Annotated in this window: 49 protein-coding genes (1 of these 49 cut by a window edge); 13 read left to right on the top strand and 36 right to left on the bottom strand. The window is 71.1% G+C overall.

Features of this window, described 5'->3' with window-relative positions; genetic code table 11:
* On the top strand, positions 1-175 hold the 3' portion of the coding sequence (locus ABZT17_RS17530; RefSeq protein WP_356349619.1) for a helix-turn-helix transcriptional regulator. It extends 680 nt beyond the left edge of the window; only the last 175 of its 855 coding nucleotides appear in the window; its start codon lies off the left edge, out of view; it ends in the stop codon at positions 173-175.
* Here ABZT17_RS17530 and era read toward each other — a convergent pair.
* Positions 172-1,134: a GTPase Era gene (era, locus tag ABZT17_RS17525; protein ID WP_356349617.1), complete on the bottom strand. Its 963-nt coding sequence runs from the start codon at positions 1,132-1,134 to the stop codon at positions 172-174. The two genes, ABZT17_RS17530 and era, sit on opposite strands and share 4 nt — an antisense overlap.
* A gap of 141 nt (positions 1,135-1,275) precedes the next feature.
* On the opposite strand from era, the gene ABZT17_RS17520 reads away from it, so the two are divergent.
* Together ABZT17_RS17520 and ABZT17_RS17515 are read left to right on the top strand one after the other, a co-directional pair.
* Complete coding sequence (locus ABZT17_RS17520) at positions 1,276-2,601, top strand: ammonium transporter (protein ID WP_356349614.1); 1,326 nt, start codon at positions 1,276-1,278, stop codon at positions 2,599-2,601.
* Positions 2,598-2,936: a P-II family nitrogen regulator gene (locus tag ABZT17_RS17515; RefSeq protein ID WP_356349612.1), complete on the top strand. Its 339-nt coding sequence runs from the start codon at positions 2,598-2,600 to the stop codon at positions 2,934-2,936. The genes ABZT17_RS17520 and ABZT17_RS17515 overlap by 4 nt, the downstream gene beginning before the upstream one ends.
* Here ABZT17_RS17515 and ABZT17_RS17510 read toward each other — a convergent pair.
* The 5 genes from ABZT17_RS17510 to ABZT17_RS17490 all read right to left on the bottom strand — a co-directional run bounded on the left by ABZT17_RS17510 (position 2,830) and on the right by ABZT17_RS17490 (position 7,360).
* Positions 2,830-3,840: a DUF916 domain-containing protein gene (locus ABZT17_RS17510; RefSeq protein ID WP_356349610.1), complete on the bottom strand. Its 1,011-nt coding sequence runs from the start codon at positions 3,838-3,840 to the stop codon at positions 2,830-2,832. The genes ABZT17_RS17515 and ABZT17_RS17510 overlap by 107 nt on opposite strands.
* An 85-nt stretch (positions 3,841-3,925) precedes the next feature.
* Positions 3,926-5,242, bottom strand: coding sequence for a beta-xylosidase (locus ABZT17_RS17505; protein ID WP_356349607.1), 1,317 nt, complete (start codon positions 5,240-5,242; stop codon positions 3,926-3,928).
* Between the two features lie 146 nt (positions 5,243-5,388).
* Complete coding sequence (locus ABZT17_RS17500) at positions 5,389-5,865, bottom strand: hypothetical protein (RefSeq protein WP_356349605.1); 477 nt, start codon at positions 5,863-5,865, stop codon at positions 5,389-5,391.
* 225 nt (positions 5,866-6,090) lie between these two features.
* Positions 6,091-6,444, bottom strand: coding sequence for a cytidine deaminase (locus tag ABZT17_RS17495; RefSeq protein WP_356349602.1), 354 nt, complete (start codon positions 6,442-6,444; stop codon positions 6,091-6,093).
* A gap of 28 nt (positions 6,445-6,472) precedes the next feature.
* Entirely contained in the window at positions 6,473-7,360 is an 888-nt protein-coding gene (locus ABZT17_RS17490; protein WP_356349600.1) for a helix-turn-helix transcriptional regulator, read from the bottom strand.
* 94 nt (positions 7,361-7,454) lie between these two features.
* On the opposite strand from ABZT17_RS17490, the gene ABZT17_RS17485 reads away from it, so the two are divergent.
* Positions 7,455-8,897 (top strand): MFS transporter, encoded by a 1,443-nt coding sequence (locus tag ABZT17_RS17485; RefSeq protein ID WP_356349598.1) that lies wholly within the window; start codon positions 7,455-7,457, stop codon positions 8,895-8,897.
* On the opposite strand, the gene ABZT17_RS17480 is transcribed toward ABZT17_RS17485, so the two are convergent.
* The 7 genes from ABZT17_RS17480 to ABZT17_RS17450 all read right to left on the bottom strand — a co-directional run bounded on the left by ABZT17_RS17480 (position 8,859) and on the right by ABZT17_RS17450 (position 15,720).
* The gene (locus ABZT17_RS17480) at positions 8,859-9,218 is read right to left on the bottom strand and encodes an MmcQ/YjbR family DNA-binding protein (RefSeq protein ID WP_356349596.1); all 360 of its coding nucleotides are present in this window, start codon (positions 9,216-9,218) and stop codon (positions 8,859-8,861) included. The two genes, ABZT17_RS17485 and ABZT17_RS17480, sit on opposite strands and share 39 nt — an antisense overlap.
* A complete protein-coding gene (locus tag ABZT17_RS17475; protein ID WP_356349593.1) occupies positions 9,215-10,522 on the bottom strand; it encodes a hemolysin family protein in 1,308 nt (435 codons plus the stop codon). Before ABZT17_RS17475 ends, ABZT17_RS17480 begins: the two co-directional genes overlap by 4 nt.
* Positions 10,519-11,016, bottom strand: a complete 498-nt coding sequence (gene ybeY / locus ABZT17_RS17470) for an rRNA maturation RNase YbeY (protein WP_356349590.1) — start codon at positions 11,014-11,016, stop codon at positions 10,519-10,521. The genes ABZT17_RS17475 and ybeY overlap by 4 nt, the downstream gene beginning before the upstream one ends.
* 13 nt (positions 11,017-11,029) lie before the next feature.
* Positions 11,030-12,088, bottom strand: a complete 1,059-nt coding sequence (locus tag ABZT17_RS17465) for a PhoH family protein (RefSeq protein ID WP_356349588.1) — start codon at positions 12,086-12,088, stop codon at positions 11,030-11,032.
* 157 nt (positions 12,089-12,245) lie between these two features.
* A complete protein-coding gene (locus tag ABZT17_RS17460; RefSeq protein ID WP_356349585.1) occupies positions 12,246-13,406 on the bottom strand; it encodes a PfkB family carbohydrate kinase in 1,161 nt (386 codons plus the stop codon).
* 110 nt (positions 13,407-13,516) lie between these two features.
* A complete protein-coding gene (locus tag ABZT17_RS17455; RefSeq protein WP_356349582.1) occupies positions 13,517-14,806 on the bottom strand; it encodes a glucarate dehydratase family protein in 1,290 nt (429 codons plus the stop codon).
* A complete protein-coding gene (locus tag ABZT17_RS17450; RefSeq protein ID WP_356349700.1) occupies positions 14,803-15,720 on the bottom strand; it encodes a 5-dehydro-4-deoxyglucarate dehydratase in 918 nt (305 codons plus the stop codon). Before ABZT17_RS17450 ends, ABZT17_RS17455 begins: the two co-directional genes overlap by 4 nt.
* A gap of 160 nt (positions 15,721-15,880) precedes the next feature.
* Between ABZT17_RS17450 and ABZT17_RS17445 the strand changes: the two genes are divergently transcribed.
* Positions 15,881-16,666: an IclR family transcriptional regulator gene (locus ABZT17_RS17445; RefSeq protein ID WP_356349580.1), complete on the top strand. Its 786-nt coding sequence runs from the start codon at positions 15,881-15,883 to the stop codon at positions 16,664-16,666.
* A 202-nt stretch (positions 16,667-16,868) separates the two neighbouring features.
* The gene (locus tag ABZT17_RS17440; protein WP_356349577.1) at positions 16,869-18,089 is read left to right on the top strand and encodes an MFS transporter; all 1,221 of its coding nucleotides are present in this window, start codon (positions 16,869-16,871) and stop codon (positions 18,087-18,089) included.
* Between the two features lie 4 nt (positions 18,090-18,093).
* On the opposite strand, the gene ABZT17_RS17435 is transcribed toward ABZT17_RS17440, so the two are convergent.
* The 9 genes from ABZT17_RS17435 to hrcA all read right to left on the bottom strand — a co-directional run bounded on the left by ABZT17_RS17435 (position 18,094) and on the right by hrcA (position 25,836).
* On the bottom strand, positions 18,094-19,083 hold the full coding sequence (locus ABZT17_RS17435) for an adenosine deaminase (RefSeq protein ID WP_356349575.1): 990 nt from the start codon (positions 19,081-19,083) through the stop codon (positions 18,094-18,096).
* 20 nt (positions 19,084-19,103) lie between these two features.
* Positions 19,104-20,009 (bottom strand): ribonuclease Z, encoded by a 906-nt coding sequence (locus tag ABZT17_RS17430; protein ID WP_356349573.1) that lies wholly within the window; start codon positions 20,007-20,009, stop codon positions 19,104-19,106.
* A 12-nt stretch (positions 20,010-20,021) separates the two neighbouring features.
* Entirely contained in the window at positions 20,022-20,375 is a 354-nt protein-coding gene (locus ABZT17_RS17425) for a histidine triad nucleotide-binding protein (protein WP_356349570.1), read from the bottom strand.
* 139 nt (positions 20,376-20,514) lie between these two features.
* Positions 20,515-21,087 (bottom strand): hypothetical protein, encoded by a 573-nt coding sequence (locus tag ABZT17_RS17420; protein ID WP_356349567.1) that lies wholly within the window; start codon positions 21,085-21,087, stop codon positions 20,515-20,517.
* Between the two features lie 69 nt (positions 21,088-21,156).
* Entirely contained in the window at positions 21,157-21,549 is a 393-nt protein-coding gene (locus ABZT17_RS17415; RefSeq protein ID WP_356349565.1) for a VOC family protein, read from the bottom strand.
* A 20-nt stretch (positions 21,550-21,569) separates the two neighbouring features.
* Positions 21,570-22,319, bottom strand: a complete 750-nt coding sequence (locus tag ABZT17_RS17410; protein WP_356349563.1) for a 16S rRNA (uracil(1498)-N(3))-methyltransferase — start codon at positions 22,317-22,319, stop codon at positions 21,570-21,572.
* Positions 22,316-23,392, bottom strand: coding sequence for a nitronate monooxygenase (locus ABZT17_RS17405; protein ID WP_356349561.1), 1,077 nt, complete (start codon positions 23,390-23,392; stop codon positions 22,316-22,318). The genes ABZT17_RS17410 and ABZT17_RS17405 overlap by 4 nt, the downstream gene beginning before the upstream one ends.
* 290 nt (positions 23,393-23,682) lie before the next feature.
* Positions 23,683-24,819, bottom strand: a complete 1,137-nt coding sequence (dnaJ, locus tag ABZT17_RS17400; protein ID WP_356349558.1) for a molecular chaperone DnaJ — start codon at positions 24,817-24,819, stop codon at positions 23,683-23,685.
* Positions 24,820-25,836, bottom strand: coding sequence for a heat-inducible transcriptional repressor HrcA (hrcA, locus tag ABZT17_RS17395; RefSeq protein ID WP_356349556.1), 1,017 nt, complete (start codon positions 25,834-25,836; stop codon positions 24,820-24,822).
* A gap of 152 nt (positions 25,837-25,988) precedes the next feature.
* Here hrcA and ABZT17_RS17390 point away from each other — a divergent pair, with 152 nt between their 5' ends.
* Together ABZT17_RS17390 and ABZT17_RS17385 are read left to right on the top strand one after the other, a co-directional pair.
* On the top strand, positions 25,989-26,720 hold the full coding sequence (locus ABZT17_RS17390; protein WP_356349553.1) for an MBL fold metallo-hydrolase: 732 nt from the start codon (positions 25,989-25,991) through the stop codon (positions 26,718-26,720).
* Positions 26,721-26,763: 43 nt separating this feature from the next.
* Complete coding sequence (locus tag ABZT17_RS17385) at positions 26,764-27,579, top strand: DUF3097 domain-containing protein (protein ID WP_356349551.1); 816 nt, start codon at positions 26,764-26,766, stop codon at positions 27,577-27,579.
* Here the strand turns inward: ABZT17_RS17385 and ABZT17_RS17380 are convergent.
* The 3 genes from ABZT17_RS17380 to ABZT17_RS17370 form a co-directional block, all read right to left on the bottom strand.
* On the bottom strand, positions 27,557-28,135 hold the full coding sequence (locus tag ABZT17_RS17380) for a Uma2 family endonuclease (protein ID WP_356349549.1): 579 nt from the start codon (positions 28,133-28,135) through the stop codon (positions 27,557-27,559). The genes ABZT17_RS17385 and ABZT17_RS17380 overlap by 23 nt on opposite strands.
* A 98-nt stretch (positions 28,136-28,233) precedes the next feature.
* On the bottom strand, positions 28,234-29,466 hold the full coding sequence (hemW, locus tag ABZT17_RS17375; protein WP_356349547.1) for a radical SAM family heme chaperone HemW: 1,233 nt from the start codon (positions 29,464-29,466) through the stop codon (positions 28,234-28,236).
* Between the two features lie 238 nt (positions 29,467-29,704).
* On the bottom strand, positions 29,705-31,657 hold the full coding sequence (locus ABZT17_RS17370; protein WP_356349544.1) for an ATP-binding SpoIIE family protein phosphatase: 1,953 nt from the start codon (positions 31,655-31,657) through the stop codon (positions 29,705-29,707).
* Positions 31,658-31,759: 102 nt separating this feature from the next.
* On the opposite strand from ABZT17_RS17370, the gene ABZT17_RS17365 reads away from it, so the two are divergent.
* Both ABZT17_RS17365 and ABZT17_RS17360 read left to right on the top strand, forming a co-directional pair.
* Positions 31,760-35,896 (top strand): HAMP domain-containing protein, encoded by a 4,137-nt coding sequence (locus ABZT17_RS17365; RefSeq protein ID WP_356349542.1) that lies wholly within the window; start codon positions 31,760-31,762, stop codon positions 35,894-35,896.
* A 12-nt stretch (positions 35,897-35,908) separates the two neighbouring features.
* Entirely contained in the window at positions 35,909-36,463 is a 555-nt protein-coding gene (locus tag ABZT17_RS17360) for a response regulator (RefSeq protein WP_356349540.1), read from the top strand.
* 445 nt (positions 36,464-36,908) lie between these two features.
* On the opposite strand, the gene ABZT17_RS17355 is transcribed toward ABZT17_RS17360, so the two are convergent.
* Positions 36,909-38,783, bottom strand: a complete 1,875-nt coding sequence (locus ABZT17_RS17355; RefSeq protein ID WP_356349538.1) for an AMP-dependent synthetase/ligase — start codon at positions 38,781-38,783, stop codon at positions 36,909-36,911.
* A gap of 248 nt (positions 38,784-39,031) precedes the next feature.
* Positions 39,032-40,900: a translation elongation factor 4 gene (gene lepA / locus ABZT17_RS17350; RefSeq protein ID WP_356349535.1), complete on the bottom strand. Its 1,869-nt coding sequence runs from the start codon at positions 40,898-40,900 to the stop codon at positions 39,032-39,034.
* Between the two features lie 192 nt (positions 40,901-41,092).
* Here lepA and rpsT point away from each other — a divergent pair, with 192 nt between their 5' ends.
* Entirely contained in the window at positions 41,093-41,359 is a 267-nt protein-coding gene (rpsT, locus tag ABZT17_RS17345) for a 30S ribosomal protein S20 (RefSeq protein ID WP_356349532.1), read from the top strand.
* Positions 41,360-41,545: 186 nt separating this feature from the next.
* Here rpsT and holA read toward each other — a convergent pair whose 3' ends face one another.
* The 9 genes from holA to leuS form a co-directional block, all read right to left on the bottom strand.
* The gene (holA, locus tag ABZT17_RS17340; protein WP_356349529.1) at positions 41,546-42,535 is read right to left on the bottom strand and encodes a DNA polymerase III subunit delta; all 990 of its coding nucleotides are present in this window, start codon (positions 42,533-42,535) and stop codon (positions 41,546-41,548) included.
* A gap of 49 nt (positions 42,536-42,584) precedes the next feature.
* A complete protein-coding gene (locus ABZT17_RS17335) occupies positions 42,585-42,830 on the bottom strand; it encodes a hypothetical protein (protein WP_356349527.1) in 246 nt (81 codons plus the stop codon).
* Positions 42,831-42,846: 16 nt separating this feature from the next.
* Positions 42,847-43,728, bottom strand: coding sequence for a YceI family protein (locus ABZT17_RS17330; RefSeq protein WP_356349524.1), 882 nt, complete (start codon positions 43,726-43,728; stop codon positions 42,847-42,849).
* 135 nt (positions 43,729-43,863) lie between these two features.
* On the bottom strand, positions 43,864-44,676 hold the full coding sequence (locus tag ABZT17_RS17325; RefSeq protein ID WP_356349522.1) for an arylamine N-acetyltransferase: 813 nt from the start codon (positions 44,674-44,676) through the stop codon (positions 43,864-43,866).
* Positions 44,677-44,680: 4 nt separating this feature from the next.
* Positions 44,681-47,242, bottom strand: a complete 2,562-nt coding sequence (locus ABZT17_RS17320; RefSeq protein ID WP_356349520.1) for a ComEC/Rec2 family competence protein — start codon at positions 47,240-47,242, stop codon at positions 44,681-44,683.
* Positions 47,239-48,369, bottom strand: coding sequence for a helix-hairpin-helix domain-containing protein (locus ABZT17_RS17315; protein ID WP_356349517.1), 1,131 nt, complete (start codon positions 48,367-48,369; stop codon positions 47,239-47,241). Before ABZT17_RS17315 ends, ABZT17_RS17320 begins: the two co-directional genes overlap by 4 nt.
* 189 nt (positions 48,370-48,558) lie before the next feature.
* Positions 48,559-49,404 carry a DegV family protein gene (locus ABZT17_RS17310; RefSeq protein WP_356349514.1) on the bottom strand — a complete coding sequence of 282 codons (846 nt, stop codon included), beginning with the start codon at positions 49,402-49,404 and terminating at the stop codon, positions 48,559-48,561.
* 99 nt (positions 49,405-49,503) lie between these two features.
* Entirely contained in the window at positions 49,504-50,235 is a 732-nt protein-coding gene (locus ABZT17_RS17305) for a hypothetical protein (RefSeq protein ID WP_356349512.1), read from the bottom strand.
* Positions 50,236-50,377: 142 nt separating this feature from the next.
* Positions 50,378-53,254, bottom strand: a complete 2,877-nt coding sequence (gene leuS, locus ABZT17_RS17300) for a leucine--tRNA ligase (protein ID WP_356349510.1) — start codon at positions 53,252-53,254, stop codon at positions 50,378-50,380.
* Positions 53,255-53,680: 426 nt separating this feature from the next.
* Between leuS and ABZT17_RS17295 the strand changes: the two genes are divergently transcribed.
* Positions 53,681-55,009, top strand: coding sequence for a cytochrome b/b6 domain-containing protein (locus ABZT17_RS17295; RefSeq protein ID WP_356349508.1), 1,329 nt, complete (start codon positions 53,681-53,683; stop codon positions 55,007-55,009).
* Positions 55,006-56,622 carry an NADH-ubiquinone oxidoreductase-F iron-sulfur binding region domain-containing protein gene (locus ABZT17_RS17290; RefSeq protein WP_356349505.1) on the top strand — a complete coding sequence of 539 codons (1,617 nt, stop codon included), beginning with the start codon at positions 55,006-55,008 and terminating at the stop codon, positions 56,620-56,622. The genes ABZT17_RS17295 and ABZT17_RS17290 overlap by 4 nt, the downstream gene beginning before the upstream one ends.
* The last annotated feature ends 148 nt before the right edge of the window (positions 56,623-56,770 follow it).

Here is a 56,770-nt window from a genome sequence, read left to right as displayed (position 1 = left end):
CCTGCATCCCCAGGTGGGTCTGCTGGAGCTGGACTGCGAGGTCATGCTCAGCCACGAGCACCACCACCTGCTGATAGTCCACACAGCCCGCCCCGGCACCCAGACCCACGAACGGCTGCAACTGCTCCGCGTGCTGGGCCTCCAGAACATGTCCCCGAGCCAGACGGCCCCTTAGAACCCCAGCTTGCGCAGCTGGCGAGGGTCCCGTTGCCAGTCCTTCGCCACCTTCACATGGAGGTCCAGGAACACCGGAGTGCCCAGCAGGGCCTCGATCTGCTTGCGGGACTTGATGCCGACCTCCTTCAGGCGCCGGCCCTGCGGGCCGATGATGATGCCCTTCTGGCTGGGGCGCTCGATGTAGACGAAGGCGTGGATGTCGAGGAGGGGCCGGTCGGCGGGGCGGCCCTCGCGGGGGAGCATCTCCTCGACGACGACCGCGATGGAGTGCGGCAGCTCGTCACGGACGCCCTCCAGCGCCGCCTCACGGATCAGCTCGGCGATCATGATCTGCTCGGGCTCGTCGGTGAGGTCGCCCTCGGGGTAGAGCGCCGGGCCCTCGGGAAGGAGGGGGACGATCAGGTCGGCCAGCAGACCCACCTGCTGGTCGCCGACCGCCGACACCGGGACGATCTCCGCCCACTCGAAGCCCAGCTCCTTGCCGAGCTGGTCGATCGCGATGAGCTGCTCGGCGAGCGTCTTGCTGTCGACGAGGTCGGTCTTGGTGACGATCGCGATCTTCGGCGTCTTCTTGATCGACGCCAGTTCCTTCGCGATGAAACGGTCACCGGGACCGAGCTTCTCGTTCGCCGGCAGACAGAAACCGATCACGTCGACCTCGGCCCAGGTGGTGCGGACCACGTCGTTCAGGCGTTGCCCGAGCAGGGTGCGCGGCTTGTGCAGCCCAGGGGTGTCGACCAGGATGAGCTGGGCGTCCTCCCTGTGCACGATCCCCCGGACCGTGTGCCGCGTGGTCTGCGGCTGGTTCGCGGTGATCGCCACCTTCTGCCCGACCAGAGCGTTCGTGAGGGTGGACTTGCCCGCGTTGGGGCGACCGACGAAGCAGGCGAAGCCGGCTCGGTGGACGGACTCGCCCGAGGCTTCGGATGACTGGGTACGAACGCTCATGCCCCCCATTCTCCCTGATCCCACAAGCGCCGCCGCACCGTGAGGTTTCGGTAACCCCCACGCAACGAAACGTCACGGAAACACATCTGTACACATCCGGAAACGCGCGGCGGTGACCCTCTGACGAGCCCCCACCCCGTTGGAGACGACGTGACGACCTTCGCCGCCGCGCACGCAGACACCGGCGACACCGCCTGGCTGCTCGCCGCCACCGCCCTCGTCCTGCTGATGACCCCGGGCCTCGCGCTGTTCTACGGCGGCATGGTCCGCACGAAGAGCGTCCTCAACATGCTGATGATGAGCTTCGTGTCGATCGCCCTGGTCACGGTGGTCTGGCTGGCCGGCGGCTACTCCCTCGCGTTCGGCGACGACATCGGCGGCGGCCCGGCCAGAGGTCTGATCGGCGGCCTGGAGCACGCCGGAATGGCCGGCCTCGGCCCGGACAGCCTGCACGGCACCGTCCCGACCCTGCTCTTCGCCACCTTCCAGCTCACCTTCGCGATCATCACGGCGGCCCTGATCAGCGGCGCGATCGCGGACCGCGCGAAGTTCGGCGCCTGGCTGGTCTTCGTCCCGGTCTGGGCACTGCTCGTATACGTTCCCGTCGCACACTGGGTCTGGGGCCCCGGCGGCTGGATCCTCGACCGGCTCGGCGCCCTCGACTTCGCGGGCGGTCTGCCCGTGGAAATCACCTCCGGCGCCTCGGGGCTGGCTCTCTGCCTGGTCCTGGGCCCGCGCCTCGGGTTCAAGAAGGACGCCATGCGCCCGCACAACCTCCCCATGGTGATGCTGGGCGCCGGTCTCCTCTGGTTCGGCTGGTTCGGCTTCAACGCGGGCTCGGCGCTGGGCGCCAACGGCCTGGCCGCCGCGGCCTTCCTCAACACCCTCGCCGCCGGCTGCACCGGCCTGCTCGGCTGGCTCTTCGTCGAGCAGAGGCGCGACGGCCACCCCACCACCCTGGGTGCCGCGTCCGGCGCGGTCGCCGGCCTGGTCGCGATCACCCCGTCCTGCGGCACCGTCTCCCTGCTCGGCGCGCTGGTCGTCGGCCTCGCCGCCGGTGTCGTCTGCTCGTACGCCGTCAGCTGGAAGTTCCGGCTGAACTACGACGACTCCCTCGACGTCGTCGGAGTGCACCTGGTCGGCGGAGTCATCGGCACGCTCCTGATCGGCGTCTTCGCCGTCGAGTCGATGACCGGCGGCCCCGAGGGCCTCCTCTACGGCGGCGGACTGGCCCAGCTCGGCAAGCAGGCGGTGGCCGTGGTCGTCGTGGCGGCGTACGCGTTCCTGATGACCTACGCCCTCGGCAAGCTGATCGACAAGGCGATGGGCTTCCGTGCGGACGAGGAGCACGAGCACACCGGCCTGGACCTTACGGTGCACGCCGAGACGGCATACGATCACGGCGTCCTGGGGCACGGCGCCCCGGTCAGCTCCTCCGTCGTCCCCTCCGCGCAGAAGGTCAACTCCCAGGCATGAAGCTCATCACCGCGATCGTCAAGCCCTACCGCCTCGACGAGGTGAAGACGGCCCTGCAGGAGATCGGCGTGCACGGCCTGACCGTGACCGAGGCCAGCGGCTACGGCCGCCAGCGCGGCCACACCGAGGTGTACCGCGGCGCCGAGTACCAGGTCGACCTCGTGCCCAAGGTCCGGATCGAGGTCGTCGTCGACGACGCCGACTCCGACGCCGTCATCGACGCGATCGTCAAGGCCGCGCAGACGGGGAAGATCGGGGACGGGAAGGTGTGGGCACTGCCGGTCGAGACGGTCGTACGGGTTCGGACGGGCGAGCGCGGTCCCGACGCGCTCTGAGCACCAGGACCACTGCCAGGACCGCCACCGCCAGCAGCACCAGCGCCGCCGCCCACGGCAGGGCGAGGAATGACGCGCTCGCCGACTCGCGGGTGTCCTGCGCGCTGGCCGTCAACTTGACGTCTCCCCAGTCGAGTTGGGGCGCCCCGTGCCACAGCTCGGTGAGATGGACACGCTGGCCGGGAAGGAGTTCGGAGGGGATCCTCGACAGGTCGCGGCTGAGGAGCGTACGCCCGAACAGACCCTCCGCGCGCAGTTCCACCTTGGGGTTCAGGGTGACGTTGCCGGTGTTGTGGAGGGTGTAGGAGATCGTCGCCGTGCTGTCGCCGAAGCCCGGGACGAGGGGCTGGTGGTGGACGAGGTGGACGTTCTCCACGGAGATCGCGGGAAGCGTCGGGCCGCCGACCCGGAGGTAGACACGGGCGGCCACGGCCCGCCGCACACCGAGCGCCAGTGAACCGTCGCCCTTGTCGATCCGTTCGTCGAGGGCGACCAACGCGCCCGGGTGGTCGCCGGGTTCGGCGCCCTTGGGCACACGCAGGGTGAAGGGCACGGTGACCTTGCCGTGCGGCGGGACGGTCACCCGGGACTTCGCGGGCTTCGCCCAGGCACCCACGCCCCGCTGCCGCTCCGCCACCGTCCGCACGGCGAATCCGCCGTCGCGCGGGGTGTTGTAGGCGTCGGCGGCGTAGAGACGGAAGGTCAGGGGCTTCGCGGTCTTGTTGGCGACGACCACCTTGTCCCGGATGGTCGTCCCCGGGTCGGCGGAGAGGTAGAAGTACGGGCGGGCGGCGATCCTGGAGGCGAGCGGGTAGACGGACCAGCTGCCGTTGTCGGCGGCGCGTGCGGGTGCGGTGAGGCCGGTGAGCAGCAGGGTCAGAAGGAGTACGGACAGCTTGCGCATGGGTCTTCTCATGGGTGCGGACCCCCCACGGACTTCGCGGACTTCGACGGTACGGGCGGACGGGCGGGTGCGGACGCCCGTACGGTCAGCTGAGCGTGAGGGTCAGGACGGCGGAGTACGTGCCCACGGGTGTGAACGCCGGTACGTCCAGGGAGAGACCCGCGTCGGCCGTGAACTCACCGCCGGTGACCGTGCCGTTGGGGGTGGACGCGAGGGTCGCCCCCGAAGTGCCCACGGTGCCCGCGGAACCGGCCTGGCAGGTGCTCGGACTGCCCGTCTTGGTGGCGCAGGCGGGGGTCCAACTCAGGTTCTTCGCGTCGATCTTGGCGCCCGGCCCGGTGAAGTCGGTGACCTTGCCGGTGAGCGACCAGCCGGCCGGCCCGCCTCGGAAGTCCTTGACGTGGACCGTCCGCAGCGCGCCCGTGGAGGCCCCGCCCGTGCCGAAGTTCACCGCCGACAGGGCGACGGAGTCTCCGTCCTGGGACATGGACAGGGTGCCGGCGTTGACCGTGGTCGTCAGCTTCTGGCTGCCCGCCGGGATCGGCGTGTTGTCGATGACGGTGTAGGCGGCCGGTCCGGCCCCCAGGGCGGCGCTGTAGACACTGCCCTCGTAGGCCACCACCCCGGTCGTCGTCTTGTCGTTGACGACGAGCGGTCCGCTGATGTTGCCGTTGGCGTCGGCGGTGACGGTCGCCGTGTCCGCGGTCTGGGTGTCACCCGACCGCCCGGCGAGGGTGACCGTCGCACCCGCGGTGAAGCCGGTGCCGTCCACGGTGACGCTCGCTCCGGGGTTGCCGGAGGCCGTACGCAGCGTGATGGCACGGTTGTTGACGGGCGTCGTGTCCTGGGCCGTGATCGTCTCCGACACCGGGGCCGGCGGGTTGGTCACCGTGCACGGGGTGTCCAGCTCCAGGATGTAGCTGGTGTGGATGTTGTAGTCGCCGGGCGAGAGGGTGATCGACCCGGCGGTGGTGACCTTGAAGGTGCCGGTCATGGAGAACGACGGGAAGGCGCCGTTGCCCGGCACCGGGTCGTTCTTCTTCGGTCCCGCGACCGTGATGGAGCCGGTCTGCGCGCCGCCCAGGGTGATCTTGCCGGTGGGCGTCATGATGTCGGCCGGCAGGGCCAGGGCGGTGGGGTTGCTGGCGGCGGGCTTGACCACCGTGTAGGTCACGGTGACGTTGTCGCCGACCTTCGGAGCGGTGTTGTCCACCGAGATGGCGGCGGTGGTGGTGCCGTCGATCGGCGGGATGCCCGCGACCGCGGGCGGGATGCAGTGCGTGGCGAAGTCCACGTTCGTTGACGCGTTGGCCGGACAGGCCAGCGCGCCGCCCGCGGTGACCGCGAGCGCGGTCGCCCCGAGCAGAGACGCCCAGCGGCGTCTTCGGGTGATCGGACCCATGGGAGTGCCCCCTTCAGTTGCGCTCACTGGGGGCATTGATGTGTGGATCGCGTGAGAAGTCAATGGAGATGCCGCAACTGAACTGATGGACCGTCAGATCCACAGGTTCGGGAACTGACGGTCCACACCAGCGAATTGACGCGGGATCAGTCGAAGAGGAACGGCCCCGGCGACTGCGGCCCGGTCGCCGTGCAGGTGACGGTGACGCCGAAGACGGTCAGCTGCAGGGTGCCGCCGTAGGCCTCCAGGCTGTCACCGGAGGCGACGGTGCCGTTGAGGGGGCCGACGGTGACCGGGTCGCCCGCGGCGATCGCGGGGTTCTCGTTGCCGCTGAAGGTGCTGGTGCCGCCGGTCGTGTTGTTCACGAGGGTGAGCGAGGACGAGATGGAGTTCGCCGACAGCGCGATCGGCGCCGTGACGGCCGAGGTGACGGTGATGGTGGCCGCCGTGCCGTCCTGGGTGGCGGTGAGCGTGGCCGAGCCGCTGCCGAAGGCCCCGCAGTCGGCGTTGATGGTCGCCGTGTCGGGGGAGACGGCGAGGGCACTGGGCGCGAACGCGAGCGACACGGCGGCGAGAGCCCCTGCCGCCATCGCCGCACCCGCACCGATTCGTTTGGTTCTCATGGGATCCGGTTCCCTTCCCGAGTCTGGGAATTGCCATGTGGGGATGGATGGGAGAGGTCCGGACGGCCACCAGGGCGGCGTGGTGCGGTACGCCGCGTGGGGGGTGAATCTGACGGTCCGTCGGAACTACCGGTTCCATTGATGCGCGTGAGATGAGGAAACGGCAAGGACGAATTCCGGACGGGTCCGAAGCGGCCGGTTCTCACCCTGCGGTCCCGCCGGTCCTCAGCCGGCGGTCACCGTGCTCCGTACCGTCCCGTCGGCCCCCGCCACCAGCACCGGAGTCGCCGCGCCGCCCAGGTCGGCCACCGCCGCCCGGTCCTCCGCCGACGCCGAGTCGGCGTCGGTCACCACGGCCGCCGCCTCCAGGGACTTCGCCCCGGACGCCACCGCCATGGCGACGGCGGTGCGCAGCGCGCTCAGCTTCAGCGAGGGCAGGTCCACGGTGCCGGCGACATACGTACGACCGGTCTCGTCCCGTACGGCCGCCCCCTCGGGCACGCCGTTGCGGGCCCGCGCCGAACGGGCCAGGGTGACGATCTTGCGGTCCTCGGGATCAAGCGCACTGCTGTCGGTCATGAGCCGAGCATACGTACCGCGCGGGTCACTATCCGGCCACGGGGTACATCGCCCCGCGCCGTCCCTCGGGCGAGGCGAGCCACTCCAGCTTGGCGGCGGTGTTCGCCTCGTCCAGCGGGGTGTGCAGCACGATCGTCAGATCGGGCCGGGCGGGCACCCGCATCGCCGTCGACTCCACGCACAGCAGCCCGACCAGCGGATGGTCCAGCTCCTTGCGGATCTGCCCGGCGTCCTCGATGTCCCGCTCGGCCCACAGCCGGGCGAACTCCTCGCTGGACTCGGTGAGTTCGGCGAGAAGTGTCTGGAAACCCCCGTCCTCGGGGCGGGCCGCGGAGGCCGCCCGGAACTGGGCGACGACCGTACGGGCGTTGCGCTCCCAGCTCTTCGAGCGCGACCGGTACAGCGGGTCGGTGAAGAAGTCGACCAGGCAGTTCTGCGTCTGGTCGGGCCGCATGCCCAGCACGGCGGCCGCAGCGTCGTTGTACATCACGCAGTTGTAGTACGGGTCCATGATGTGCGCCGGATACGGCATCCAGGTGTCGATCAGCCGCCGCAGCCCCTCGGGCATGGTGCCCCGGTCGCCCGGTACCTCGGGTGCGGGCGGGTTCAGCCCCGCCAGCCGGTACAGGTGTCGCCGCTCGGCGTCGCCCATCCGCAGCACCCGGGCCACCGAGTCCAGCACCTGCGGGGAGACGGAGATGTCCCGCCCCTGCTCCAGCCACTGGTACCAGGAGGCCCCGACCCCGGCGAGCACGGCGACCTCCTCGCGCCGCAGCCCGGGCGTACGGCGCCGGGCCCCGCCGTCGGGCAGACCGGCCTCCGCCGGTGAGACCCGCGCCCGCCGGCTCATCAGGAACTCGCGCAGCTCCTTCAGCCGGTGCGCCTTGCCCGCCGCCGTCTCGATGACGTCCGCCACTCGCCAACTCCCCCGTCCGGTGTGCCTGGTGGTGCCACCACCAGGACAACCTGCCGCTCCCCACGGCTATTCCGACGGCCGCAGTCTCTTGTGCATGGCGATCGACACCACCGAACACGGCATCCTCACCCCACCGCTCGACACCCCCCGGCTGTCGACGCGCGACAAGCTCGTCCTCTTCGTCCTGTGCGCGGCCCAGTTCATGGTCGCCCTGGACTTCTCCGTCCTGAACGTCGCCCTGCCCGTCCTCGGCGACGACCTCGGCATGAGCCGCTCCGGCCTTCAGTGGGCGGTGACGGCCTTCGCCCTTCCGTCCGGCGGCTTCCTGCTCCTGTTCGGCCGCATGGGCGATCTGTACGGCCGCAGGAAGCTGTTCCTGTCCGGACTCGTCCTGTTCGGCGCGGCCTCCCTCCTCGCCACCCTCGCCTGGGACCCGGCGTCGTTCCTGGCGGGCCGCGCTCTGCAGGGCGTCGGCGCGGCGGCCATCGTGCCCACCGGCATGTCCCTGCTGACGACGACCTTCGCGGAGGGCCCGGCGCGGGACCGCGCCCTGGGCATCTCGGGCACGCTGCTCTCCCTCGGCTTCACGGTCGGCATGGTGGCGGGCGGAACCCTCACCGACGCCTTCGGCTGGCGTTCCACGATGGGCCTGCTCACCCTGTTCGCCCTGGTCGTGCTCCCGCTGGCCCCCGCCCTGCTGCCCGAGTCCCGCACCCCGGACCGCCCCCGCCTCGACATCCCCGGCGCGATGACGGTCACCGGCGGCCTGCTCTCCCTGATCTACGCCCTGTCGACGGCCGCCGACCACGGCTTCGCCCGCCCCGACGTCATCACCACACTGATCGCGGGGATCGCGCTCCTCGCCGCCTTCGTGACGGTCGAGTCCCGCACAGCCGCTCCCCTCGTCTCCCTGCCCATGCTGCGCCGCCGCACGGTGGCCTGGGGCAACCTGGGCGGTCTGGTCACCTTCTCGATGATGTCGACGGTGGTCTTCGCCCTGACCCTGTACCTCCAGGAGGTCCTGCGGCTGTCCGCCTTCGAGACCGGCATGGTCTTCGGCGTCCAGGGCGTCCTGTCGGCGGTCGCCGGCACCCTCGCCCCGAAGGTCATCGGGCGCCTCGGCGCCCGCCGCACCCTGGTCGCCTCCCTGACCGGCCAGGGCGCCCTGATCGCCGCGCTGCTCGGTCTGAACGCCCACACCTGGTCGGTCTGGCTCGCGGTGACCGCCGTCTCCCTGGCCAGCATGTGCCACCTCGGCGCGATCATCTCCTACGGCCTGACCGTCACCTCCGGCGTCCCGGACGAGGAACAGGGCCTGGCCACCGGCCTGGTCACCTCCACCCAGCAGGTCGGCATCACCGTCGGCATCCCGCTCCTGGGCGTCCTGGCCACCACGTCGGGAGACCTGCTGACCGGAGTCCACACGGTCCTGGCGATCGACGCGGCGGTCGTCCTGCTGGCCGCCGCACTGGTCGCGGCCGGCCTGCGGGTACACCGCTCAGGGACGGTCGAGGCGGAGGCGCTCGGCGCGCGGTAGACCGGCGACCACCAGGTCGTACGAGTCCTCGATGAGCTCCCGGACCAGCTGGTCCGGGAGCTCGCCGTCGACCGTGACGGTGTTCCAGTGCCGCTTGTTCATGTGGTAGCCCGGGATGATCAGTCCCTCGTACTCACCGCGGAGCCGGATCGCGTCCTCGGGGTCGCACTTGAGGTTGACGGTCAGGGGGCGCGCGCCCAGGTTGGCGAGGGCGAAGAGCTTGCCGAGCACCTTGAAGACCGAGGTCTCCGGGTTGAAGGGGAAGTCCTCCACCGTCGCGTTGAAGGAGAGGCAGAAGCCGCGCAGCTCCTCGGGGGTCATTCGGCCTTCGCCTCCTCCTCGGGACGGCCGGCGGGGCCGACCGGCTCCACCAGCACGGTCACGATCTTGTTCCGGCGGCCGGCCGCCGCCTCGGCGGTCAGACGCAGTCCTCGGCCGTCGGGGAGTTCCACCACGCTGGACGCGCCGGCGATCGGCACCCGTCCGAGCGCCTTCGCGAGCAGACCGCCCACCGTCTCCACGTCCTCGTCGTCGTACTCGTCGAGCCCGTACAGCTCGCCGAGGTCGGTGATGTCGAGGCGGGCCGTGACACGGTGGCGGTCGTCGCCGAGGTCCTCCACGGGCGGGAGTTCACGGTCGTACTCGTCGGTGATCTCACCGACGATCTCCTCGAGGATGTCCTCGATGGTGACGATCCCGGCCGTGCCGCCGTACTCGTCGATGACGACGGCGACGTGGTTGCGCTCCTGCTGCATCTCGCGGAGCAGGTCGCCGGCGTTCTTGGTGTCCGGGACGAAGGCGGCCGGCCGCATGGCCGTCGACACCAGCTCGGACTCGGCGTCGCGGCTGATGTGCGTCTTGCGGACCAGGTCCTTCAGATACACGATCCCGACGATGTCGTCCTCGCTCTCGCCGGTGACCGGTATGCGCGAGAAGCCGGAACGCAGCGCGAGGGTGAGGGCCTGACGGATGGTCTTGTAGCGCTCGATGACCACCAGGTCGGTGCGCGGGACCATGACTTCGCGGACCAGCGTGTCACCCAGCTCGAAGACCGAGTGCACCATCCGGCGCTCGTCGTCCTCGATCAGCGACTCCGCCTCGGCGAGGTCGACCAGCGCGCGCAGCTCCGCCTCGGAGGCGAAGGGACCCCGGCGGAAGCCCTTGCCGGGGGTCAGCGCGTTGCCGATGAGGATCAGCAGGTTGGGGATCGGGCCCATGATCCGGGCCAGCGGGAGCAGCACGTACGCGGCCGCCGTCGCCGTGTTCAGCGGATGCTGGCGGCCGATGGTGCGGGGCGAGACGCCGACGGCGACGTACGACACCAGGACCATGACGCCGATCGCGGCCAGCAGGGCCCTCGTGGTGCCGGAGAACTGCTGGAGGCAGGCGTATGTCACCAGCGCCGCGGCCGCCATCTCGCAGGCCACGCGGACCAGCAGCGCGACATTGAGATAGCGGGTCGGGTCGGCCGCGACCTGCGCGAGCTTGGCGCTGCCCCGGCGGCCGGACCGTACCGCCTCCTCGGCGCGGAAGCTCGACACGCGCGCGAGGCCCGCCTCCGCGCAGGCGGCGAGCCACGCCACGACGACCAGGGCGACGGCGCCCGCGACGATCTGCCCACTCATGAGACGGTCGGGGCCGGGGAGGGGCCGGTCAGGCCCTTCTCCGCGCGCCAGCCGTCCACGATGGCCGCCTGCAGACCGAACATCTCGGCCTTCTCGTCCGGCTCCTCGTGGTCGTAGCCGAGCAGGTGCAGCACGCCGTGGACGGTGAGCAGCTGGAGCTCCTCGTCCATGGAGTGCCGGGTCTCGGCCTCCTCGCCCTGCTTCTTGGCGACCTCGGGGCAGAGCACGATGTCGCCGAGGAGGCCCTGCGGGGGCTCGTCGTCGTCCTTCGACGGCGGACGCAGCTCGTCCATCGGGAAGGACATGACATCCGTCGGCCCCGGCAGGTCCATCCACTGGATGTGCAGCTGCTCCATGGCGTCGGCGTCCACGACGATCACCGAGAGCTCGGAGAGCGGGTGGATGCGCATCCGCGCGAGCGCGTAGCGGGCGATGTCGAGGATCGCCTGCTCGTCGACCTCGGTTCCGGACTCGTTGTTGACGTCGATCGACATGGTGCTGGCTTGTCTACTTCCGCTTGTTCCGGCCGCCCTTGTGGGTGCCGTTCTCCGTACCGTGGTGGCTGTCGTACTTCTCGTACGCGTCGACGATACGGCCGACCAGCTTGTGCCGTACGACGTCCTGGGACGACAGGCGGGAGAAGTGGACGTCGTCGAGGCCCTCGAGGATGTCCTGGACCTGGCGCAGACCCGACTTGGTGCCGTTGGGCAGGTCGACCTGCGTCACGTCACCGGTGATCACGATCTTCGAGTCGAAGCCGAGACGGGTGAGGAACATCTTCATCTGCTCGGGGCTCGTGTTCTGGGCCTCGTCCAGGATGATGAAAGCGTCATTGAGGGTGCGACCCCTCATGTACGCCAGCGGCGCGACCTCGATCGTGCCCGCCGCCATCAGCCGTGGGATCGAGTCCGGGTCGAGCATGTCGTGCAGGGCGTCGTAGAGCGGACGCAGGTAGGGGTCGATCTTCTCGTACAGCGTGCCGGGCAGGAAGCCCAGGCGCTCGCCCGCCTCCACCGCCGGACGGGTCAGGATGATGCGGTTGACCTGCTTGGACTGCAGGGCCTGCACCGCCTTGGCCATGGCGAGATACGTCTTGCCGGTACCGGCGGGGCCGATGCCGAAGACGATCGTGTGCTTGTCGATCGCGTCGACGTACCGCTTCTGGTTGAGGGTCTTGGGACGGATGGTGCGGCCGCGGGAGGAGAGGATGTTCTGGGTGAGGACCTCGGCCGGGGTCTCCTGGCCGTCGCTCGTTCCGTTCTCACTCGCTCTGAGCATGGCGATCGAGCGTTCCACCGCGTCCTCCGTCATCGGCTGTCCGGTGCGGAGCACCAGCATCATCTCGTCGAACAGGCGCTGGACGAGGGCGACTTCCGCGCTGTCGCCGACCGCGCTGATCTCATTGCCCCGGACGTGGATGTCGGCCGCCGGGAAGGCCTTCTCGATCACGCGCAGAAGGGAGTCGCCGGACCCCAGGACGGTCACCATGGGGTGCTGGGCGGGGACGGTGAACTGTGCTCTCGCCTGCCCCTGCGCGGGGGTCTGAGCTGTGGGTGTCTGAGTCATGGGCCGGCTCTGTAGGCCTTGCTCGTCCTCCTCGATATACGCGCCCGCCACAGGGGCGGCCTGGCGATTTCAAGGGTACGCCGGGGCACTGACAACGCCGTAGGGGTTTTGGCGGCCGTGATGCGCGGGTGACCGGACCGCCCCGCGGGCCCGTGGGCTACGCCGACCGGCCGAACCCGATCGTCGGCACCGCCCGCCGCAGTGGCCACGGCCGTGGGTCCGACTCCTCCGGGACCAGGGCGTCCAGGAAGGCGTACCGCTGGAGGGCGGCCGGGTCCTGGCCCTCCACCGACTGCACCCGGCGCCACCACGCCCCGATCTCCGCCCAGCCGGGCGCCGACAGCGATCCGCCGAACTCCTGCACCGACAGCGCCGCCGTGAGCCCGGCGAAGGCCAGCCGGTCGGCCAGCGGCCAGCCCGCGAGGGTGCCGGTGACGAAACCGGCGACGAAGACATCGCCGGCGCCCGTCGGATCGAGGGCCTCCACGGCGATGGCGGGCACCTCGGCGGACTCCCCCGTACGCCGGTCCACGGCGTACGCCCCCTCCGCCCCGAGGGTGACGACGGCCAGCGGCACATGCTCGGTGAGGGCGTGCGCGGCGGCGCGGGGACAGGTGGCCCCGGTGTACCGCATGGCCTCCTCCGCGTTCGGCAGGAACGCCTCGCAGTGCTCCAGGTCGGCGAGGCCCGCCAGGTCCCAGGCGCCGGTGTCGTCCCAGCCGACGTCGGCGAAGACGCGGGTGCCGTCGGCCGCGGCCTGGGCGATCCAGGGGGCCCGTCTGCCGGGGACCAGGGAGGCGATGGCGGCACGCGCGCGTGGGGAGTGCTCGGGGCCGCCCGCCTGGCCGAACACGGCCTCCGGGGGCGGCTCGTGGCCGTGCGAGACCATGGTGCGCTCGCCCTCGTAGGCCATGGAGACGGTGACCGGGGAGTGCCAGCCGGGCACGGTGCGCGAGGGGGTGAGGTCGATGCCCTCGCCCTGCTGCAGGGCGTCCCAGCAGTACTCCCCGTAGTGGTCGTCGCCGAAGGCGGCGGCGAGGGACGTCCGAAGGCCGAGGCGGGCCAGTGCGCTGGCCATGTTGGCGACGCCGCCGGGGCTGGATCCCATCCCGCGCGCCCAGGACTCGGTCCCGCGCACCGGGGCGGAGTCGAGTCCGGTGAAGATGATGTCCAGGAAGACGGTGCCGGTCAGATACACGTCCCAGGGCGGGTCGTCCGGTGTGCGCAGGGCGGCCAGCGGGTCGACCTGGGGCCGGCCGGACGACCCCTTCGCGGCGGGCGAGGGCCCCTTTCCGGTGGACGCGTGGGACGCGGTCACGGTGCACTCCCTGGACATGGTGCGGATCAGGCCAGTCTGCACCACATCACGGGCATCACGCCGGTCACGCCCCGCCCGGCACGGCGCGGCGCACCACCACCGGCACACCGCTACCAGCGAGGCACGCCCGGTGTCGTCCACCCCGGTTCCGCCACCCGCATCGCGGCGGCGTCGTCGCGCTCGCGCAGCGACCCGTCGTCGTCGAGCCACCGCTGGTGCAGGCGCCGTACCTGCTCGCGGTCGAGTTCGACACCGAGGCCGGGTGCGTCCGAGACGGCGACCCTGCCGCCCAGGAAGGCCGGCCGCTCGGTGAGGACGTCCTCGGACTGCCAGGGGTAGTGGGAGTCGCAGGCGTGGTGGAGGTCGGGGACGGTGGCCGCGACATGGGTCATCGCGGCGAGGCTGATCCCGAGATGGGTGTTGGAGTGCATGGACACCCCGACGCCGAACGTCCGGCAGATCGCGGCGAGTTGCTGGGTGTTGCGCAGCCCGCCCCAGTAGTGGTGGTCGGAGAGCACCACCTGGACGGCGTCCCGTGTGAACGCCTCCTCGATCTCGGCGAACGTCGTCACGCACATGTTGGTGGCGAGCGGCACCCCGGTGCCGGCGGAGACCTCGGCCATGGCGGCGGTGCCCAGCGCGGGGTCCTCCAGATATTCGAGTACGTCCGCCAGCTCCCCGGCCACCCGCAGCGAAGTCGCCACGGACCAGGCCCCGTTGGGGTCGAGCCGCAGAGGGTGGCCGGGAAAGGCCTCGGCGAGCGCCCGTACGGCCGCGATCTCCTCGTCCGGCGGGAAGACACCGCCCTTGAGCTTGAACGACGTGAACCCGTACCGCTCCTTGAACAGCCGGGCCTGCTCGACGACCCCGGCGGGATCGAGCGCGGCCCCCCAGTCGTCCTTCTCCGAGGCCACGCCCTCGGGGTGGCCGGCCCACTTGTAGAACAGGTAGGCGCTGTACTCGACCGCGTCGCGCACCTTGCCGCCCAGCAGCGCGTGCACGGGCAGGCCGAGCGCCTTGCCGAGGGCGTCCAGACAGGCGACCTCGAAGCCGGAGACGACGGACAGCCGGAGCTTGTCGGCGGTCTGGACGCCCCGCAGTCCGCCGACGTCGACCTGGTCGTCGACGCGTGCGGAGTCGACGGAGACCTCGTCGGCGAGGGTGAACAGGCCGTTCAGGTCGGAGACCTGGCGCCCCACGAGCTTGTCGGCGAACGGCCCTGCCAGGTCCAGGTATTTGGTGTCGCCGTAGGTCTCGCCGACCCCGGTGATCCCGTCGGCGGTCACGACCTCCACGATCAGCCGCGGGGTGTAGGGCTGGTGCACACCCTGGGTGTTGAGCAGCGGCGGATCGGCGACCAGGATCGGTGTCAGCCGTACGTCGGTGATCGTGAGGTTCACAGGGCGGCTCCTACGAGGTCGAGTCCGGTGCCGAGCAGGTTCCTCAGGTCGGCGAGGTCGGCGGCCGACGGATCGGTGAGCGGGGCGCGGACGGGTCCGACGGGAGCGCCCCGGAGCCGGGCCGCGGCCTTCACCAGCGACACGGCGTATCCCGGTACGCGGTCGCGGAGTTCGACGAGCGGGACGTAGAAGTCGCGCAGCAGCCGCTCGACGGTCTTGCCGTCGCCGCCGTCGCCGCCGTGGCCGCCCTCCCGGAGTGCGGCGAAGAAGGCGTTCGCGATCTCGGGGGCGAAGGCGTGTACGGCGGAGGAGTAGGCGGGGACGCCGACGGTGGCGTAGGCGCGGGCCTGGATCTCGGCGGTAGCGGCGCCGTTGAAGAAGAGGAAGCCCTCCGGGGCGGCGAGGGTCAGTCGCTGGAGGCGGTCCAGGTCGCTGTGGCCGTCCTTGAGGCCGATGACCTTCGGGACGCGGGCGATGCGCCGGAGCGAGTCGGCGGTGAAGGCGACCTGACCGCGCTGGTAGGCGATGAGCGGGAGCCGGGTGCGGGCCGCGATCTGCTCGACCTGGGCGACGAGTCCGTCCTGCGGGGCGGCGACCAGATAGTGCGGCAGCACCAGCAGCGCGTCCGCCCCGGCCTCCTCGGCGATCCGGGCGAACCGGACGGCCTGCGCCCAGCCGTATCCGATCCCGGCGACGACGGGCACCCGGCCCGCCGCCTCCTCCACGGCGATGGTCACGACCTGCCGGTACTCGTCCTCGTCCAGGGAGAAGAACTCGCCCGTGCCGCAGGCGGGGAAGAGGGCGCCGGGGCCGGCGGCGAGGCGGCCCGCGACATGGGCGCGGAAGCCGTCCGGGTCGAGTGAGCCGTCGTCGTGGAAGGAGGTCAGCGGGAAGGAGAGCACGCCGTGCTCCATCCCCTCCCGCAGCCTTCGCGCCGCCGCCTCCGCCGTGTCCGCTTCACCCGTCACCGCTATCTCCCCATGTAGATGTCATCCACGTATGAAGACAAAGCTTAGATATGCGAACACCGGGAGTCAACGGTCCCGCGCCGGTCCGGCCGACTACCATCGCCCCATGTCGGAGACAGGCGGCGGGGTCCGCGAGGTGAAGTCCGCCGCGCGGACGGTCGAGCTGCTGGAACTGCTCGCCGCGCGCGGCGACCGTCCGGCGCGGCTCCAGGAACTGGCGGACGAGCTGGGCGTGCCGCGCAGCTCGATGTACGCGCTGCTGCAGACGCTGATCGGCCGGGGCTGGGTCCGCACCGACATCACCGGCTCCCTCTACGGCATCGGCATCCACGCCCTGCTGACCGGCACCAGCTATCTGGACTCCGACCCGCGCGTGCGTGTCGTACGGCCGTTTCTCGACGAGGCGTCCGACGCGCTCGGCGAGACCATCCACATGGGGCGGCTCGACGGGCGGGACGTGGCGTATCTGGCGACCCGGGAGTCGCACGAGTATCTGCGCACCATCAGCCGGGTGGGGCGACGGCTGCCCGCGCACGCGGGGGCGCTGGGCAAGGCGCTGCTGGCCGAACGCCCCGACCACGACCTTCCCGAGGGCCCCTACGAGGCCCTCACTCCCCACACCCGCACCACCCGCGACTCCCTCGCCGCCGACCTCGCGGCCGTCCGCGCCCGCGGACACTCGATCGACCGCGAGGAGGGCGTGCCCGGCATCGTCGGCTTCGGCTTCGCCCTGCGCTACGACGCTCCCGCCCAGGACGCGATCAGCTGCTCGGTGCCGGTGGCCCGGCTGACGCCGGAGCACGAGGAGCGGATCGTGGCGGTGATGCGGGAGATCAGGGCGAAGATCGAGGCGACGGCGCCCACGGCGGGCGGGGCGGCGTACTGGCGCTGAAGCCGACCGGGGGCACCTGACGGGCGCCCTCGCCTACCCGGCCTCTCTCGCCTCAAACGCCACGTGCGCCACATCACACCCCCCGCTCTTCTTCCGTAACCGCGTGCTTGATACAACTTGCTCGCGCGTTCCTGTCCGTCGACGGCCTGCGCCCCACCCCCCTCGTTTTGAGCCGCTTCTTTCGCATGCCCTGGGAACGCCCGTGTTCGCCCCTCGCACCACCCCCTGGCCCCTCGTCGCCCTTTTCACGGCCGGGTACCTCGCCCCGTACCTCCTGCCCACCACCGTGGGCCGCCTGGACTCGGGGCTACCGCTCAGCGCCACCCAGGCCGGCGCCATCGGCAGTGCGCTGCTGCTGAGTTCGGCCTCCGCCGGCTTTCTGCTCGCCTCCCGTGTGGAGCGGATCGGGGCGCGGACCCTGGCCCGGGCCGGCCTCGCGCTCGCCGTGCTCGGCTACGGCACCGCCGCGCTGACCACCGTGATCCCGGCGGTGATCGTCGGCGCGCTGATCGGCGGCTTCGGATCCGGTACGGCGACCACGGTGGCCGCCACCGGTATCGCCGCGCAGGCCGACCCGCACCGCACCACCACCCTCGGCCTGCTCGGCGTCTCCGCCCTCGCCGGAGCCGTCTATCTGACGGTCCCCCACCTCGGCGCGGGCCACGGCCTGCCCCTCGCCGCGATCGCCCTGACCGCCCTGGCCGTCTGGCCGCTCACCGGCCGCCTTCCGGTTCGCACGGCGACCACCCACAACCCCCTCACCGGCCGCGCCCGCCTCCCCCACCTCCGCTCCGGCCTGCTGCTCGCCGCGGCGATGCCCTGCTGGTCCCTCGCGCAGAACGCCCTCTGGGCCGTAAGCGGCCGCATCGGCCTGACCCAGGCGCATCTCACCGAGGCGACGGTCGGCGCGGTGTTCGCCGTCGCGCTGGGAGCGGGGCTGCTGGGCGTGACGGTCGCGGGGGCGGTGGGGCCGCGGTTCGGGCGGGCGGTGCCGGTGGGCGCGGGCACCGCCCTCATCGCCGGCTGCGTGGTCCTGAGCGCCTCGGCGACCGGTCTGACGACCTTCGCGGTCGGGGAGATCTCCTGGAACGTGCTCTATCCGGTCGTGCTGTCGTACGCCATCGGGCTGGCCGCCACGCTGGATCCGCGCGGGCGCTGGGCGGTGCTGGTCGGTTCGGCGTCGTCGCTGGGGACGGCGGCGGGGCCGCTGACGGGGAGCGTGCTGGCGGCGCGTGCGGGGTTCGCGGTGATGGGGGTCGTGCTGGCGGCGGGCTTGCTCGTGATCGCCGTACCGATGACCGTCGTCGCCCTGCGCGCGGGCCGCTCGGGGCTGGTCACGCCCCATGGCGGACCCGCGTACCAGGGCCGCCCCGCACCCCTGAAGGGGCGCGAGTCGGCACCGGACGTCACCACGGCGGCCTAAGGCCCTAGAACTCGTACGCCTCCACCTCGGCCAGGTAGCGGGCCCGCCGCTCCTCGTCGTCCTCCAGGAAGGAGGCGAGGAACGAGTTGCGGGCCAGCTCGCGCAGGCGGTCCTCACCCAGCCCCAGGGTCGTGCCCACGGCGTCGAAGTTGTCGCCCGCGTAGCCGCCGAAGTAGGCGGGGTCGTCGGAGTTCACCGTGCACAGCAGGCCCGCGTCCAGCATCGCCGGGAGCGGGTGGTCCGCGAGCGTGTCGACGGTCCGCAGGCGGACGTTGGACAGCGGGCACAGGGTCAGCGGTATGCGCTCCCGGACCAGCCGCTCGACCAGCTCCGGGGATTCCACGCACCGCAGCCCGTGGTCCACGCGCTCCACGCCCAGTACGTCCAGCGCCTCGGTGATGTACTCCGGCGGGCCCTCCTCACCGGCGTGGGCGACCCGTCGAAGCCCCAGCGCCGCGGCGGCCTCGTACACCTCCCGGAACTTCGCCGGCGGGTGGCCGACCTCGGCCGAGTCGAGGCCGATGCCGGTGATCCGGTCGAGGTGGGGCTTCGCGGCCTCCAGGGTGTCGAGGGCCGACTCGGCGGACTCGTCGCGCAGGAAGCAGAGGATCAGCTTCGTGGAGACGCCGTGGTCGGCCTCGCTGCGGCCCAGTGCCCGCCACAGCCCCTCGACGACCGTGCCCATCGGGACCCCGCGCGCGATGTGCGCCTGCGGGTCGAAGAAGATCTCCGCGTGACGGACGCCCTGCGCGGCGGCGCGGGCCAGGTAGGCGTCGGCGAGGTCCTCGAAGTCCCGCTCGGTGCGCAGGACGGCCATGAGCTCGTAGTACAGGTTCAGGAAGGACTGGAGGTCCTCGAAGTCGTACGCCTTGCGGAGCGCGTCGGTGTCGGCGTAGGGCAGCTCGACGCCGTTGCGGGCGGCCAGCTCGAAGGCCAGCTCCGGCTCCAGGGTGCCTTCGATGTGGAGGTGCAGTTCTGCTTTGGGGAGGGGCATCGACGTATCGTACGGGTGTTTTACAGACGTTTCGGAACCGGTACCCGGAGCAGGTCGTGCGCGACCGTCAGCTCGCCCTCGAAGCCCGCTGCCCTCGCCTGCCGCTCGAACTCGTCGGGATCGGTGTAGCGCTGGCTGAAGTGGGTCAGCACCAGATGCCGTACGTTCGCCTCGCGGGCGACCGCCGCCGCCTGGCCCGCGGTGAGATGGCCGTGTTCGACCGCGAGGCCGGTGTCCTCGTCGAGGAAGGTCGACTCGATGACGAGCATGTCGCAGCCCTCCGCGAGCGCGTGGACGCCGTCGCAGAGCCGGGTGTCCATGACGAACGCGAAACGCTGGCCCCGGCGGGTCTCGCTCACCTCGTCCAGGGACACCCCGCCGAGTGAGCCCTCGCGCTGGATGCGGCCGACGTCGGGACCCTTGATGCCGTGCGCGGCGAGGCGGTCGGGGAGCATCCGGCGGCCGTCGGCTTCGACGAGGCGGTAGCCGTAGGACTCGACGGGATGGGAGAGCCTACGGGCCTGGAGGGTGTACGACGGGGTCACCGCCAGGTCGGTGTCGCTGTCGACCGGGGCCTCGGTGAGGGCGACCGTCTCACGGTAGGCCGTCGCTTGGCGCAGCCGGTCGTAGAAGCGCTGCCCGGAGCGGGGGTAGTGCGCGGTGATCTCGTGCGGGACCCGGTCGAGGTTGATCCGCTGGATGACGCCCGCGAGGCCGAGTGAGTGGTCGCCGTGGAAGTGGGTGACGCAGATCCGGTTCAGGTCGTGCGCGGCGACTCCGGCCCGCAGCATCTGGCGCTGGGTGCCCTCGCCGGGGTCGAAGAGGATGCCCTCGCCGTCCCAGCGCAGGAGGTAGCCGTTGTGGTTGCGGTGCCGGGTGGGGACCTGGCTGGCGGTGCCGAGGACGACCAACTCGCGTACGGACATGGGTGCTCGGGTCTAGCCGGGGGGCCACTGGAGGCCGCGGCCCCCGAGGACGTGGGCGTGGGCGTGGAAGACGGTCTGGCCGGCGCCGGCGCCCGTGTTGAAGACGGTGCGGTAGCTCTCGAGCTTCTCCTCGTCGGCGACGGCCTGTGCCTCGGCGAGGACGTCGGCGGCGATCGCCGGTTCGGCGACGGCGAGGGCGGCGGCGGTCTCGTAGTGGACCTTGGGGATGACCAGGACGTGGGTGGGGGCCTGGGGGTTTATGTCCCTGAAGGCGACGGTGGTGTCGGTCTCACGGACGATCGTCGCCGGCACGTGTCCCGCGACGATCTTGCAGAACAGGCAGTCGTCCTGGGGTTCCCCTGGCATGTGCGTCCCTCCGGGTCGGGTGCGTGGGGGCATCGTAGCGTCGCGTTCACGCCGGCAGGCAGGGCGGCGTCCCGGCCGCCCGTTCTCCGGCGCCGCCACGTCCGGGTCCACGGGCTCGTCCGCCCGACAGGCCTTCAGATCACTTGCCCTCGACCGGCCAGCACTTCGGATCGCCCTTGCACCAGATGGTCCTGGTGACGGTCACGGTGACCGTCGGCCCAGGGCCGTTGCCATTGCCGTTGCCGTGGGTGGGGTTGATGATCGGCGAGGGCGTCGCGTTGCAGTTGCCGAGCCCGGTGACATGGAACCAGGTCTTCCCGCCGACCTTCGCGACGAGATCCCCCCGCACACAGGCCCCGTCCACGGCCCGGGTGACCTTGCCGGTGACGGTGATCTCCCGCCCGTCCTTGGTCTGCCCCTGGCAGTCGACGTCGGCGACGGTCGTCTCACTCGCCGAGGGCGCCGAACCGCTCGCCGTGTTCTTGCCGTTGTTCCCGTAGTTGGCCGTGCAGCTCAGCCACTGCACCTGGACCTTCCGCTGTTCCAGCTCCTTGGTCGCGGTCTGGTCGGTCGTGTACGCCACGGACGCCGAACTCAGCCCAGCGGGATCACAGGCCACGACCCCACCGACACCCATGACGGCAAGCCCTGTCACGGCCGCGATGCGCCGCGCTGTCCGCGGCCGACGCCAAATCCGCCTCAAAGCCCCCATGGACGGCAGCCTGCCACCGACCGGGCCCGTGCGGTAGAGCGCATACGGTCACGAAAGCGCCCCCACAGGTCAGCCCCGCAGCAGCAACCACTCCTGCAGTTCGACCAAGTTGCCCTCCGGGTCCTTGAGGTGGGCGACGCGCAGGCGGTCGGTCATGGGGGCGGGGGGCCGCAGGAGCGTGGCGCCCCTGGTGGTGATCTGTTCGCAGTAGGTGTCGAGGTCGTCGACGCGGAGGACCACCAGGGAGCGGTGGCCGGTGGCGGTGTCGCCGAGTTCGCCCAGTACCTCGGCCATCATCGAGCGGTCCTGGAGGGCGATGCCCGCCGAACCGGTGGCCGGGCTGAACTTCTCGTACGGCCCCTCGGTCGCGCCCGACTGGGGCTTGAGGCCGAGGACCTCGGCGTAAAACCGGTAGCAGACGGCGAAATCGCTGACGAGGAGCCGTACTTGGGCGAGTTCCATGGTCTTCCCCCGTGGAGCGGTCAGGACCAGCGGCCGGTGCGGCCGAGGAGCAGGGCGGTCGCCGCGGTGCCGGCCGTCGATGTACGCAGCACGCTACGCCCCAGCCGGTAGGCCTTCGCGCCGGCCTCGGCGAACAGCTCCAACTCCTCCGGCGAGACGCCTCCTTCGGGCCCGACGACCAGCACGATCTCACCGGAGGCGGGGAGTTCGGCGGTCGCCAGCGGCTCGCTGGGGTAGTCGCGGTCCTCGTGGAGTACGGCGGCGAAGTCGGCTTTGGCGAGAAGTGCCGCAACCTGTCTGCTCGTCGCCGCGTCCGCGACCTCGGGGAAGCGCAGCCGGCGGGACTGCTTGCCGGCCTCCCGGGCCGTCGCCCGCCACTTCGACAGCGCCTTCAGTCCCCGCTCGCCCTTCCACTGCGTGATGCAGCGGGCCGCCGCCCAGGGCACGATCGCGTCGACGCCGGTCTCGGTCATCGTCTCGACGGCCAGCTCCCCGCGGTCGCCCTTGGGGAGGGCCTGGACGACGGTGATCCGGGGGGACTCCCCGGGTTCCTCGTGCGGTGACTCCAGGCCCGTGACGACGAGCCGGTCCTTGCCCTCGGCGGCCTTCACGACCCCCTCGATCCACCGTCCGCGCCCGTCCGTCAGAACCACGTCCTCGCCGGGGCGCAGCCGCTTCACCGTGACGGCGTGCCGTCCCTCGGGGCCGTCGAGCACGAACTCCGGTCCTACGCCGTCGAGTCGCTCCACCACGAACACCGGCGCGGTCATCTGTACTCCCCCTCGCTCGACAACGCTGTCCTGGCCCGGTCGATCTCCTCGACGAGCACCTCCACCAGTCGGCCGGCGGGCATCTCCCGGGCCATCCGGTGTCCCTGGCCGGCCCACAGCGCCATGCCCTGCGCGTCCCCGGCCGAGGCGGCCTTCTTGCGCAGCGGCGAGGTGAGGTGGTGGACCTCGGGGTAGGCGGCGGGGGCGTACGGGCCGTGCTCCCGCATGAAGCGGTTGACCAGGCCGCGGGCGGGGCGGCCGGAGAAGGCGCGGGTCAACTCCGTACGGGTGTAAAGGGGGTTGGTGAGGGCCTGCTTGTGGACCGCGCTCGCGCCCGACTCGGGGGTGGTCAGGAAGGCGGTGCCGAGCTGGGCGGCACCGGCGCCGGCCGCGAGGAGGGCGGCGATCTGGCTTCCGCGCATCACCCCGCCGGCGGCGACTATCGGGATGCCCACGCTCTCCCGGACCTGGGCGACGAGGGAGAGCAGCCCGATCCCGGCGCCGTCGTGCTCCGGCACGTCCCGGTGCGTGCCCTGGTGGCCGCCCGCCTCCACGCCCTGTGCGATCACCGCGTCGGCGCCGGCCCGCTCGACGGCGAGGGCCTCCTCGACCGTGGTCGCGGTCACCAGGGTGAGGGTGCCGGCGCGGCGCAGGGAGTCGATGACCTCACGACCGGGCACGCCGAAGTGGAACGACACCACCGGCACCGGGTTGTCGAGGAGCACGGCGAGCTTGGCGTCGTACCCGTCGTCCCTTCCGCTGTCCGGGTCCCCGAGTTCGGTGTCGTACCAGGAGGCCTCACCGGCGAGCTGATGGGCGTACACCTGGACCGCCGACGGGTCGACATGCTCGGGCTGCGGCATGAAGAGGTTCACGCCGAAGGGCTTGGTGGTCAGCCCCCTCAGCTGCTTGATCTCCTGGTACATCCCGTCGGCTGTCTTGTACCCGCCGGCCAGGAACCCCAGCCCGCCGGCCTCGGACACGGCCTGCGCGAGATGCGGCACGGAGACACCGCCCGCCATGGGGGCCTGCACGATCGGGTACGGAAAGAGATCGGTCAGCACGGAGGACATGACCGCATGTTGTCACGTCCTCCGAACACTTCCGAATCGGGTCGCCCTCTTGACCGAGGGCGCCTCTCACCGACCGTTGAACGCATCCTTCAACCGGGAGAACAACCCCTGCTGTCCCGGCTGACCGTGTCCGCCCAGGGGCCGACCCCCGAACCCCCAGCAGCCAGCCCACCTCGCGTCACCGACCGTTGAACGCGTCCTTCAACCGGGAGAACAACCCCTGCTGTCCCGGCTGACCGTGTCTACCCGGGGGCCGACCCCCGGACCCCCAGCAGCCAGCCCAGCTCACGTCACCGACCGTTGAACGCGTCCTTCAACCGGGAGAACAGCCCCTGCTGTCCCGGCTGGAACTGGCCCTGCGGGCGCTCCTCGCCGCGTAGCTTCGACAGTTCTCGCAGGAGTCGTTCCTGTTCGGGGTCGAGCTTGGTCGGGGTCTGGACCTCGACGTGGACGATCAGGTCGCCCCGGCCGCCGCCGCGCAGATGCGTGACGCCCCGGCCGTGCAGCGGGATCGACTGGCCGGACTGGGTGCCGGGCCTGATGTCGACCTCCTCCATGCCGTCCAGGGTCTCCAGCGGCACCTTGGTGCCGAGGGACGCCGCGGTCATCGGGATGGTGACCGTGCAGTGCAGGTCGTCGCCGCGCCGCTGGAAGGTGCTGTGCGGGAGCTCGTGGATCTCGACGTACAGATCACCGGCGGGCCCGCCGCCGGGGCCGACCTCGCCCTCGCCCGCGAGCTGGATCCGGGTGCCGTTGTCGACGCCGGCCGGGATCTTCACGGTCAGGGTGCGGCGGGAGCGGACCCGGCCGTCACCGGCGCACTCCGGGCACGGGGTGGGGACCACGGTCCCGAAGCCCTGGCACTGCGGGCAGGGACGCGAGGTCATGACCTGGCCCAGGAAGGACCGGGTGACCTGCGACACCTCACCGCGACCGCGGCACATGTCACACGTCTGGGCGGAGGTACCCGGCGCCGCGCCCTCACCGTTGCAGGTGGTGCAGACGATCGCCGTGTCGACCTGGATGTCCTTCGTGGTGCCGAAGGCCGCCTCGTCGAGCTCGATCTCCAGCCGGATCATGGCGTCCTGGCCGCGCCGGGTGCGCGAGCGCGGGCCGCGCTGCGACGCCGTACCGAAGAACGCGTCCATGATGTCCGAGAAGTTCCCGAACCCACCGGCCCCGAAGCCGCCCGCGCCTCCGCCGCCCGCCTGCGAGAGGGGGTCGCCGCCGAGGTCGTAGACCTGCTTCTTCTGCGGGTCCGAGAGCACCTCGTAAGCGGCGTTGATCTCCTTGAACCGCTCCTGGGTCTTCGGATCCGGGTTGACGTCCGGGTGCAGCTCGCGCGCGAGCCGCCGGAAGGCCTTCTTGATCTCTTCCTGCGACGCGTCGCGGCGCACGCCGAGAACGGCGTAGTAGTCCGTGGCCACTTACGACTCCGCCAGGATCTGTCCGACGTACCGTGCCACCGCTCGTACCGCTCCCATCGTTCCCGGGTAATCCATGCGGGTCGGTCCGACCACGCCGAGCTTGGCGACTGCCTCGCCGCCCGAACCGTAGCCGACCGACACCACGGAAGTTGAGTTGAGTCCCTCGTAGGCGTTCTCGTGCCCGATGCGCACCGTCATGCCCGAATCCCCCGCCTCGCCAAGCAACTTGAGGAGCACGACCTGCTCCTCCAGCGCCTCCAGGACGGGGCGGATGGTGAGGGGGAAGTCATGTCCGAAGCGGGTCAGATTGGCGGTGCCGCCGATCATCAGCCGCTCCTCGTTCTCCTCGACCAGTGTCTCCAGAAGAGTGGAGAGCACCGTCGAGACCGTACCCCGGTCCTCGGCGTCGAAGCCCTCGGGCAGGTCTTCCACGAGCCGGGGGACGTCCGTGAAGCGCCGTCCCGCGACCTTGCTGTTCAGCCGCGCCCGCAGGTCCGCGAGCGAGGCCTCCCCGAAGGGCGCCGGGCAGTCGACCATGCGCTGCTCGACCCGCCCGGTGTCCGTGATCAGCACGAGCATCACGCGCGCGGGTGCGAGCGAGAGCAGTTCCACGTGCCGGACGGTGGACCGGGTCAGCGAGGGGTACTGCACGACGGCCACCTGCCGGGTGAGCTGCGCGAGCAGCCGCACGGTCCGGGCCACGACGTCGTCGAGGTCGACGGCGCCGTCGAGGAAGTTCTGGATGGCCCGCCGCTCGGGCGCGGTCATCGGCTTGACGCCCGCGAGCTTGTCGACGAACAGCCGGTAGCCCTTGTCGGTCGGGATCCGCCCCGCGCTGGTGTGCGGCTGGGCGATGAAACCCTCGTCCTCCAGGACCGCCATGTCGTTGCGGACCGTGGCCGGGGAGACGCCGAGGTTGTGCCGCTCGGTCAGGGCCTTCGACCCGACCGGCTCCTCGGTGCCGACATAGTCCTGGACGATGGCGCGCAGTACCTGGAGCCGTCGTTCACTCAGCATCGCGCACACCTCCAGAAAGTCGTCCCCTGGGCGCTTTGCCTGGCACTCCTCCCTTTCGAGTGCCAGCGTTCCCCGGCCCAGTGTACGGCTGTGGGGTACACCCGGGGCAAGGTCGGCCCCCGTTGACACGGTCGTACGGCTAGCGTCGCCGTATGACGGTGACTTGGGAAGAGCTCGGGTGGGAGCGGGTGGCGTCCGGTGTCGGGCGGTGCCGGCTGCCCGGCTGGGACTGCACGGCGGGGCTGGTCGTCGGGGGCGGCACCGCGCTGGTGATCGACGCGGGGTCGAGCCTGGCGGAGGGCGCGCGGCTGCGGACGGCGGCGGAGGGACTCGCCGGCCTGCGTGTGACCCATCTCGCGCTCACCCACCCCCATTTCGACCACGTTTTCGGTGCGGCGGCGTTCACGGGCGCGGAGGTGTACGGCCCTGTCGGCATGGGCGCCCTGTTCGCCACCCGGCACGCGCGCGAGGAGCTGCGCGAGGACGCGGTGCGGGAGGGGCTGGACGCGCGGCTCGCCGAGGAGGCGGTGGCCTCCCTGCTCGCGCCCCGCCATCAGGTCTCCGGCGAGTGGACCCTCGACCTGGGCGGCGGCCGGCAGGTCCTGCTGGCGAACGTCGGCCCCGGCCACACCGCCCACGACCTCGCGGTCCTGGTCCCCGGCTCGCCGGAGGTGGTCTTCTGCGGCGACCTGGTCGAGGAGTCGGGCGAACCGCAGGCGGGCCCGGACGCCGTACCCTCGCACTGGCCGGCCGCCCTGGACCGGCTGCTCGACCTGGGCGGCGAGGACGCGGTGTACGTGCCCGGTCACGGAGCGGTGGTGGACGCGGGGTTCGTACGGGCCCAGCGGGACGCCCTGGCGGCGCGTTTCGGCGTGTCGCGCTGATCGCTGCCGCGTCGGGGCCTCGGTTTCTCCTATCGTCATCCGAATGCGCCAGTACTCCGCCGATCTGACCCCTCCCTGGAAGAAGCCGAAGGCCGTCCCCGAGGTGCCGGCGGAGCCCGGTCTGGTGGTCGAGGAGCCCGGCACCGGTTTCTGCGGCGCGGTGATCCGCTGCGAGGCGGGCACGGTGACCCTGGAGGACCGCTTCGGCAAGCACCGGGTGTTCCCCCTGGAGCCGCGGGGCTTCCTGCTGGAGGGCCGGGTGGTGACCCTCGTACGGCCGACGGGCGCCGCTCCGGTACGTCCCTCCCGTACGGCCTCCGGTTCGGTCGCCGTGCCCGGCGCTCGCGCGCGGGTGGCCCGCGCCGGGCGCATCTATGTCGAGGGCCGGCACGACGCCGAACTCGTCGAGAAGGTGTGGGGCGACGACCTGCGCATCGAGGGCGTGGTGGTGGAGTACCTGGAGGGCGTGGACGACCTGCCGTCGATCGTGGCGCAGTTCGCACCGGGCCCGGACGCCCGCCTCGGTGTCCTGGTGGACCATCTCGTGCCCGGCACCAAGGAGTGGCGGATCGCGCAGTCGGTGACGAGCGAGCACGCGCTGGTCGTCGGCCACCCGTACATCGACATCTGGGAGGCCGTGAAGCCGTCGGCCCTCGGGATCGAGGCCTGGCCGCGGGTGCCGCACGGGCAGGACTGGAAGACGGGGGTGTGCCGGGCGCTGGGCTGGCCGTCGGACAACACCGGGGCGGTGTGGCAGGCGATCCTGAAGCGGGTGGGGTCCTACAAGGACCTGGAGCCGGAGCTGCTGGGGCGGGTGGAGGAACTGATCGACTTCGTCACGGGTAGCGGTGGGGCCTGATGTTGGGGAGGGTTCCGAAGTCGCTCGTGGCCAGTTCGATTCCGAGCAGATCCAGCGACACGGGGTCACCGAACTTGGTGATCTGCTGTGTCAGGTAGTTGGCGTCCTCGCCGTCGCCCTCGGGCCTCGTCAGTAGGACGCACTGCGCCATGATCGGGTCGAGAATGAGATACGCAGGCACCTTGCCCGCCGCGTAGATCGACCTCTTGACCACGTAGTCCTGATGGACGCTGGACTTGGAGACCACCTCGACAACCATGGTGACCAGCTGGGACGGCAACAGATGCCCCGAAGCAGGTAGCACGTCCGGCGCCGCCAGGAGCAGATCCGGGATGGGCACACTCTCCTCGCCGACGATGTCAACATCCTGGGTCTGGATGGGATACCAGCGGTCCATGGGAATCTGCCGCAGCGTGTGCATCACGATCAGGTTGTGCACCAGGTCTGGGCTGGCCATCATCACGATTACCCCCCGAAGAAGCTCAGCCTTGACGCCCTCGGGAGGCTCGAATGTGTCGAGGTAATTGGCCAATCCACGCTCGTCCACAGCGGTCATCTCCATGGCCTCCCATCCGCCGCGTCCTTTTGGCGGCAGCCTAGGAGCCAGGTTAGAGACCGAACCGGAGTTCCGGGGCGATTCACCCGCCCGAGTGATCAGTCCACCAGGTCCCTCACCACCGCGTCCGCCAGCAGCCGTCCGCGCAGCGTCAGCACGGCCCGCCCCTCCTCATACGGTGCGACCGCCAGCAGCCCCTCCCCCAGCGCCCGCCGGGAAGCCGCGAGCCCCTCCTGCTTCAGCAGGTCCAGCGGCACCCCTTCCAGCAGCCGCAGCTCCAGCAGGACGCGCTCCACGCGTCGGTCCTCGTCGGACAGCAGCTCACGCCCCGCCCCCGGCGACCGCCCCGCCGCGAGCGCCGCCGCGTACGCCCCCGGGTGCTTGACGTTCCACCAGCGCACCCCGCCCACGTGCGAGTGGGCCCCGGGACCCGCGCCCCACCAGTCGGCGCCCCGCCAGTACAGCTCGTTGTGCAGGCAGCGGGCCGCCGGGGAAGTGGCCCAGTTGGAGACCTCGTAACAGTCGAAGCCCGCCGCCGACAGGACGTCCTCCGCGATCAGGTACCGGTCGGCGTGGACGTCGTCGTCGGTCATCGGGACCTCGCCCCGGCGGATGCGGCGGGCGAGCTGGGTGCCCTCCTCGACGATCAGGGCGTAGGCCGAGACATGGTCGGGGCCGGCGCCGATCGCCGCCTGGAGCGAGGCGCGCCAGTCGTCGTCCGACTCACCGGGGGTGCCGTAGATCAGGTCGAGGTTGACGTGCTCGAAGCCGGCCGCGCGGGCCTCCGCCACGCACGCCTCGGGGCGCCCCGGGGTGTGGGTGCGGTCCAGGACCTTCAGCACGTGCTGCTTCGCGCTCTGCATGCCGAAGGAGATCCGGTTGAAGCCGCCGTCGCGGAGGGCGGCGAGGTAGGCGGGGTCGACGGACTCCGGATTCGCCTCCGTGGTGACCTCGGCGTCGGACGCGAGGCCGAATTCGTCGCGGATCGCCCGCAGCATCCGTACGAGGTCGCCGGCGGCCAGCAGGGTCGGCGTGCCGCCGCCGACGAAGACCGTGCGGACCGGGCGCGGGTCGTCGCCCATGACCTTCCTCGCCAGGCGGATCTCGTCCACCAGGGTGTCCGCGTAGTTGTCCCGGGAGGCCAGCACTCCGCCCGTGCCGCGCAGCTCGGTGGCGGTGTAGGTGTTGAAGTCGCAGTAGCCGCAGCGGGTCGCGCAGTACGGGACATGCAGATAGAAGCCGAGGGGACGGGCGGCGGACCCGGCGAGCGCGGAGGCGGGCAGAGAGCCGTCGGCGGGAACCGGCTCACCGTCGGGAAGTGCGGAAGGCATGCACCCCATTGTCCTGCACGCCCACCGGTACCCATGCCGGGCGGGCGGCACGGTGCGCTGCGAGCGTGCGGGTGCCCTGCGGGCGAGCGTACGGGCGGGCGGGCGGCACCGTGCCGGGCGGGTGTGCGGGTAGTCCCCGTACCCAGCGGGCGTGCGGGTGCCCTGCGGGCGTGTGGGCGGTGCACGTGCGCTGGCCCGCGCCCTCCAGACACGCACGGGCCCGGACACCCGTGGGCGCCTACTCCGCCTGCAGTACCAGCAGTGCCAGGTCGTCCTCCGGGGGGCGGCCGCCGAACTCGTGGACCAGGCGTTTGATGCGTTCCGCGATCAGCTGGGCGCTCAGGCCCGCGCAGTCGGCGAGTGCGGCGGCGAGGCCGTCGCCGTCGTCGAACTGGCGGGAGCCGGAGCGGCGCTCGGTGACGCCGTCGGTGACGCACAGCAGGCTGTCGCCGGGGCTCAGCTCGAAGGTCTCGCTGGTGTAGGTCTCGTCGTCGATGACGCCGAGGAGGGTCTGGGGGCGGGCGGCGGTGCGCACATCGCCGTCGGCACCGAGGAGGAGCGGCAGGGGGTGGCCGGCGGAGGCGAGGGTGCAGCGGACGCCGCCGTCGAAGGGGGTCAGCTCGCCGTAGAGGAGGGAGAGGAAGCGGGTCTGCGGACCGTCGCCGGGGGCGCCCTGCTGGACCAGGGCCCTGGCCGCCGCGTCGGCGGCCTCCGTGGCGTCGTCGAGGAGGAGCCGGTTGAGGCGGTCGAGGACGTCGGCGACGCCGTAGCCCTCCCGGGCCAGCAGCCGCAGCCAGGGGCGGGCCAGGCCGATGACCACGGCGGCCTCGGGGCCCTTGCCCTGGACGTCACCGACGGCGAAGCACCAGCGGCCGTCGCCAGCCGGGAAGACGTCGTAGAAGTCGCCGCTGGGGCCGCCCTGGTCGCAGGGCTCGTAGACGAGGGCGCTGTGCACGCCGGGGATCTCGGCGACGGCGACGGGCAGCAGACCGCGCTGCAGGACCCGGCTGATGGTGGCCTGGCGGGCGTACTGGCGGGCCGCGCCGATGGCGAGGGCCACCCGGCGGCTGAGATCCTCGACCAGGCCGGTGACCTCGTCCGGGAAGCACAGCCGGCCCGCGCGGCCGATGACGAGGGTGCCGAGCGGCCGGCCGCCGGCGATCAGCCGGTACGCCAGTGCCGTGCCGTGGGTGTCGCCGTCCAGCGCCTCACCGGGCCAGGGGTGGGCGACGGGCCCGGACTGGAGGGGGCCGGGCGCCGGACGCGGCGGGTCCTTCTCCAGGGCCCGGCGCAGCTCCTCGATGCGGTTCTCGCTGCCGTGCCAGACGCGGGCCAGGCGCGGGCCCGTGCCGGTGTCGCCCGTCCAGCCGCCGGGATCGGGGGTCTCCCAGCGGCCCATCACCTCGTCCTCCAGCCATACGGCACACCAGTCGGCGAGCCTCGGCACGATCAGCTGTCCGGCGAGCGCGGCGACCAGGTTCTCGTCGAGCTGCCCGGCGAGCAGGTCGGAGGCCTCGGCGAGGAAGGACAGGGCGCCCCGGTCGAGCCAGTCCCGGTCGTGTCCGGCGCGCCGCGGGTCCCGCCGGCCGGGCTCGTTCGAGGACGGGAGCGGATCGGGTGCGAGGATCCCGGCGACGTCCAGTCGCCGCTGAAGGGTGTACGCGTCCAACTCGTCGGTGTCAGCGCCCTGTTCGGCGAGCAGCCGGGCCCACACCGTCTTGGCGCCCCTGCGGAAGCTGACCCCCCAGGACTCGGCGAGCGTGGCGACCAGGCGCAGCCCGCGCCCCGACTCGTGTGTCCCGTACGACGGTTCGGCCTCCGCGTCCCGGGGCGGCCGGGAGGGATGGTGGTCGCGGACCTCGACGACGACGGCGCCGGTCGCCTCCTCCAGCCGGCAGGCCACCTGGACGTCGGTGCCCGCGTGCACGACGGCGTTGGTGACGAGTTCGCTGACGACGAGGACGGCGTCGTCGGCGAGGCGCTCGGTGAGGTGTTCGGCGCCGGGCAGCCCGGCCTCGGTCCAGTCGTCCACGGCGGAGCGCACGAGGGCGCGGGCGGAGCCCGGCGCGACGGCGCTTCCGGGGAGGGTGGCGTGCGCCCGTGCGCCGCCTAAGCCGCCCGTCGCATCCGGGTGCGCGGGCGTGCCGGAGACATGGGCAGCGGTCTCCCGTTGCGTCGGAATGGCCCCCATGTCCAGCTCCCCGAGCAGTTCGGACGAATACGCCTCAGTCGATGCCGACAGAGTGACAGACTGACCACGCCCATAAGCGCCGAGTTACCGAAGTGGGCCGCCATGAGTGAGAACAGTGCTACGCGTGCGCTCGAAGACGGACAAAAACCGGAACAAGTCCGAGCATCGGAGCTGCGCCCGCTGCTCGCCGCGATGACGGCCGCCCGGGACGGCGACTTCACGAAGGTGCCGGAGACCGGTCATGGCATGGTGGCCGAACTGACCGCCGTCTTCAACCAGATCGCCGACCGCAACACGCACTTCAACAGCGAGGTGCAGCGGGTGAAGCGGGAGCTGGTGCGGCACGGGAGGCTGGACGAGCGGCTGTCGGCCAGCCCGGGCCAGGGTGCCTGGACCGCCCGGGTCAACGATGTCAACCAGCTGCTCGACGCCCTGGTGGCCCCGGCGGCGAACGCGACCCGGGTGCTGGACGCCGTGGCCGGCGGCGATCTGACCCAGCGGGTGGATCTGCACGACGGCAACCGCCAGCTGCGGGGTGATCTGCGGCGGCTGGGCCGGGCCGTGAACAAGATGGTCGACCAGCTGTCGCTGTTCACCGGCGAGGTGACCCGGGTGGCCCGCGAGGTGGGCACCGAGGGACGGCTCGGCGGGCGCGCCAAGGTGCAGGGCCTGTCCGGGAGTTGGCGGGACGTGACCGAGGCGGTCAACACCATGGCGTCCCGGCTGACCGCGCAGGTGCGGGACATCGCCCTGGTGACGACGGCGGTGGCGCGCGGCGATCTGACCCGTACGGTCACGGTCGAGGCGACCGGCGAGCTGCTCGAACTGAAGCTCACCGTGAACACGATGGTCGACCAGCTGTCCGCGTTCGCCGACGAGGTGACCCGGGTGGCCCGCGAGGTGGGCACGGAGGGGCAGTTGGGCGGCCGTGCCCAGGTGCGGGGCGTCAGCGGGGTCTGGAAGGACCTGACCGACAACGTCAACTTCATGGCCTCGAACCTGACGTCGCAGGTCCGCAACATCGCCCAGGTCACCACCGCCGTCGCCAACGGCGACCTGAGCCAGAAGATCACCGTGGACGCGCAGGGCGAGATCCTGGAGCTGAAGTCGACCATCAACACGATGGTGGACCAGCTCTCCGCCTTCGCCGACGAGGTCACCCGCGTCGCCCGCGAGGTCGGCACCGAGGGCAACCTCGGCGGTCGGGCCCAGGTGCGGGGCGTGTCGGGCGTCTGGAAGGACCTCACCGACAACGTCAACTTCATGGCGGACAACCTGACTTCACAGGTGCGCAACATCGCGCTGGTGTCCACCGCCGTCGCCCAGGGCGACCTCGGCAAGAAGATCACGGTCGAGGCGAAGGGCGAGATCCTGGAGCTGAAGTCCACCATCAACACGATGGTGGACCAGCTCTCCGCCTTCGCCGACGAGGTCACCCGCGTCGCCCGCGAGGTCGGCACCGAGGGCAACCTCGGCGGTCAGGCGCAGGTGCGGGGCGTGTCCGGCGTCTGGAAGGACCTCACCGACAACGTCAACTTCATGGCGCTGAACCTGACGTCGCAGGTCCGCAACATCGCCCAGGTCACCACGGCCGTCGCCAACGGCGACCTGTCCAAGAAGATCACCGTCGACGCGCGCGGTGAGATCCTGGAGCTGAAGGACACCGTCAACACGATGGTGGAGCAGCTGCGCGCCTTCGCCGACGAGGTGACCCGGGTGGCCCGCGAGGTCGGCACCGACGGCCGGCTCGGCGGACGCGCCCAGGTGCTGGGCGTGAGCGGTGTGTGGCGGGACCTGACCGACAACGTCAACTACATGGCGGACAACCTGACGTCGCAGGTCCGCAACATCGCCCAGGTGACCACCGCCGTCGCCAACGGCGACCTGTCCAAGAAGATCGACGTGGACGCGCGCGGCGAGATCCTGGAGCTGAAGACCGCCATCAACACCATGGTCGACACGCTCTCCTCCTTCTCCTCCGAGGTCACCCGTGTGGCCCGCGAGGTCGGCTCCGAGGGCCAACTCGGCGGCCAGGCAAGGGTGGAGGGCGTCTACGGCACCTGGAAGCGCCTGACGACCAACGTGAACGAACTCGCCTCCAACCTGACCACCCAGGTCCGCGCGATCGCCGAGGTCGCCTCCGCGGTGGCCCAGGGCGACATGTCCCGCTCGATCACGGTGGAGACCCGGGGCGAGGTGGCCGAGCTCAAGGACAACATCAACCTGATGGTGGCCAACCTCCGCGAGACGACCCGCGCCAAGGACTGGCTGGAGTCCAACCTGGCCCGTCTCGCCGCGCTGATGCAGGGCCACCGGGATCTGATGGAGGTCGCCGACCTGATCCTGCGTGAGCTGACACCGCTGGTGAACGCCCAGTACGGGGCGTTCTTCCTGGCCGACCCGGACGAGGACGGCGCCTCCTTGCGCACCACCGTCCCCGCGAAGGGGCTCGCGTTCATCGCCGGTTACGGCTCGGCGCAGGGCGCGACCGTCGACACCGGCGGCATGCCGGTGCACGGTCTGGTCCGGCAGGCGGCCCGCGAGAAGAAGCGGATCCTGGTGGAGGAGGCCCCGCCGGACTACATCAAGATCAACAGCGGGCTCGGCGAGGCCGCCCCGGCCAGCGTGGTCATCATCCCGATCCTCTTCGAGGACAAGCTCCTGGGCGTGATCGAGCTGGCCTCCTTCTCCCGCTTCTCCGACGTCCACCTGGCCTTCTTCGACCAGTTCGTGAACACCATCGGCGTCGCGATCAACACCATCATCGCCAACTCCCGCACCGAGTCCCTGCTCGGCGAGTCCCAGCGCCTGGCCATGCAGCTGCAGGAGCGCTCCGACGAACTCCAGAAGCAGCAGGCCGAGTTGCAGCGCTCGAACGCGGAACTGGAGGAGAAGGCCGCCCTGTTGGCGACCAGCTCCCAGTACAAGTCGGAGTTCCTGGCGAACATGTCGCACGAGCTGCGTACGCCCCTGAACTCGCTGCTGATCCTCGCCCGTCTGCTCTCGGACAACCCGGACGGTCATCTCTCCGACCAGGAGGTCCAGTTCGCGACGACGATCCACCGCTCGGGCTCCGACCTGCTCCAGCTGATCAACGACATCCTCGACCTCTCCAAGATCGAGGCCGGCCGGATGGACGTACGCCCGAAGAAGCTGCCGCTGATCAAGCTTCTCGACTACGTCCACGCCACCTTCCGCCCGCTCACCCTGGACCGGGGGCTCGCCTTCGAGGTGGCCGTCGGCGAGGACGTGCCGCGCGAGATGTACTCGGACGAGCAGCGCCTGCAGCAGATCCTGCGCAACCTGCTCTCCAACGCGATCAAGTTCACCGCGACGGGCCGGGTCGAGCTGCGCGTCACCCGGGTCGTCGACGCGGACCACCGCTATGTCCCGGGCAGCGACCAGATCATCGCCTTCGCCGTCTCCGACACCGGCATCGGCATCGCGGCGGAGAAACTCCCGGTGATCTTCGAGGCGTTCCAGCAGGCGGACGGCACCACCAACCGCAAGTACGGCGGCACGGGCCTCGGGCTGTCGATCAGCCGGGAGATCGCGGGCCTGCTGGGCGGCCGTATCGTCGCCGAGAGCGAGCCGGGGCACGGCTCCACCTTCACGCTGTACGTCCCCGTCGTCAGCCCCGGTCACTCGGCGACCGGCCCGGTCCCCGAGGACCGTACGCTGCCCGCCCCCGACCAGTTCTCGGCCGATCCGTACACGGCCACGCACGACGTGGACGACGCGTGGCCGGCCCCGACCAAGCTGGAGGCGTGGAAGTCGGGCCGGGCGGGTCAGGTCCTGCCCGGACGACGAGTGCTGATCGTCGACGACGACATCCGCAACGTGTTCGCCCTCACCCATGTCCTCGGCCGCGTCGGCATGCCCGTCCTGTACGCGGAGAACGGCCGCGAGGGCATCGAGACCCTGGAGCGCAACCCGGACGTCGAACTCGTCCTGATGGACATCATGATGCCGGAGATGGACGGCTACGAGACCATCGCCGCCATCCGCCGCACCCCGCGCTGGGCGGGCCTGCCGATCGTCGCGCTCACCGCGAAGGCGATGCCCGGCGACCGGGAGAAGTCCATCGCGCGGGGCGCTAACGACTACGTCCCGAAGCCGGTGGACGTCGACCAGCTGCTGACCGTCGTCTGCGCGCTTCTGGACCCGGAGGGGGCGGGCGACGAGGAGCGGGCGGACGTCGAGGAGGCGACGGCCCCGCCGTCGCCCGAGACCGAGTGAGGCACAGCCACCATGAGCGCTGAGGCAACGACCGACGAGCGCGCCTGCATCCTCCTCGTGGACGACATGGAGGACAACCTGATCGCACTGGAGGCCGTCCTGGGGTCCCTCAACGAGCCGCTGGTACGCGCCCGTTCGGGCGAGGAGGCGATGAAGGCACTGCTGCGCCGGCGGTTCGCCCTGGTCCTCCTCGACGTCCGGATGCCGGGCATGGACGGCTTCGAGACGGCCGCGAACATCAAGCGGCTCGACCAGACCAAGGACGTCCCGATCATCTTCCTGACCGGCGCGGAGGACGACTCGGGCTACGCCTTCCGCGGCTACGCGACGGGCGCGGCCGACTACCTGACCAAGCCCTTCGACCCGTGGGTCCTACGGGCCAAGGTCACGGTCTTCCTGGACCTGCACCGCAAGAACCAGCAGCTGGAACGGCTCCACGGAGAACTCAGCCGCCGACTGGCGGAACTGGAGCACCAGTTCACCGGCGAGAGCCCCCCGGACCTGGAACGCCTCCACGGCCAGATCCGGGAACTGCGCCACCTGGTGCCCCCCACCCACCCGATATGACCGGCTACGCCTCGCGCGTCCCCGCGTACATCTCGTCGATCAGGTGCTTGGCAGCATCACCGCGGGGGACGACCCCCGCACCCCCAGCAGGGAACACCGACGCCGCCCTCCCCCACATCACACCACCCACCAAAGCCACACGACCGAAGACCTACGCCTCACGCGTCCCCGCGTACATCTCGTCGATCAGGTGCTAGGCAGCATCACCGCGGGGGACGACCCCCGCACCCCCAGCAAGGAACACCGACGCCACCCTCCCCCACATCACACCACCCACCAAAGCCACACAACCGAAGACCTACGCCTCACGCGTCCCCGCGTACATCTCGTCGATCAGATGCTAGGCAGCATCACCGCGGGGGACGACCCCCGCACCCCCAGCAAGGAACACCGACGCCACCCTCCCCCACATCACACCACCCACCAAAGCCACACAACCGAAGACCTACGCCTCGCGCGTCCCCGCGTACATCTCGTCGATCAGGTGCTTGTACTCCCGCTCCACCACCGGGCGCTTCAGCTTCAGGCTCGGGGTGATCTCGCCGTGCTCGACGTCGAGATCCCGCGGCAGCAGCCGGAACTTCTTGATGGTCTGCCACTTCTGCAGCCCGCCGTTGAGTTCCTTGACGTACCCGTCGACCATGGCGACCGTCTCCGGCGCGGCCACGACCTCCGCGTACGACTTGCCCGAGAGCCCCTGCTCCTTGGCCCACTCCAGGATCGACGGCTCGTCCAGCGCGATCAGCGCCGTGCAGAAGTTCCGGTCGGCGCCGTGCACCAGGATGTTGGACACGTACGGGCACACCGCCTTGAACTGCCCCTCGACCTCGGCGGGGGCGATGTACTTGCCGCCGGACGTCTTGATGAGGTCCTTCTTGCGGTCGGTGATGCGCAGGTAGCCGTCGGGCGAGAGCTCACCGATGTCCCCGGTGTGGAACCACCCGTCGGCCTCCAGCACCTCGGCGGTCTTCTCGGGCAGCCCGTGGTAGCCCTGCATGATGCCGGGGCCGCGCAGCAGGATCTCCCCGTCGTCGGCGATCCTCACCTCCGTGCCGGGCAGCGGCTTGCCGACCGTGCCGGTGCGGTAGGCCTCGCCCGGGTTGACGAAGGAGGCCGCGGAGGACTCGGTGAGCCCGTAGCCCTCCAGGACGTGGATACCGGCGCCGGAGAAGAAGTACCCGATCTCCGGAGAGAGCGCGGCCGACCCGGAGACACACGCCCGCAGCTTCCCGCCGAACGCCTCCCGGATCTTGGCGTACACCAGCGCGTCGGCCGTCTTGTGCTTGGCACCGAGCGCGAACGGCACCGAGGCCGTGCCCGTGCGCCGGAAGTTGTCCTGCGAGACCTTGGCGTACTCGCGGGCGACCCCGGCGGCCCACTGGAAGATCTTGTACTTGGCCCCGCCGCCCGCACGGGCCTTGGCGGCGACCCCGTTGTAGACCTTCTCGAAGATGCGCGGGACGGCCGCCATGTACGTCGGCTGCACGACCGGCAGATTCTCGATGATCTTGTCGACGCGGCCGTCCACGGCGGTGACATGCCCGACCTCGATCTGCCCCGAGGTGAGCACCTTGCCGAAGACATGCGCGAGGGGCAGCCACAGGTACTGCACGTCCTCGGCGCCGATCAGCCCGGTCGAGGCGATCGACTTCGCCATGTACGCCCAGCTGTCGTGCGCGAGCCGGACGCCCTTGGGCCGGCCAGTGGTGCCGGAGGTGTAGATCAGGGTGGCGAGCTGGTCCTTGGTGATCGCGCCGACCCGCTCCCTGATCAGGTCGGGGTCCTTCTCCAGGCGCGCGGCGCCCCGGGCCTCCAGCTCGGCGAGGGTCAGCACCCAGTCGCTCGTCTCGACACCGGCCGAGTCGATCACCACGACATGCGTCAGGGCGGGCAGCTCGGCCCGCTTCTCCACGGCCTTGGCCAGCTGCGCCGCGTCCTCGGCGATCAGCACCCGGCTCTCGGAGTCGGAGAGGATGAACGCCGACTCGTCGGCGTTGGTCTGCGGATAGACCGTGGTGGTGGCGGCGCCCGCGCACAGGATGCCGAGGTCGGCGAGGATCCACTCGACCCGGGTGGAGGAGGCGAGGGCGACCCGCTGCTCGGGCTGGACCCCGAGCTCGATCAGTCCCGCCGCGATCGCGTAGACCCGCTCGGCGGCCTCGGCCCAGCTCAGCGACTTCCAGTCGTCGGGGCCCGTCCCGGACGCGGCGGGCACCGGGTAGCGGTACGCCTCGGCGTCCGGCGTCGCCGCCACGCGCTCCAGGAAGAGGTTCGCCACGCTCGGCGGACGGTTCTCGATCAGTGTCTGTGTGTCGCTCACGACATCCTCCGGGCCCGCGACAATGCGGCTGGCTCAAGTGCGGCTGGCTTCACGCAGTAGCGTTTGTTTAACTCGCGAGTAACTATCGAGCAGAGATCAGAGTAGAGCCCGACCGGCCGGTTCGTAAGGGGCGTCGGCCTGTCACTTCGCACAGAGAGCGACCTTACGCACGCGTAGGGGCCCGTCTCGCTTGCGTACGACGGACCCCGGTTGCGGCGATTTGCCGGGCCACCCTCTGTTACCGGAGGTTACTTCTTGGCCTTGCCCGACCCCGCGCTGTCATCACTGCTCAGTACGGCGATGAAGGCCTCCTGCGGAACCTCCACGGAACCCACCATCTTCATCCGCTTCTTGCCCTCCTTCTGCTTCTCCAGCAGCTTGCGCTTACGGGAGATGTCGCCGCCGTAGCACTTGGCGAGGACGTCCTTGCGGATGGCGCGGATGGTCTCGCGGGCGATCACCCGGGAGCCGATGGCGGCCTGGATCGGCACCTCGAAGGCCTGCCTCGGGATCAGCTCGCGCAGCTTGGCGACCAGCCGCACACCGTAGGCGTAGGCCGCGTCCTTGTGGGTGATCGCCGAGAAGGCGTCGACCTTGTCGCCGTGCAGCAGGATGTCGACCTTGACCAGGCTCGACGACTGCTCGCCGGTGGGCTCGTAGTCCAGGGAGGCGTATCCGCGCGTCTTGGACTTCAGCTGGTCGAAGAAGTCGAAGACGATCTCGGCGAGCGGGAGGGTGTAGCGGATCTCCACCCGGTCCTCGGACAGGTAGTCCATGCCGAGCAGGGTGCCGCGCCGGGTCTGGCACAGCTCCATGATCGAACCGATGAACTCCGAGGGCGCGAGGATCGTGGCGCGTACGACGGGCTCGTACACGTCGTTGATCTTGCCCTCGGGGAACTCGCTGGGGTTGGTGACGATGTGCTCGCCGCCGTCCTCCATCACCACCCGGTAGACCACGTTCGGGGCCGTGGCGATCAGGTCGAGCCCGAACTCGCGCTCCAGCCGCTCGCGGATGACGTCCAGGTGCAGCAGCCCCAGGAAACCGACGCGGAAGCCGAAGCCGAGCGCCGCCGAGGTCTCCGGCTCGTAGACCAGCGCGGCGTCGTTGAGCTGGAGCTTGTCGAGGGCGTCGCGCAGCTCGGGGTAGTCGGACCCGTCCAGCGGATACAGACCGGAGAAGACCATCGGCTTGGGGTCCTTGTATCCCCCGAGCGCCTCGGTCGCGCCCTTCGCCAGGCTGGTGATGGTGTCACCGACCTTGGACTGGCGGACGTCCTTCACACCGGTGATGAGGTAACCCACCTCACCGACACCCAGCCCGTCCGCGCCGAGCATCTCGGGCGAGTTGGTCCCGATCTCCAGCAGCTCGTGGGTGGCGCCGGTGGACATCATCCGGATCCGCTCACGCTTGTTGAGCTGGCCGTCGACGACTCGTACGTAGGTCACGACACCGCGGTAGGAGTCGTAGACCGAGTCGAAGATCATCGCGCGGGCGGGGGCGTCGGCGACCCCGACGGGCGGCGGGATGTCCCGGACGGCCCGGTCGAGCAGCGCGTCCACGCCCACACCGGTCTTGGCGGAGACCCTCAGCACGTCGTCGGGCTCGCAGCCGACGAGGTTGGCGAGCTCCTCGGCGAACTTCTCGGGCTGGGCGGCCGGAAGGTCGATCTTGTTGAGTACGGGGATGATCGTGAGGTCGTTCTCCATCGCCAGGTAGAGGTTGGCGAGAGTCTGGGCCTCGATGCCCTGGGCGGCGTCGACGAGGAGGACGGTCCCCTCGCAGGCGGCGAGCGACCGCGAGACCTCGTAGGTGAAGTCGACGTGCCCCGGGGTGTCGATCATGTTCAGGATGTGCGTGTTGGTCTTGTCGTGGGTGGGAGCCCACGGCAGCCGCACCGCCTGGGACTTGATCGTGATGCCGCGCTCGCGCTCGATGTCCATGCGGTCGAGGTACTGAGCACGCATCTGGCGCTGCTCGACGACGCCGGTCAGCTGGAGCATCCGGTCGGCGAGCGTGGACTTGCCGTGGTCGATGTGCGCGATGATGCAGAAATTGCGGATCAGAGCCGGGTCGGTACGGCTCGGCTCGGGCACATTCTTAGGGGTCGCGGGCACGCAGGGTCCTGTCTCTTGAGGCGCCTTATGCCTCGGGTCGGATCGATACGTAGGCTCCATGGTCCCACGGCGGGCGACCGGGGACCGTTTTGGGCCGTCGGCCCGGCCACTGGTAGCCTGGGTGGCTGTGTCTCATGCCCTCTCAGCGCGAGGCACATCATCTGAGAAACCAAACCTGAAAAGGCTCAATCAGTGGCGAACATCAAGTCCCAGATCAAGCGGAACAAGACCAACGAGAAGGCTCGACTGCGCAACAAGGCCGTCAAGTCCTCCCTGAAGACCGCGATCCGCAAGGCCCGTGAGGCCGCTGCCGCGGGTGACGTGGAGAAGGCCACCGAGTACCAGCGCGCTGCCGCGCGTCAGCTCGACAAGGCCGTCTCGAAGGGCGTCATCCACAAGAACCAGGCCGCCAACAAGAAGTCGGCGCTTGCTTCCAAGGTCGAGACCCTCAAGGGCTGAAGCTTGATTTGACGCCGGAAGGACCCGAGCGGGCCCTCTCTCATCCGCTCCCGACCGGCCCCAAGAGCCTGTTCGCGGCCTGCGTTCGCCACGCGGGAACGGGCTCGACAGCTTTGCACCGAGGCCCCGCCACCCACCCTTCCCCAGGGCGGACAGCGGGGCTTTCGGCGTCGCCGGTGAAGACCGCTAACCCCGGCCCCGGGACCGCGCCGCCCTGGCGATCGTCACCACGGCCTTCTCCAGCGCGTAGTCCGGATCGTCCCCGCCGCCCTTGACGCCCGCGTCCGCCTCGGCCACCGCGCGCAGCGCGACGGAGACGGCGTCCGGTGTCCATCCCCGCATCTGCTGCCGCACCCGGTCGATCTTCCACGGTGGCATCCCCAGCTCCCGCGCGAGATCCGCCGGCCGCCCCCCGCGCGCGGACGACAGCTTCCCGATCGCCCGCACCCCCTGTGCGAGGGCGCTGGTGATCAGCACCGGCGCGACCCCGGTGGACAGCGCCCAGCGCAGGGCCTCCAGCGCCTCGGCCGCCCGCCCCTCCACCGCCCGGTCGGCGACCTCGAAGCTCGACGCCTCGGCCCGACCGGTGTAGTACCGCCCGACGACCGCCTCGTCGATGGTCCCCTCGACATCGGCGACCAGCTGGGAGACGGCCGACGCCAGCTCCCGCAGATCACTCCCGATGGCATCGACCAGCACCTGACAGGCCTCCGGTGTCGCCGACCTCCCGGTCGCGCGGAACTCGCCCCGCACGAACGCCAGCCGGTCCGCCGGCTTGGTCATCTTCGGACAGGCGACCTCCCGGGCCCCCGCCTTCCGCACGGCGTCGAGCAGCTTCTTGCCCTTGACCCCGCCCGCGTGCAGCAGAACGAGAGTGATCTCCTCGGCCGGCGTCTTCAGATAGTCCTGTACGTCCTTGACGGTCTCGGCCGACAGATCCTGCGCGTTGCGCACGACGACGACCTTGCGCTCCGCGAACAACGACGGGCTGGTGAGCTCGGCGAGCGTCCCCGGCTGCAGTTGTTCGGGAGAGAGGTCGCGTACGTCCGTGTCGGCGTCGGCGGCCCTGGCGGCCGCCACGACCGCCTGCACGGCCCGGTCGAGCAGCAGGTCCTCCTGCCCCACGGCGAGGGTCACGGGGGCGAGGAGATCATCGTTCGCAGAGTTCTTGGCCATCGCGTACAGCATGGCACGGGGCACTGACAGCGCCCGCCGCCGTCACCCGTTACGGCTCCTCGCGCCAGCCGTCCCACTCCCCCGCGAACGCGTCCAGCTCCCCGGGGTCCAGCCGCCCGTCCTCGTCGCGCAGCACCACCAGCCACTGCGCGTCCTCCGCGTCGTCCTCACCGGCCAGCACGTCCCTCACCACCTGCGGCTCCTCGGCCGACCCGAACCGCTCCCGCAGCGCCTCGACGACCTCTTCCGCCGCATCCCGATCGGGCAGCACCAGCACATGTCTCACATCGCTCACGGAGCCATTCTCCAGGTCAGCTCCTGGGCACGACCTGCACGTCCAACTCGACCCGGATGCTCGGCCCCACCACCGCGATCCCGCGCGCCAGCATCGTCTGCCAGCTCACGGTGAAGTCGTCCCGGTGCAGCTCCGTGACGGCCCGGCAGGCGGCCCGCGCCTCCCCCTCCATACCGTTGCCCAGCCCCAGGTACTCCGTGTCGAGCGTCACCGTCCGCGTCACCCCGTGGAGCGACAGGGCCCCCGTGATCGCCCACCGGCTGCCGCCCTTGTGCACGAACCGCTCGCTGTAGAACTCCAGCGTCGGAAACCGCCGTACATCCAGGAAGTCCCCCGACCGCAGATGGTCGTCGCGCATCCCGACACCCGTGTCGATGGACGCCGCGTCGATCACCACATGCATCGCCGACTGCTCGATCTGCTCGGCGATCCGTATCACTCCGGCGAAGGAGTTGAACCGGCCGTGGATCCGCGCCAGCCCGATGTGCCGCGCGGTGAACCCGATCGAGGAATGCGTCGGCTCGATCTCCCAGTCACCCGGCGCCGGCAGCTCCGGCGGCTGCGCCACCTGGAGCGTCACATCCCCGAGCGAGGCCAGCGCGTTCTCCCCCACCGTGGCGCTCGCCCGGTACGGGGTGTATCCCTCGGCCGACACCGCCAGCCGGTACTCGCCGGCGGGCACGGTCGTCACGAACGACCCGTAGGGGTCCGTCTCCCCGCCGACCACCTTGCGCCCCATGGTGTCGCTGACCGCGTACTCCGCGTGCTTCACCGGCTCGTTGACCGGATCCAGCACCCGGCAGCTCAGCACCCCGGCACTCGGCGGCGTCCGCAGCGCCGCCAGGGGGCTCGTCCGCTGCACCCGGTTCGTTCCCTTTTCCCGCCAACGCCCGAACATCCACGCCACTCCTGTGCGCCTCGACATCACCCGATCACCGCTGCCGAAGACGCATTCGATCACCGATGCGGCATTCGAGGCAACACGGGTCACCTACGCACGAGTAGCAATGACTGGCCCCAACTGATCCCCCAATCAGTCGTTCCGCTCCGACCGATGGGGATTTCGCACCATCGGCACACGGTCGAGCCCGATCCCGAACCGCTCCCGATACACGTCGAGCACCTCCTCGTCCGTCCCCAACTCCCTTTCCTCGCGCGCCCCGTCGGCACCCGTCAGCTTGAAGGTGCGTCCGCTGAGCGTGATCCTGCCGCCGTCCTCCGTGACCCTGGAGCACACCAGCGACTGTGTGAAGTGCGAGGCGGGGGAGGTGCTGTGCCACCACGCCCCGGCCACGAAGTCACCGAGTTCCCGGGGCCGGGTCTCCAGGCGGTACTGCGGCACACTCCCCATGAGGACATCCAGGTCCGGCCCCGCCTCGACGATCCGGAACACCCCGCCGGGGTCCTCCTGCTCGCCCCGCTCCCCGAACGCCAGCGGATGATGACTGTGCGCCCCGAACCCCACGTCGGCCAGCCACTCGCCCCCGTCCACCGTCCGCACCCGCAGCGCGAGATGGTCGTACGGAATCCCGAGCCGCCCCTCGCCGCCGTGCACCCGAGCCGCCAGCGGCGTCACCTCGAAGCCCAGCGCGTCCAGCAACGCCCCGAACGCCCCGTTCAGTTCGTAGCAGAACCCCCCTCGTCTCGCCCCCACCACCTTGTCCAGCAGCCGTTTCTCCTCCAGCACGATCTCCTCGCCCAGATGGATGGACAGGTTCTCGAAGGGCACGGCCCGCAGATGACGCAGATGCAGTTCACGCAGTACGTCGGCGGTGGCCTCGGCGGGCCGCGGCGCGTCCTCGACTCCCAGCCGGCGGAGATAGGCATCGACCTGTGCAGAGTTCATGTCCTCAGTCTCGCGCCACGCCCAGCCTCCCGCCCGTGTCCGTGACGGCGAGCGCCCCGTCCCGGTCGGTCCGCAGCACCACCGCGCCCTCGGCCCGCAGCGCCTCGACCGTGCTCGGGGCCGGGTGCCCATAGGTGTTGTCCGCCCCGACGGAGATCAGCGCGATCCGTGGGGCCACCCTGCGTATCAGCTCCGGATCCTGGTACGCGGACCCGTGATGGGCGACCTTCAGCACGTCCACCCCGCGCAGCAGCGCCCCCTCCGGCGACCTCGACAGGGCCTGCTGGGCCGGGGGTTCGAGGTCCCCGAGCAGCAGGAGCCGCAGCCCGGCCGAGCGGACCAGCAGGGCCACGCTCGCGTCGTTGGGCCCGTCCGGCTCCGGTGCCGGGTCGGGCGGGGGCCACAGCACCTGCCAGGACAGCGCCCCGACGCGCCGCCGCTCCCCGGCGACGGCACGGGTGACCGGAATGTGCCGCGCCGCCGCCTCCCTCCGTACGGACGCGACCTGGTCCGCGGGTTCCTCGAACCCCGTCGTCTCGATCGCCCCCACCGACCGGCCCCGCAGCACTCCGGGCAGCCCGGCCACATGATCGGCGTGAAAGTGTGTCAGCACGACGAGCGGGATCCTCGTGATGCCGAGGGCACGCAGACAGTGGTCGACGAGCCTCGGATCGGGCCCGGCGTCCACGACCACCCCGCTGCCCTCCCCCGCCGCGAGGACGGTGGCGTCGCCCTGTCCGACATCGCACATCGCGAACCGCCACCCCGGCGGCGGCCACCCCGTGATCACCCTGGTCAACGGCGGCGGCCGCACCACCACCAGCACGAGCAGCGCCGCGCACACCCCGCACAGCCACGGATGCCGCAGCAGGCGCCGGCCGACCAGCAGGACGACCCCCGTGACCAGCGCGAGCAGCAGCGCCCCGCCCCAACTGCCCGGCCAGTCCATGGCCCCGCCCGGCAACGAGGCACCCGCGCGCGCCACTCCCGCGATCCACTCCGCCGGCCAGCTCGCGCACCAGGCAAGCGCCTTGGCCACCGGCATCAGCACCGGTGCCGTCGCCAGCGCCGCGAAACCCAGCACCGTGGCCGGCGCCACCGCTGCCTCCACGAGCAGATTGCACGGCACCGCCACCAGGCTCACCCGCGCCGACAGCACGGCCACCACCGGCGCGCACAGCGCCTGTGCCGCGGCCGCCGCGGCCAGCCCCTCCGCCAGCCTCGGCGGAACCCGGCGCCGCCGCAGTGCCTCGCTCCAGCGAGGGGCGAGGGTAAGCAGGGCACCGGTGGCCAGCACCGAGAGCAGAAAGCCGTAACTCCGGGCCAGCCAGGGGTCGTAGAGGACCAGCAGAAGTACGGCCGTCGCCAGCGCCGGGACCAGTGATCTGCGGCGCCCGGTCGCCAGGGCCAGCAGCACCACGGCACCGCAGGCCGCGGCGCGCAGCACGCTCGGGTCCGGCCGGCACACCACCACGAACCCGAGTGTCAGGAACCCGCCGAGCACCGCGGTCGCCCGCAGCGGGATGCCGAGCCGGGGTGCGAGCCCCCGCCGCTCCACCAGCCGCGCCATGCCCGGCGGCCCGATGAGCAGGGCGAGGATGATCGTGAGGTTGCTCCCGGACACGGCGAGGGTGTGCGCCAGATCGGTCTCCTCGAAGGCCTCGTCCAGCTCCGGAGTGATCCGCGAGGTGTCCCCGACGACCAGCCCCGGCAGCAACGCCCGCGCATCCGCCGGCAGCCCCTCGGTCGCCTCCCGCAACCCGCCCCGCAACCGCCCCGCGAACCGCTGCGCCGCCGACGGCCCACCCACGACCAGCGGCACCGCCTGTCCCCGCACCCGCAACACCCCGGCGACCCGATCCCCGCCGACCACAGCGGGGACGACCCGCGCCGGGACACGGACCCGGGTGGAGGGAAGCAGGTCCAGCCAGGGCGATCGGGGTCGCTTCGAAGAACCGGGACCCATGGGTCCTCCGGTTCCCATGGGACCCATGGGAACCGGAGGACCCGCCCCCGCCCCACGAGCGCCCACATCGACGATCACCAGCACCGGCGCCCGAGTCATGACGGCCGTCCCGGCCGCCCCCGTCACTCGCCGTACCTCCCCCTCGATCAGCACCGAGGCGGGAGCGGCGTGGTCCCCGCTGATCCGGGGGCGGGTGAGCCGTGGGTCGGAGGTGATCTCGACGTCGGCGGTCACCCGGGCGTACTCCCGCGCCAGCCCCGGCACGGGCCCCCGCCGCACATCGGCCCCGTGGAGCCCGACGGACACGGCGGCCGCGGCGACACAGAGCAGCACGGCGGCGACCGAGACACCCGGCCAACCCCCGCTCCGCCGCACGAACATCAGGGCACCCGCCGCGACCAGGCACCCCAACGCCGTCCCCGTCACCCACCCCGGCGTCGCGCCCGACATCAGCGCCGCCGTCCCCCAGGCCGCGAGCGCGGGCGGTACGAGTCGTAGGTCCGTCGGGCCCTCCTGTCGGGGGTGGGCGGCTCCCAGCCGTGCCGGGGAGGCGGCGTGGACGGCGGCTCGCTCGGCCGTGGGCTCGGACGCGTGGCTCATGGCCGCACCAGATCCCGTAGATCGGCGAACCTTCGGTCACCGATGCCGTTGACCTCGCGCAGTTCGTCCACCGAGCGGAAACCGCCGTGCTGGGTGCGGTAGGCGACGATGTGCTGGGCCAGCACCGGGCCCACACCCGGCAGCGTGTCGAGCTGGTCCACGGTCGCCGTGTTGAGGGAGACCGGAGCCGCGGGTGCCCCTGCCCCGGGCACGCCTCCTCCGGCTGCTCCTGCCCCTGGCGCGCTCCCTGCCGCCCCGGCGGGCCCCGGCGCCGGGGCCGCGGGTCCTCCGACCACCACCTGCTCCCCGTCCACCAGGAAGCGGGCCCGGTTGAGCCCCTCCGTGCTCGTGCCGGGCCGCACGCCACCGGCCGCGCGCAGCGCGTCGTCGACCCGTGAACCCGCGGGGAGACGATGGATGCCCGGGTGGCGGACCTTGCCGCTGACGTCCACGACGATCTCGGGTCCGGGCGAAGCCCCGGCACCCGGCAACCCGCCCCGCACTCCGCCCCGCATGCCACCCGACATTCCGCCCGAGGCCTCCGCCGCCGGCTCCCCGCTCGCCCTCCCCTCCCACTCCCCCAACGGCGCCGCCGCCCGCACCACTTCGGGCGCCGGGACCGACTGGGTCCGGCCCGTCCAGAAGTGCTGCACGGCGAACACGGCGGCGACGACGAGCACCACCCCGAGCGCCACCACACTCCGCCGCTCCAGCCCGCACCGCGTCTGCAACCACACCGGCATCCGCTCACGCAGAGCGAGCCCGGCCCGCACCCGCCAGGCGTCCCCCGGCCGCTGCCGCTCCTCGTCCCCCACGGGCGACTCCGGCGGCCCCGCCCCCGACTCCCGCCACTCCACGGCCCGTTCGGGGATCGGTGCCTCCGCCGGCTCGGGGAACGCTGCCTCCGCCGGCTCGGGGAACACTTCCTCCGCCGGCTCGGGGAACGCTTCCTCCGCCCGTCCGGGGAACAGCGCCTCCGCACGCCGACGGAGCTCCGCCGACGCCTGCCGGTCGCGGGCTCGGCCCCTCGCCGGCGGACGGCGGTGCCGAATCCGGCCGTCGGAGGCGGGAGCGCGGCCCGGACCACTGGTGGCGGCCACTGTGCGAGTACGTGATCGAAGTGCCATGCCCCGAGGATGAGACACTCGCCGCCACCGCGATGATCATGCTCAATTCCCGTGGACAACGACCCGGTTGTGGACAACTCCGTCACCCGCACGGATGACAAGCCCCGTGTGAGACGCCGTCAGGCACCTTGAGAACGCCGTCAGGCACCTCGGGCCACCGTCAGGCCCCCTGAGACGCCGTCAGAAACGTCAGCGCGGCGAAACCACAACCCCCAGCAACCCAGGCCCCGTATGCGCCCCGATCACCGCCCCGACCTCGCTCACATGCAGGTCGGCCATCCCCGGCACCCGCGCCCGCAGCCGCTCCGCGAGGGCCGAGGCGCGTTCGGGGGCGGCGAGATGGTGGACGGCGATGTCGACCTGTGCGTCGCCGGCGGCGTCGGCCGCGATCTCCTCCAGGCGGGCGATCGCCCTGGAGGCCGTGCGGACCTTCTCCAGGAGCTCGATCCGGCCGCCGTCCAGCTGGAGCAGCGGTTTCACGGCCAGCGCGGAGCCCAGCAGGGCCTGCGCCGCACCGATCCGGCCACCACGGCGCAGATAGTCGAGGGTGTCCACGTAGAAATAGGCGGACGTGCCCGAGGCCCGCTTCTCGGCCGCCGTGACGGCCTCGTCCACGGTGCCGCCGGCCTCCGCCGCCTCCGCCGCGGTGAGCGCGCAGAACCCGAGGGCCATCGCGACGGTCCCGGTGTCCACCACCCGCACCGGCACCGGAGCCTCGCGCGCCGCGAGCACCGCCGCGTCATAGGTGCCCGACAGTTCGGCGGAGAGATGGAGGGAGACGATGTCGGTGGCGCCCGAGTCGGCGACCTTGCGGTAGGTCTCCGTGAAGAGCTGGGGGCTGGGCCGCGAGGTGGTGACGGGGCGTCGCTTCTGCAGGGCCTGGGCGAGGGAGCGGGTGGAGATCTCGGTGCCCTCGTCCAGCGCCTGGTCGCCGAGGACCACCGTCAGCGGCACCGCTGTGATGCCGTGGCGCTCCATCGTCCGCGGCGGCAGGTAGGCCGTTGAATCGGTGACGATCGCGACATGGCGGGACATGAGCTGGAGGTTACCTGCCGTAGCGCCCGGACGGCAGCCCGGCCCCTCTCACCTGGTACGCCCTTGACCGGATCCTCACCTGGTCCGCCCGTGACCCGATCAAGTGGTGCTCTCCGGACGGGGTTTCTTCTGCCAGGGGTAGGTCGGGCGCCGCACCGGCGGGGTGATCGCGGCGCGCGTCGACTCCTCGGCGGGACGCGAGCGGGGTGTCTCGGGCCACGTCTGCTGGGCCGTACCGGCGTCGGTGGCCGGGGCCTCGGGCCAGGGCGGCGGGGTCGAGTCGGGCTCCGCGGTCGTCCAGTGCCGCAGGGCGCCGGCCTCCACGTCTATCTGGGCGCTCAGCGTGTCCAGGTCGTCGTCGGCGAAGCGGCGGGCCCGGTCGCGGGCCGCCCAGCGCAGGGAGTCCGCCGACCTCGTGATGCGCTCGGCGCGTGCGCGCAGGTCGGGCAGCCGCTGGCTGAGGGTGGCGCGGTCGGGCTCGGACTCCAGGCGCCTCAGCTCGCCGTCCAGTTCGTGGCCGTGGGCGCTGAGCCGCTGGAAGAGCCCGAGGGACTCCTTCAGGGACTCGTCGTCCTGCGCGCCCGTGTGCAGCGCGTCCTGGGTGGCGCGCATGGAGGTGCGGAGCTTGAGCCGCAGCTGGGCGACCTCGCTCACCGGGCCGGGCACGAAGGTCTTGGCGCGCAGGGTGTGGTCCTCGACCGTGCGCCTGGCCTGGTCGATGGTGCGGTCCACACCGCGCTTGGCGGCGCCGACGACCTTGACCGTGGCGTAGGCGCCGAGCGCCAGGAACAGCACGAAGAGCAGGGCGAAGACTGCGATCACTGCTTCCACCGTGCTCCTCCTCCAGCCCGTCGCGGCACATCCCGCACCGCTCTTCCACGGTAAACGAGACGGGCAGGCCCGAAGTTCCAGAAGAACCCCGAACCTGCCCGTAGGGGACTACCCCGAGACGCGCGCCCCGCCCGGTGGGCGGCTACGCCGTGACGATGTTCACCAGCTTCGGCGCCCGCACGATCACCTTGCGGACACCGGCCCCGCCCAGCGCCTTGACCACGGTCTCGTCGGTCAGCGCCGCCTTCTCCAGCTCCTCGTCGGAGATGGCCGGCGACACCTCCAGCCGCGCCTTGACCTTGCCCTTGATCTGTACGACGCAGGTCACGGTCTCGTCGACCACGTACCGCGGGTCGGCGACCGGGAAGTCCTGGTGGACGACCGAGTCGGTGTGGCCCAGCATGCGCCACAGCTCCTCGGCGATGTGCGGGGCCAGCGGGGCGATCAGCAGCACCAGCGGCTCGGCGACCGAACGCGGCAGCGGGCCGGCCGCCTTCGTCAGGTGGTTGTTCAGCTCGGTCACCTTGGCGATGGCGGTGTTGAAGCGCAGGCCCTCCAGGTCGTGGCGCACCCCGTCGATCGCCTTGTGCAGCGCACGCAGCGTGTCCTCGTCGGGCTCGGCGTCCACCACGGTCACCTCGCCGGTGGCCTCGTCGACGATGTTGCGCCACAGCCGCTGCAGCAGCCGGAACTGGCCCACGACCGCGCGCGTGTCCCACGGCCGGGACACGTCCAGCGGGCCCATCGCCATCTCGTACAGGCGCAGGGTGTCCGCGCCGTACTCGTCGCAGATCTCGTCCGGAGTGACCGCGTTCTTCAGGGACTTGCCCATCTTGCCCAGCAGCCGGGAGACCTTCTCGCCCCGGTAGTAGTAGGCGTCGCCCAGTTCCTCCACCTCGGCGGCGGGCACCGCGATGCCACGGCTGTCACGGTAGACGAAGGCCTGGATCATGCCCTGGTTGAACAGCTTGTGGAACGGCTCGGCCGACGAGACATGGCCCAGGTCGTACAGCACCTTGGACCAGAAGCGCGCGTACAGCAGGTGCAGCACCGCGTGCTCGGCGCCGCCGACGTACAGGTCGACACCGCCGTGCGGCTGCCCCTCGCGCGGGCCCATCCAGTACTGCTCGATCTCGGGGTCGACCAGCCGCTCGCTGTTGTGCGGGTCCAGGTAGCGCAGCTCGTACCAGCAGGAGCCGGCCCAGTTGGGCATGGTGTTGGTCTCGCGCCGGTACTTCCGCGGACCGCGTCCGTCACCCAGGTCCAGGGTGACGTGGACCCACTCCTCGTTGCGCGACAGCGGGGTCTCCGGGGAGGTGTCCGCGTCGTCCGGGTCGAAGGTGCGGGGCGAGTAGTCCTCGACCTCGGGCAGCTCCAGCGGCAGCATCGACTCGGGCAGGGCGTGGGCGACGCCGTCCTCGTCGTAGACGATCGGGAAGGGCTCGCCCCAGTACCGCTGGCGGCTGAACAGCCAGTCGCGCAGGCGGAAGTTGACGGTGCCCTCGCCGACGCCCTTGCGGGCCAGCCACTCGGTGATGCGCGCCTTGGCCTCGGCGACACCCAGGCCGTCCAGGGAGACGCCCTCACCCGTGGAGTTGACGATCTTCGCGTCGTAGGACGAGAAGGCGTCCTCCCATGTCGAGGTGTCCGTGCCGCGGCCGTCGGTCGGTTCGACGATGCAGGGGATCGGCAGCTCGAAGGCGCGCGCGAACTCGAAGTCGCGCTGGTCGCCGCAGGGGACGGCCATGATCGCGCCGGTGCCGTAGCCCATCAGGACGTAGTCGGCGATGAAGACGGGGATCCGCTCGCCGTTGACCGGGTTGGTCGCGTACGCGCCGATGAAGACACCGGTCTTGTCCTTGGCCTCGGCCTGCCGCTCGACGTCGGACTTCGAGGCGGCCTGCGCGCGGTAGGCGGCGACGGCCTCGGCCGGACTCGCGTGCCCGCCGGTCCACACGTCGTGCGTGCCCTCGGGCCACTCCTGGGGCGTGAACTTCTCGACCAGGGGGTGCTCGGGTGCCAGCACCATGTAGCTCGCGCCGAACAGGGTGTCGGGGCGGGTGGTGAAGACGGTGATGCGCTCGCCGTCGATCGGGAAGTCGACGCGGGCGCCCTCGGAGCGGCCGATCCAGTTGCGCTGCTGCAGCTTGATGGCCTCGGGCCAGTCCAGGGCGTCCAGGTCGTCCAGCAGCCGGTCGGCGTAGGCGGTGATGCGCATGTTCCACTGGCGCAGCTTCGCCTTGAAGACCGGGTAGTTGCCGCGCTCGGAGCGGCCGTCGGCGGTGACCTCCTCGTTGGCCAGTACGGTGCCCAGGCCGGGGCACCAGTTCACCGGCGCGTCGGAGGCGTACGTCAGGCGGTACTCGCTCAGGACGTCGGCGCGCTCGGCGGCGCTCAGCGCGTCCCAGGAGCGGCCGCCGGGGACGGCGCGCTCACCGGTCTCGAACTGGGCGACCAGCTCCGAGATCGGGCGGGCCTTGTCCGCCTCGTCGTCGTACCAGGAGTTGAAGATCTGCAGGAAGATCCACTGGGTCCACTTGTAGTAGTCCGGGTCGATCGTGGCGAACGACCGGCGCTTGTCGTGGCCCAGGCCCAGCCGGCGCAGCTGGGACTTCATGTTGCCGATGGCGGCCTCGGTGGTGATCCGGGGGTGCTCGCCGGTCTGCACGGCGTGCTGCTCGGCGGGCAGGCCGAAGGCGTCGAAGCCCAGGGTGTGCAGGACGTTGTGGCCCGTCATGCGCTGGAAGCGCGCGAAGACGTCGGTGGCGATGTAGCCCAGCGGGTGGCCGACGTGCAGGCCCGCACCGGAGGGGTACGGGAACATGTCCATGATGAACTTCTTGGGCTTGGCGGCCAGCTCGGGGTCGCCCGCCAGGTCACCCTTGGGGTTCGGGGCCGCGTAGGTGCCGTCGGCGTCCCAGACGTCCTGCCAGCGTGCCTCGATCTCGGCCGCCAGGGCGGCCGTGTAGCGGTGCGGCGCGGCCACCTCGACGGCGGCGGCGGGGTTCGTCTCGCTCATGGTCCTTAAGCTCCATCGATCGTCTCTGCCAGCGGCTTCATCGTTCCGGAAACGAAAAATCCCCTCGCACAGGAGGGGACGCCGCGCCGATTCCGACCATCCGGTTGCCGGTGGTCGGGACTGATCAGCGCGGCTCGCTAAGCAGAAGGCGTACGGCACGCATGCGGTTAGGGTACCGCAGCGCTTGAGCACGATGCGACGCGCTTGCGTATGGGTCCTTGGCACCGTCGCCACACCGCCGCCAGCCGACAAAAACTGAACACTGGTCAAAAAGTTACTTCGCGTAACACCCGCTTCCGGGACATCGCAACAATCTCGGCGTCCCTTGATAACAACGCAATAACTCAAACCTCGTACCGTTCGGTATGGAGCCACTTAGAGTTCGGCAGCGGGACCGCCTTCCCGAACTGCTTCGGAGTTGCCCCCATGAACCCTCGTCGTAGTAGTAACAGCTCGCTCCCCAAACCCGGCCGCTCGGCCTACGGGGTGGGGACGGGCCTTGTCCTGCTGCTCATACCCGTCGTCGTGTTGCTCGGAGGCGACTGGCTCCAGAACTTCCTGAACTTCGGAGCCGGCGTTCTGTCGCTCGTCTGCCTCACCAGCTCGTGCATCTGGGGCCTGGTCGCCCAGGACCGGCTGATCCTCAACATCCGCCAGCGGATCGTCGCCCAGGGAATCCACCGGGTGACGGCCGTGGCCTCGATCGCGTTCCTCTTCGTGCACATCGGAGTCAAGATCGCGCTGGACCACGCCGGCTGGGTCGCGGCCCTGATCCCCTTCGGCCTGGTGCTCACCGGCAACGGTGACGCCAATCCGGGCAGCGCCACCCTCATCGGCATGGGCTCGATGGCCGCCTACCTGATGATCTTCGTCGGCATCACCGGCGCCCTGCGCAACCAGTTCGCCTCCCCCGCACCGGTCGCGGCACGCTGGCGGGCCATGCACATGCTGGCCTACCCGGCGCTGTGCTTCGCGGTGATCCACGGCCTGTTCGCCGGCCGCCCCGCCAAGCCGTTCTTCATGATCTCCTACGAGCTCTGCCTGGCCGGCATCGTCGCGGCGATCGCCCTGCGCGCGGCCCCGCGCCCGTTCAAGCGGAAGGTCGCCGACCGCCTCGCCATGCTGCTGGGCAACGAGCCGGGCATGGCCCGCGGCGAGGAGCTCGAGGCCAGCCGCGCGCGCGTGGCGGAGGGCTCCACCTCCCTGCTCGGCTACGAGAACGCGCGCGCCCCCCGGCAGTCTCCCGCCGACACCATGTCCACGCCCGCGGGGTCCTTCTACGAGACCCCCGCCGCCCGAGCGATGACCCCGGAGCCCTCGAACGGCTTCGCCGCCGCCTACCGCGCGGTCACCCCCCAGCAGGGCGGTCAGCAGCCCTACGGCGCCGGCCAGACCGCCCGCATGGACCTGCCCATGGACATGCAGGCCACCGGCGCGGTCCCCCGGGTGGACAACAGCACCTCGGGCACCTGGCCGGTCCCCTCGCCCCCGCCGGTCGGCGAGGCGCCCCCGTCGGCCTACGACCCGATGCAGGACACCGGCTACAACAACATCCCTGCCTACGGCAGCCAGGGCACCGCCGCGTACCGGAACAGTGATGTGTACGACACCGGTGAGATGAACACGGCCTACGGCACGTACAACCAGAACGACACGTACAACAGCGGTCCCGCCAACGAACAGATGCCCGGTGAGTCCTTCGACGCGCCGGGTTCGGGCGAACCTTGGAACACGCCTTCCGGAGGCTATAGGTGAACGAGGCCCTGCCCGACGTCCCAGAAGTCCGCGTAGTCGGACTTCCGCAGCTCACGTCGGGCTTCGACCTTGTCGAGAGACTTGACCTGTCCATGCACCTGAAGGTGCACGGACCGCTCGAACCCCTGGGCGGCGAGCAGCTCGCCAAGCTCGCCGAGAACATCGGACTGAAGGGCCGCGGCGGCGCGGGCTTCCCCTTCCACAAGAAACTCCGCTCGGTCGCCGAGGCGGCGATCAAGCGCGGCGTACGGCCGGTCGTCGTCGTCAACGGCAGCGAGGACGAACCGGCCTGCCGCAAGGACACGGTGCTGATCAACCGTGCCCCGCACCTCATCCTGGACGGCGCCCTGCTGGTCGCCGAGGCCCTCGGTGCCCGCACGCTCGTGGTGGGGGTCACCCGGGAGTCGACCCAGCGCTCCATGGAGGCCGCGCTCGCCGAGCGCGGCCTGAGCAACGGCCGCCGCTCGGCCCTGAAGGCCTTCGTCCAGCGCAACCCGGTCCGCATGGTCACCGGCGCGGCGGCCTCGCTGATCCGCTCCATCGACGGCGGCCCGGCGATCCCGCCCGGCCGCAAGGTCAGCGCCTCGCAGAACGGCGTCGGCGGCGCGCCGACCCTCCTGTCGAACGCCGAGACCTTCGCCCAGCTGGCGATCGCCGCCCGCATCGGCCCCGAGCGCTACGGCAACACCGGCCTCTACGACGAGCCCGGCACCGTCATGCTCACGGTCTCCGGCGCGGTCGCCCGCCCGATGGTGATCGAGGTCCCCACGGGCGTGCCCCTGCGCTACGTCCTCCAGCTCGCCGGCGCCCCTCCGGTGCCGCAGGGCGTGCTGACCGGCGGCTACCACGGCAAGTGGATCGACGCGGCGACCGTCGACGAGGCGATCATCTCCCGCAACTCGCTGGACGCGGTGGGTGGCGCGCTCGGTGCCGGCGCGATCCTGCCGATCAGTCAGGAGACCTGCCCGCTGGGTGAGTCGCTACGCGTGGCGCAGTGGCTGGCCGAGGAGAGCGCGGGTCAGTGCGGCCCCTGCTACCTCGGTCTGCCGGCCGCCGCGCGCGGTATGGAGGACATCATCAACGGCGGCGGCCCGGCCGCCCTGGAGGCCCTCAAGCAGGTCGCCAAGAACGTGAAGCGGCGCGGCGCGTGCTCGCACCCGGACGGCTCCGCGATGTTCCTGGAGTCGACCATCAAGGCGTTCACCGACGACCTCGCCGCCCATGTCCTCGGAAACGGCTGCGGACGGCCCGTGGAGGGCGTTCTGCCGCTCTTCGAGGGCGGCAAGATGCCTACGGGCATCCCGGGTGGCGCGGAGGCTCCCGCGGACAACGGGGCCAGCCGCCAGAAGATCTACGTCGACTGGACGCTCTGCCGCGGCCACGGCCTGTGCGCGGACATTCTCCCGGAGGTCTTCGAACTGGGTGCCGACGGCTTCCCCACCGTCGCCCAGGCGCAGGTGCCGCGCTACGCGGAGGCCAAGGCGGTGCGCGCCGTGCGCCGTTGCCCCGCGCTCGCCCTGCGCATCGAGGAGGAGGCTCCTCGCGACCGGGCCCCGTCCCGGAACCTGCCGGTGCTCTCCCAGGGCCGCGGGCGGCGCGCGCTGGGCCGCTGAGCGGGGGCCGGGAGAGCCGGAGACACGAAGAAGGCGGGCCATCCGATCGGATGGCCCGCCTTCAATTTCTGTGGAGCTAAGGAGAATTGAACTCCTGACCTCCTGCATGCCATGCAGGCGCTCTACCAAAATATACGGTGCCAGCCAC

It is taken from the genome of Streptomyces sp. NPDC005648 (assembly GCF_040605395.1).
Classification (GTDB): domain Bacteria; phylum Actinomycetota; class Actinomycetes; order Streptomycetales; family Streptomycetaceae; genus Streptomyces.
Note: the sequence above shows the minus strand (reverse complement) of the source record. Positions and strands in the feature narration are given on the sequence as shown.

What these genes read in the sequence shown, in the direction of transcription:
- holA (WP_356349529.1), bottom strand. Translation starts at nt 42,535, where the DNA reads ATGGCCAAGAACTCTGCGAACGATGATCTCCTCGCCCCCGTGACCCTC.
- ABZT17_RS17475 (WP_356349593.1), bottom strand. Translation starts at nt 10,522, where the DNA reads ATGAGTGGGCAGATCGTCGCGGGCGCCGTCGCCCTGGTCGTCGTGGCG.
- ABZT17_RS17450 (WP_356349700.1), bottom strand. Translation starts at nt 15,720, where the DNA reads ATGGAGCACGGCGTGCTCTCCTTCCCGCTGACCTCCTTCCACGACGAC.
- hemW (WP_356349547.1), bottom strand. Translation starts at nt 29,466, where the DNA reads ATGCCTTCCGCACTTCCCGACGGTGAGCCGGTTCCCGCCGACGGCTCT.
- ABZT17_RS17445 (WP_356349580.1), top strand. Translation starts at nt 15,881, where the DNA reads ATGTCGGAGACAGGCGGCGGGGTCCGCGAGGTGAAGTCCGCCGCGCGG.
- ABZT17_RS17485 (WP_356349598.1), top strand. Translation starts at nt 7,455, where the DNA reads ATGGCGATCGACACCACCGAACACGGCATCCTCACCCCACCGCTCGAC.
- ABZT17_RS17315 (WP_356349517.1), bottom strand. Translation starts at nt 48,369, where the DNA reads ATGGCACTTCGATCACGTACTCGCACAGTGGCCGCCACCAGTGGTCCG.
- ABZT17_RS17425 (WP_356349570.1), bottom strand. Translation starts at nt 20,375, where the DNA reads ATGCCAGGGGAACCCCAGGACGACTGCCTGTTCTGCAAGATCGTCGCG.
- ABZT17_RS17495 (WP_356349602.1), bottom strand. Translation starts at nt 6,444, where the DNA reads ATGACCGACAGCAGTGCGCTTGATCCCGAGGACCGCAAGATCGTCACC.
- ABZT17_RS17405 (WP_356349561.1), bottom strand. Translation starts at nt 23,392, where the DNA reads ATGTCCTCCGTGCTGACCGATCTCTTTCCGTACCCGATCGTGCAGGCC.
- ABZT17_RS17380 (WP_356349549.1), bottom strand. Translation starts at nt 28,135, where the DNA reads ATGACCGCTGTGGACGAGCGTGGATTGGCCAATTACCTCGACACATTC.
- ABZT17_RS17415 (WP_356349565.1), bottom strand. Translation starts at nt 21,549, where the DNA reads ATGGAACTCGCCCAAGTACGGCTCCTCGTCAGCGATTTCGCCGTCTGC.
- ABZT17_RS17430 (WP_356349573.1), bottom strand. Translation starts at nt 20,009, where the DNA reads ATGTCCGTACGCGAGTTGGTCGTCCTCGGCACCGCCAGCCAGGTCCCC.
- ABZT17_RS17420 (WP_356349567.1), bottom strand. Translation starts at nt 21,087, where the DNA reads ATGGGGGCTTTGAGGCGGATTTGGCGTCGGCCGCGGACAGCGCGGCGC.
- ABZT17_RS17330 (WP_356349524.1), bottom strand. Translation starts at nt 43,728, where the DNA reads ATGTTCGGGCGTTGGCGGGAAAAGGGAACGAACCGGGTGCAGCGGACG.
- ABZT17_RS17465 (WP_356349588.1), bottom strand. Translation starts at nt 12,088, where the DNA reads ATGACTCAGACACCCACAGCTCAGACCCCCGCGCAGGGGCAGGCGAGA.
- ABZT17_RS17505 (WP_356349607.1), bottom strand. Translation starts at nt 5,242, where the DNA reads ATGGGTCCGATCACCCGAAGACGCCGCTGGGCGTCTCTGCTCGGGGCG.
- ABZT17_RS17480 (WP_356349596.1), bottom strand. Translation starts at nt 9,218, where the DNA reads ATGACCCCCGAGGAGCTGCGCGGCTTCTGCCTCTCCTTCAACGCGACG.
- ABZT17_RS17310 (WP_356349514.1), bottom strand. Translation starts at nt 49,404, where the DNA reads ATGTCCCGCCATGTCGCGATCGTCACCGATTCAACGGCCTACCTGCCG.
- ABZT17_RS17325 (WP_356349522.1), bottom strand. Translation starts at nt 44,676, where the DNA reads ATGAACTCTGCACAGGTCGATGCCTATCTCCGCCGGCTGGGAGTCGAG.
- ybeY (WP_356349590.1), bottom strand. Translation starts at nt 11,016, where the DNA reads ATGTCGATCGACGTCAACAACGAGTCCGGAACCGAGGTCGACGAGCAG.
- hrcA (WP_356349556.1), bottom strand. Translation starts at nt 25,836, where the DNA reads ATGCTGAGTGAACGACGGCTCCAGGTACTGCGCGCCATCGTCCAGGAC.
- ABZT17_RS17500 (WP_356349605.1), bottom strand. Translation starts at nt 5,865, where the DNA reads ATGAGAACCAAACGAATCGGTGCGGGTGCGGCGATGGCGGCAGGGGCT.
- ABZT17_RS17435 (WP_356349575.1), bottom strand. Translation starts at nt 19,083, where the DNA reads ATGCCCCTCCCCAAAGCAGAACTGCACCTCCACATCGAAGGCACCCTG.
- ABZT17_RS17390 (WP_356349553.1), top strand. Translation starts at nt 25,989, where the DNA reads ATGACGGTGACTTGGGAAGAGCTCGGGTGGGAGCGGGTGGCGTCCGGT.
- leuS (WP_356349510.1), bottom strand. Translation starts at nt 53,254, where the DNA reads ATGAGCGAGACGAACCCCGCCGCCGCCGTCGAGGTGGCCGCGCCGCAC.
- ABZT17_RS17385 (WP_356349551.1), top strand. Translation starts at nt 26,764, where the DNA reads ATGCGCCAGTACTCCGCCGATCTGACCCCTCCCTGGAAGAAGCCGAAG.
- ABZT17_RS17370 (WP_356349544.1), bottom strand. Translation starts at nt 31,657, where the DNA reads ATGGGGGCCATTCCGACGCAACGGGAGACCGCTGCCCATGTCTCCGGC.
- ABZT17_RS17515 (WP_356349612.1), top strand. Translation starts at nt 2,598, where the DNA reads ATGAAGCTCATCACCGCGATCGTCAAGCCCTACCGCCTCGACGAGGTG.
- ABZT17_RS17410 (WP_356349563.1), bottom strand. Translation starts at nt 22,319, where the DNA reads ATGACCGCGCCGGTGTTCGTGGTGGAGCGACTCGACGGCGTAGGACCG.
- era (WP_356349617.1), bottom strand. Translation starts at nt 1,134, where the DNA reads ATGGGGGGCATGAGCGTTCGTACCCAGTCATCCGAAGCCTCGGGCGAG.
- ABZT17_RS17320 (WP_356349520.1), bottom strand. Translation starts at nt 47,242, where the DNA reads ATGAGCCACGCGTCCGAGCCCACGGCCGAGCGAGCCGCCGTCCACGCC.
- ABZT17_RS17510 (WP_356349610.1), bottom strand. Translation starts at nt 3,840, where the DNA reads ATGCGCAAGCTGTCCGTACTCCTTCTGACCCTGCTGCTCACCGGCCTC.
- ABZT17_RS17295 (WP_356349508.1), top strand. Translation starts at nt 53,681, where the DNA reads ATGAACCCTCGTCGTAGTAGTAACAGCTCGCTCCCCAAACCCGGCCGC.
- ABZT17_RS17360 (WP_356349540.1), top strand. Translation starts at nt 35,909, where the DNA reads ATGAGCGCTGAGGCAACGACCGACGAGCGCGCCTGCATCCTCCTCGTG.
- ABZT17_RS17365 (WP_356349542.1), top strand. Translation starts at nt 31,760, where the DNA reads ATGAGTGAGAACAGTGCTACGCGTGCGCTCGAAGACGGACAAAAACCG.